The organism is Nonomuraea sp. NPDC059007 (assembly GCF_042740555.1).
Taxonomy (GTDB): domain Bacteria; phylum Actinomycetota; class Actinomycetes; order Streptosporangiales; family Streptosporangiaceae; genus Nonomuraea.
Genome location: NZ_JBHYJD010000061.1, coordinates 1 through 57,671, shown reverse-complemented (window position 1 = coordinate 57,671; position 57,671 = coordinate 1). Strand labels below are relative to the sequence as shown.

General features: G+C 66.9%; 45 protein-coding genes and 1 tRNA gene (1 of these 46 running past the window's edge). 23 read left to right on the top strand and 23 right to left on the bottom strand.

Annotated elements, in window-relative coordinates; all coding sequences use genetic code 11:
• Positions 1–2,475 carry the 3' portion of an NACHT domain-containing protein gene (locus tag ACFWY5_RS50880; protein WP_379639322.1) on the top strand. It extends 318 nt beyond the left edge of the window, so the window shows 2,475 of its 2,793 coding nt (coding positions 319–2,793); its start codon lies off the left edge, out of view; its stop codon occupies positions 2,473–2,475.
• Here the strand turns inward: ACFWY5_RS50880 and ACFWY5_RS50875 are convergent.
• From ACFWY5_RS50875 to ACFWY5_RS50865, 3 genes are all read right to left on the bottom strand, one after another.
• Entirely contained in the window at positions 2,457–5,201 is a 2,745-nt protein-coding gene (locus tag ACFWY5_RS50875; protein ID WP_379639321.1) for a DUF499 domain-containing protein, read from the bottom strand. The genes ACFWY5_RS50880 and ACFWY5_RS50875 overlap by 19 nt on opposite strands.
• Before the next feature lie 240 nt (positions 5,202–5,441).
• Positions 5,442–8,261: a hypothetical protein gene (locus tag ACFWY5_RS50870; RefSeq protein WP_379639320.1), complete on the bottom strand. Its 2,820-nt coding sequence runs from the start codon at positions 8,259–8,261 to the stop codon at positions 5,442–5,444.
• 34 nt (positions 8,262–8,295) lie between these two features.
• Positions 8,296–11,019, bottom strand: a complete 2,724-nt coding sequence (locus tag ACFWY5_RS50865) for a DEAD/DEAH box helicase (RefSeq protein ID WP_379639319.1) — start codon at positions 11,017–11,019, stop codon at positions 8,296–8,298.
• A gap of 318 nt (positions 11,020–11,337) precedes the next feature.
• On the opposite strand from ACFWY5_RS50865, the gene ACFWY5_RS50860 reads away from it, so the two are divergent.
• On the top strand, positions 11,338–12,171 hold the full coding sequence (locus tag ACFWY5_RS50860) for a DUF6338 family protein (protein ID WP_379639318.1): 834 nt from the start codon (positions 11,338–11,340) through the stop codon (positions 12,169–12,171).
• Between the two features lie 506 nt (positions 12,172–12,677).
• Here ACFWY5_RS50860 and ACFWY5_RS50855 read toward each other — a convergent pair.
• Entirely contained in the window at positions 12,678–15,560 is a 2,883-nt protein-coding gene (locus tag ACFWY5_RS50855; RefSeq protein ID WP_379639317.1) for a CHAT domain-containing protein, read from the bottom strand.
• Between the two features lie 962 nt (positions 15,561–16,522).
• On the opposite strand from ACFWY5_RS50855, the gene ACFWY5_RS50850 reads away from it, so the two are divergent.
• The 6 genes from ACFWY5_RS50850 to ACFWY5_RS50825 all read left to right on the top strand — a co-directional run bounded on the left by ACFWY5_RS50850 (position 16,523) and on the right by ACFWY5_RS50825 (position 22,153).
• Positions 16,523–16,592: transfer RNA gene (locus tag ACFWY5_RS50850), tRNA-Arg, on the top strand.
• 210 nt (positions 16,593–16,802) lie between these two features.
• Positions 16,803–17,006: a hypothetical protein gene (locus ACFWY5_RS50845; protein WP_379639315.1), complete on the top strand. Its 204-nt coding sequence runs from the start codon at positions 16,803–16,805 to the stop codon at positions 17,004–17,006.
• Between the two features lie 527 nt (positions 17,007–17,533).
• Positions 17,534–18,055: a PH domain-containing protein gene (locus tag ACFWY5_RS50840; RefSeq protein WP_379639314.1), complete on the top strand. Its 522-nt coding sequence runs from the start codon at positions 17,534–17,536 to the stop codon at positions 18,053–18,055.
• Positions 18,055–18,819 (top strand): GNAT family N-acetyltransferase, encoded by a 765-nt coding sequence (locus ACFWY5_RS50835; RefSeq protein WP_379639313.1) that lies wholly within the window; start codon positions 18,055–18,057, stop codon positions 18,817–18,819. Before ACFWY5_RS50840 ends, ACFWY5_RS50835 begins: the two co-directional genes overlap by 1 nt.
• 96 nt (positions 18,820–18,915) lie before the next feature.
• Positions 18,916–19,125 (top strand): hypothetical protein, encoded by a 210-nt coding sequence (locus tag ACFWY5_RS50830; RefSeq protein WP_379639312.1) that lies wholly within the window; start codon positions 18,916–18,918, stop codon positions 19,123–19,125.
• Positions 19,115–22,153: an ATP-binding protein gene (locus tag ACFWY5_RS50825; RefSeq protein ID WP_379639311.1), complete on the top strand. Its 3,039-nt coding sequence runs from the start codon at positions 19,115–19,117 to the stop codon at positions 22,151–22,153. Before ACFWY5_RS50830 ends, ACFWY5_RS50825 begins: the two co-directional genes overlap by 11 nt.
• On the opposite strand, the gene ACFWY5_RS50820 is transcribed toward ACFWY5_RS50825, so the two are convergent.
• Complete coding sequence (locus tag ACFWY5_RS50820; RefSeq protein WP_379639310.1) at positions 22,136–24,388, bottom strand: DPP IV N-terminal domain-containing protein; 2,253 nt, start codon at positions 24,386–24,388, stop codon at positions 22,136–22,138. The genes ACFWY5_RS50825 and ACFWY5_RS50820 overlap by 18 nt on opposite strands.
• Positions 24,389–24,858: 470 nt before the next feature.
• On the opposite strand from ACFWY5_RS50820, the gene ACFWY5_RS50815 reads away from it, so the two are divergent.
• From ACFWY5_RS50815 to ACFWY5_RS50800, 4 genes are all read left to right on the top strand, one after another.
• Positions 24,859–25,164, top strand: coding sequence for a hypothetical protein (locus ACFWY5_RS50815; protein WP_379639308.1), 306 nt, complete (start codon positions 24,859–24,861; stop codon positions 25,162–25,164).
• Positions 25,165–25,202: 38 nt separating this feature from the next.
• Positions 25,203–27,191, top strand: a complete 1,989-nt coding sequence (locus ACFWY5_RS50810) for a hypothetical protein (RefSeq protein ID WP_379639307.1) — start codon at positions 25,203–25,205, stop codon at positions 27,189–27,191.
• A 26-nt stretch (positions 27,192–27,217) separates the two neighbouring features.
• Positions 27,218–27,724, top strand: a complete 507-nt coding sequence (locus tag ACFWY5_RS50805; RefSeq protein ID WP_379619937.1) for a hypothetical protein — start codon at positions 27,218–27,220, stop codon at positions 27,722–27,724.
• Between the two features lie 80 nt (positions 27,725–27,804).
• A complete protein-coding gene (locus tag ACFWY5_RS50800; RefSeq protein ID WP_379639306.1) occupies positions 27,805–28,485 on the top strand; it encodes a DUF899 domain-containing protein in 681 nt (226 codons plus the stop codon).
• Here the strand turns inward: ACFWY5_RS50800 and ACFWY5_RS50795 are convergent.
• The 7 genes from ACFWY5_RS50795 to ACFWY5_RS50765 form a co-directional block, all read right to left on the bottom strand.
• Positions 28,471–29,520 carry a VWA domain-containing protein gene (locus ACFWY5_RS50795; protein WP_379639305.1) on the bottom strand — a complete coding sequence of 350 codons (1,050 nt, stop codon included), beginning with the start codon at positions 29,518–29,520 and terminating at the stop codon, positions 28,471–28,473. The genes ACFWY5_RS50800 and ACFWY5_RS50795 overlap by 15 nt on opposite strands.
• Positions 29,521–30,456: a VWA domain-containing protein gene (locus tag ACFWY5_RS50790; RefSeq protein ID WP_379639304.1), complete on the bottom strand. Its 936-nt coding sequence runs from the start codon at positions 30,454–30,456 to the stop codon at positions 29,521–29,523.
• Positions 30,453–31,337, bottom strand: a complete 885-nt coding sequence (locus tag ACFWY5_RS50785) for a DUF58 domain-containing protein (RefSeq protein ID WP_379639303.1) — start codon at positions 31,335–31,337, stop codon at positions 30,453–30,455. The genes ACFWY5_RS50790 and ACFWY5_RS50785 overlap by 4 nt, the downstream gene beginning before the upstream one ends.
• A 5-nt stretch (positions 31,338–31,342) precedes the next feature.
• Positions 31,343–32,308, bottom strand: coding sequence for an AAA family ATPase (locus ACFWY5_RS50780; RefSeq protein ID WP_379619947.1), 966 nt, complete (start codon positions 32,306–32,308; stop codon positions 31,343–31,345).
• 9 nt (positions 32,309–32,317) lie between these two features.
• Positions 32,318–33,073 (bottom strand): S1C family serine protease, encoded by a 756-nt coding sequence (locus ACFWY5_RS50775; protein WP_379639302.1) that lies wholly within the window; start codon positions 33,071–33,073, stop codon positions 32,318–32,320.
• A 72-nt stretch (positions 33,074–33,145) separates the two neighbouring features.
• Positions 33,146–33,439 carry a YrhB domain-containing protein gene (locus tag ACFWY5_RS50770; RefSeq protein WP_379619951.1) on the bottom strand — a complete coding sequence of 98 codons (294 nt, stop codon included), beginning with the start codon at positions 33,437–33,439 and terminating at the stop codon, positions 33,146–33,148.
• 16 nt (positions 33,440–33,455) lie between these two features.
• Positions 33,456–35,006 carry a toxin glutamine deamidase domain-containing protein gene (locus tag ACFWY5_RS50765; protein WP_379639301.1) on the bottom strand — a complete coding sequence of 517 codons (1,551 nt, stop codon included), beginning with the start codon at positions 35,004–35,006 and terminating at the stop codon, positions 33,456–33,458.
• Positions 35,007–35,225: 219 nt separating this feature from the next.
• Between ACFWY5_RS50765 and ACFWY5_RS50760 the strand changes: the two genes are divergently transcribed.
• Entirely contained in the window at positions 35,226–36,917 is a 1,692-nt protein-coding gene (locus tag ACFWY5_RS50760; protein WP_379639300.1) for a DNA/RNA helicase domain-containing protein, read from the top strand.
• Here ACFWY5_RS50760 and ACFWY5_RS50755 read toward each other — a convergent pair.
• From ACFWY5_RS50755 to ACFWY5_RS50740, 4 genes are read right to left on the bottom strand one after another with little or no spacing between them, the layout of a single operon-like run.
• Positions 36,886–37,737: an endo alpha-1,4 polygalactosaminidase gene (locus ACFWY5_RS50755; protein WP_379639299.1), complete on the bottom strand. Its 852-nt coding sequence runs from the start codon at positions 37,735–37,737 to the stop codon at positions 36,886–36,888. The genes ACFWY5_RS50760 and ACFWY5_RS50755 overlap by 32 nt on opposite strands.
• A gap of 1 nt (position 37,738) precedes the next feature.
• Complete coding sequence (locus ACFWY5_RS50750; RefSeq protein WP_379639298.1) at positions 37,739–39,055, bottom strand: ABC transporter substrate-binding protein; 1,317 nt, start codon at positions 39,053–39,055, stop codon at positions 37,739–37,741.
• A gap of 3 nt (positions 39,056–39,058) precedes the next feature.
• A complete protein-coding gene (locus ACFWY5_RS50745; RefSeq protein WP_379619961.1) occupies positions 39,059–39,925 on the bottom strand; it encodes a carbohydrate ABC transporter permease in 867 nt (288 codons plus the stop codon).
• Complete coding sequence (locus ACFWY5_RS50740; protein ID WP_379639296.1) at positions 39,922–40,851, bottom strand: carbohydrate ABC transporter permease; 930 nt, start codon at positions 40,849–40,851, stop codon at positions 39,922–39,924. The genes ACFWY5_RS50745 and ACFWY5_RS50740 overlap by 4 nt, the downstream gene beginning before the upstream one ends.
• A 159-nt stretch (positions 40,852–41,010) precedes the next feature.
• Between ACFWY5_RS50740 and ACFWY5_RS50735 the strand changes: the two genes are divergently transcribed.
• Positions 41,011–41,901, top strand: a complete 891-nt coding sequence (locus tag ACFWY5_RS50735; RefSeq protein ID WP_379639295.1) for a carbohydrate kinase family protein — start codon at positions 41,011–41,013, stop codon at positions 41,899–41,901.
• Positions 41,898–43,166 carry an alpha-glucosidase/alpha-galactosidase gene (locus tag ACFWY5_RS50730; RefSeq protein WP_379619967.1) on the top strand — a complete coding sequence of 423 codons (1,269 nt, stop codon included), beginning with the start codon at positions 41,898–41,900 and terminating at the stop codon, positions 43,164–43,166. The genes ACFWY5_RS50735 and ACFWY5_RS50730 overlap by 4 nt, the downstream gene beginning before the upstream one ends.
• Here the strand turns inward: ACFWY5_RS50730 and ACFWY5_RS50725 are convergent.
• The 3 genes from ACFWY5_RS50725 to ACFWY5_RS50715 are packed head-to-tail and all read right to left on the bottom strand — an operon-like array spanning position 43,146 to position 46,277.
• The gene (locus ACFWY5_RS50725; protein ID WP_379619969.1) at positions 43,146–43,937 is read right to left on the bottom strand and encodes a DeoR/GlpR family DNA-binding transcription regulator; all 792 of its coding nucleotides are present in this window, start codon (positions 43,935–43,937) and stop codon (positions 43,146–43,148) included. The genes ACFWY5_RS50730 and ACFWY5_RS50725 overlap by 21 nt on opposite strands.
• The gene (locus ACFWY5_RS50720; protein WP_379619971.1) at positions 43,934–45,223 is read right to left on the bottom strand and encodes an alpha-glucosidase/alpha-galactosidase; all 1,290 of its coding nucleotides are present in this window, start codon (positions 45,221–45,223) and stop codon (positions 43,934–43,936) included. Before ACFWY5_RS50720 ends, ACFWY5_RS50725 begins: the two co-directional genes overlap by 4 nt.
• Before the next feature lie 58 nt (positions 45,224–45,281).
• Positions 45,282–46,277 carry an HNH endonuclease gene (locus ACFWY5_RS50715; RefSeq protein WP_379619973.1) on the bottom strand — a complete coding sequence of 332 codons (996 nt, stop codon included), beginning with the start codon at positions 46,275–46,277 and terminating at the stop codon, positions 45,282–45,284.
• Positions 46,278–46,371: 94 nt separating this feature from the next.
• Here ACFWY5_RS50715 and ACFWY5_RS50710 point away from each other — a divergent pair, with 94 nt between their 5' ends.
• Together ACFWY5_RS50710 and ACFWY5_RS50705 are read left to right on the top strand one after the other, a co-directional pair.
• Positions 46,372–46,671 carry a nucleoside triphosphate pyrophosphohydrolase gene (locus tag ACFWY5_RS50710; RefSeq protein WP_379619975.1) on the top strand — a complete coding sequence of 100 codons (300 nt, stop codon included), beginning with the start codon at positions 46,372–46,374 and terminating at the stop codon, positions 46,669–46,671.
• Positions 46,672–46,719: 48 nt separating this feature from the next.
• Entirely contained in the window at positions 46,720–47,217 is a 498-nt protein-coding gene (locus ACFWY5_RS50705; protein WP_379619977.1) for a hypothetical protein, read from the top strand.
• Positions 47,218–47,225: 8 nt separating this feature from the next.
• On the opposite strand, the gene ACFWY5_RS50700 is transcribed toward ACFWY5_RS50705, so the two are convergent.
• Together ACFWY5_RS50700 and ACFWY5_RS50695 are read right to left on the bottom strand one after the other, a co-directional pair.
• The gene (locus ACFWY5_RS50700; RefSeq protein WP_379619979.1) at positions 47,226–47,519 is read right to left on the bottom strand and encodes a hypothetical protein; all 294 of its coding nucleotides are present in this window, start codon (positions 47,517–47,519) and stop codon (positions 47,226–47,228) included.
• Positions 47,520–47,522: 3 nt separating this feature from the next.
• A complete protein-coding gene (locus tag ACFWY5_RS50695; protein ID WP_379639294.1) occupies positions 47,523–49,256 on the bottom strand; it encodes a hypothetical protein in 1,734 nt (577 codons plus the stop codon).
• A gap of 131 nt (positions 49,257–49,387) precedes the next feature.
• Here ACFWY5_RS50695 and ACFWY5_RS50690 point away from each other — a divergent pair, with 131 nt between their 5' ends.
• Genes ACFWY5_RS50690 through ACFWY5_RS50675 form a run of 4 tightly spaced genes read left to right on the top strand, consistent with a single transcriptional unit; the run spans position 49,388 to position 53,669 of the window.
• Positions 49,388–50,185 carry a hypothetical protein gene (locus ACFWY5_RS50690; protein ID WP_379639293.1) on the top strand — a complete coding sequence of 266 codons (798 nt, stop codon included), beginning with the start codon at positions 49,388–49,390 and terminating at the stop codon, positions 50,183–50,185.
• Complete coding sequence (locus ACFWY5_RS50685) at positions 50,182–51,825, top strand: peptidoglycan-binding protein (protein ID WP_379639292.1); 1,644 nt, start codon at positions 50,182–50,184, stop codon at positions 51,823–51,825. The genes ACFWY5_RS50690 and ACFWY5_RS50685 overlap by 4 nt, the downstream gene beginning before the upstream one ends.
• Positions 51,818–52,507 carry an ABC transporter ATP-binding protein gene (locus ACFWY5_RS50680; protein ID WP_379639291.1) on the top strand — a complete coding sequence of 230 codons (690 nt, stop codon included), beginning with the start codon at positions 51,818–51,820 and terminating at the stop codon, positions 52,505–52,507. Before ACFWY5_RS50685 ends, ACFWY5_RS50680 begins: the two co-directional genes overlap by 8 nt.
• Positions 52,494–53,669: an ABC transporter permease gene (locus ACFWY5_RS50675; protein ID WP_379639290.1), complete on the top strand. Its 1,176-nt coding sequence runs from the start codon at positions 52,494–52,496 to the stop codon at positions 53,667–53,669. The genes ACFWY5_RS50680 and ACFWY5_RS50675 overlap by 14 nt, the downstream gene beginning before the upstream one ends.
• A gap of 15 nt (positions 53,670–53,684) precedes the next feature.
• Here the strand turns inward: ACFWY5_RS50675 and ACFWY5_RS50670 are convergent, their stop codons facing one another.
• A complete protein-coding gene (locus ACFWY5_RS50670) occupies positions 53,685–55,238 on the bottom strand; it encodes a PucR family transcriptional regulator (RefSeq protein ID WP_379639288.1) in 1,554 nt (517 codons plus the stop codon).
• Between the two features lie 99 nt (positions 55,239–55,337).
• Here ACFWY5_RS50670 and ACFWY5_RS50665 point away from each other — a divergent pair, with 99 nt between their 5' ends.
• Positions 55,338–55,862, top strand: coding sequence for a DinB family protein (locus tag ACFWY5_RS50665; RefSeq protein ID WP_379639287.1), 525 nt, complete (start codon positions 55,338–55,340; stop codon positions 55,860–55,862).
• Here ACFWY5_RS50665 and ACFWY5_RS50660 read toward each other — a convergent pair.
• Complete coding sequence (locus tag ACFWY5_RS50660) at positions 55,855–56,601, bottom strand: TetR/AcrR family transcriptional regulator (protein WP_379639286.1); 747 nt, start codon at positions 56,599–56,601, stop codon at positions 55,855–55,857. The two genes, ACFWY5_RS50665 and ACFWY5_RS50660, sit on opposite strands and share 8 nt — an antisense overlap.
• Positions 56,602–56,650: 49 nt before the next feature.
• On the opposite strand from ACFWY5_RS50660, the gene ACFWY5_RS50655 reads away from it, so the two are divergent.
• Complete coding sequence (locus tag ACFWY5_RS50655; protein WP_379639285.1) at positions 56,651–57,589, top strand: ATP-binding cassette domain-containing protein; 939 nt, start codon at positions 56,651–56,653, stop codon at positions 57,587–57,589.
• Positions 57,590–57,671 lie beyond the last annotated feature (82 nt).

Genomic DNA, 57,671 nt, shown 5'->3' with positions numbered 1-57,671 from the left:
CTTCCCGAGTATCTGATCGTTGCGACCAATGTGAAGCTCTCGGGTAGCCCCGGAACTGGCGGCAAAGACGTAATCGAAAGGGTCCTTCGTGACCACGCCGCGGTCGTGCCATTGAAGGGCTGGGACCTCTGGGATTACGACAAGATCTGCCGACTACTCGACACCGCGCCACGGCGGATCGCCGAGAGGTGGGCCCACCTGATCACCCCAGGGGATGTCTTGGCCAGGGTCTTGGAGCAGCTGAACCCACCTTTCGCCGAGGTGATGGCGGGGCAACTGGCCAAAGACCTGCTGGCAGAACAATGGGTGCGGTTGACCGAGGCGGGCGCACCCGACAACCGCAAGCTCACGCTTGGTCAGATAGTCACCGACGTACCTGCCCGCTACGAGGACCGGGGGGTGATGGCGGTGACCCAGCTCTTGGAACTGGCCCATCCCTCAAGGACCGCTGGCGTTGTTGTGCGCGGCGGCCCAGGTCAGGGCAAGAGCACCCTCAGCCAGCTATTGTGCCAACTTCACCGGGCGGCGCTGCTGATGGACCATCCCGCTCAAGCCATCGGACCACAAGCCGCGACGCTACGCGACGTCTTCGTCAGTCAGCTGAACACCATCGGCCTGTCGCTGCCTCGGTCCCGTAGATGGCCCGCTCATGTTCGGCTGCATGCCTACTCCGACGCGCTCGTCAAGGAGCCGCACCTCTCGCTCCTGCAATACCTTGCGACGACCACGATCCGCGATCCCGGCAGCCGCCTTACCAAGCAAGACATGAGCAACTGGTTAGGCTCCTGGCCATGGCTGCTGGTGCTCGACGGCCTAGATGAGGTGGCTCATCCAGACTCCCGCGACCTGTTGCTCAGCAGGCTGAGCGACTTTCAGGTCGACGCCGCAGCGGCGGGGGCCAACGTATTCACCGTGGTCACCACCCGCGACCAGGGGTATTCGCCGGTAGAGCCGCTGGACGGCCTGCCTGAGCTACACCTGCGGCCGTTCTCCGTGACGCAGGCCGTGCGGCTGGCCGAGCGCCTGGCCCACGCCCGGCATCCGGGCGATGACTCGCACGTGGAGATCCTGGTACGGCGGGCCGAGCAGGCAGCCGAGCACGCGGTGACGGGCCGCTTGATGCATTCCGCACTCCAGGTCACCATCCTCTCCCTGTTGCTGGAACAACGTCCCGAGCCGCTGAGCGACCGGTACAGCCTCTTCAGCGCTTACTACGACGTCGTCATTCGCAGAGAGGCGGCCAAGGGCACCCCTGATGCGCGTGCACTGAGTGAGAGCGAGGCACATGTCGGTGTCCTTCACCGGCGGGCCGGGCTGACACTCCAGGTTCGCTCGGAGCGTGCGGGTGAGGCCGGCGCCACGTTCACCATGGCCGAACTGCGGGCGCTGGCGCTCCGACGACTACAGGAGGAGGAGTATCCGGACGAGGATGCTCAACAGCTGGCCAAGGAGATAATCCGTCTGGCCACGACTCGCCTTCCCTTCCTTGACGGAGCCGCCGACCGCTACGGATTCGCCGTGCGTAGCATCCAGGAATTCATGGCCGCCCGCGCGCTGGCAGCACGGGACGGCGCCCTGGACTCAGTCATGGACAGGCCCGATCTCAGTGATCGCCTGCTTCCGCTCATCCCCTCCGACCACTGGCGGCACACCTGGCGGCTGGTCGCGGCGGAGTTGTTCCATCGCGAGGAGTCGCGTGACGAGCTGCTGGCGCTCATGGCCGAGGCTGACACGCATTCGCCGCTCGCGGCCAGGGTCCGGCCAGGCGCGAGGCTGGCGCTTGACCTGTTGGAGGACGGCATCGCCGAAGTCTCGCCCCGTTTTCGCAAGCGGCTGGCAATACGGGCACTCGACCTGCTGCCGCTGCCGCCGGACCGTTCGGTCCTGCGGCTGGCCAGAGTTTTGCTGCCTGTGGCCGAGATCGCACATCGAGTGATCGATCAGGCTAGCCTCGGCTCGATCGAGGGACTCACCGCGACCGTGGTCCTGGCCCAATGGGCCAGCGAGCGCGGAGAGGTCGCCGCCACAGCCAGGGAACGTCTACGCGAGCTGACTGATAATTCGACCTCGACGCGGCGCGCCGTAGCCGTGAGCCTGGCCGCGCACTATCCCTACCCAGCGCTACGCCCTCTGCTCTCGTTGGCGTCCGTCACGCTGCCCGGAACCACCCTCGCCGAGGAGCTCGAGCACCTGATGTCGCAGGGACTTCCGGTGGAACTGCGCGGCCCGCTGCATGCCGTGAAGATCCGGAAAGAACGGCGGGACGGGGTCGCCATTCTCATGGTGGACCGGTCGAACATGCCCGACTTGGCCGGCCTCAGTGAGATCCTCTCCTCGGAAGGAACCTTGGAGGTGCTGCTGCAAGCTGCCGAGGTGATTAAACCGAGCACCTGGCCGCTGCGGGCGTTGATCTACCAGATGTTCGGCGAGTGGTTGCAGCGCCGGCCTGTCGGTGATCAGCTCGGTCTGCGGTAATCCTGCATCGTCACCCGCAGCCCAGCCTGGTCGGCGAGGTCGGCGATAGCCTGCGCCTGCGCGTTATCGACCACCAGCTGGACTTGCATGTTCACCTGTGACACGTGTCCGCGGTCGATGGAATCCCAAAGTTTGCGCAGGAACGTGCCGAGTGGCTCGGCGGCTGAGGTGTCTTGCCTCAGTTCCTTTTGAATGATGATGCCCAGCCGCTTCTCAATCGCCGAACCGGGCGGCTTCGGACCCGGGTCAGGTCGGGGGTCGGGACCGGGGGTTGGATTGGGGTCCGGCCGGGGATCAGGATCAGGTATTGGTTCGGGGTGTCGCGGTGGCGCAAGCTTGAGCGACTCACCGAGCGAGATGTCTGACGGCGCGGTGACGAAGACCTCCTCACCGTCTCCGCGGACCACACGCAACAGGTTCTGCCGCACCGCGTCGAAGATCGCTTGCTTGAGCTCTCTGTCGCCGTACGGCAACAGCGACAGCCGAGGATCCTGCCAGAAAGCGTCCCGCAACTCAGACAGCGGCCGCTCGAAGTCTCGCTCCCGCAGATTGGCGAGCAGCGCCCGATAGGTGAAGTGGTGCTCGGCGTAGACCTTTTGCCGCTCGGCGAGGTTCGCCCACACGTCGCCGCCGTGCAGAGCGCTCTGGGTCTTCGCGTCGTTGGGCGTCAGTTGGAAGTCGACGCACTCCCTACTCATGCCTTCCTCCGCCTGTTGGAGGAAGAAGACGTGCTGGAACCCCCGCCGTACGGTCCCGCGAAATTGTGGCTCGGCCCGCGTCAACGCCTCCGCTGCCTCCATGAGCAATCCAGCGTCCTCCTCCGACGGCGCCACGATGTCGGACACCCGTCGCAGCGCGAGAACCTCCGTGGCGAGATTACGCATCTGCCCCCGTTGCTGTGTGTAGGCAACTGCGAAGATCATGGAAGATGCCCAGGTGAGCGGGATCGGCTCAGGTCCCAGCCCTAGAGCGGACTCGATCAGCTGGCGGGTGGCCTCCTCCTGACCGTTGCGCATGGTGAGGATGGTCGGATCGAGCACTAGAAGCCGGGTGGTCCTGGGCTGGTCGAGCTCCTTGAGCACATCGGCGACGGCCCGACGGACGTCGGCCTGGCCACGCAGCGCAACGAATGCTGTCCGATCGAAGGGGCCCCTGTCCCTTTTGAGCTCACTCCCGACCGTCTCCGCGATCAGAGCGTCTCTTTCTTCCTCCAGCACACTGCCGCGCAGGCTCCGCAGCAACGCGGGTAGGCGGTGCCTGAGACTGAGGTAGTAGTGAGGGCGGGTATGCCGTGTCCCTGCGATCCGATCGGCTGTGGCCAGGCCACGCTCATTGTCGACGACCTCGCTGATGACCCCTTCTGCTTCCGTGGCGGAGAAGAGTGCGTCAGGTACGGCGAGCGCCGCCGCGATCTCGACATCGGAGGCGCCATGCCGACTGCCGCGGCTGGGGACTATCGAAGTGATGAACAGCACAGTCGCCGCACGTTCGGCCACCCTGGGGTTGTGATCATGCCAGAGCGTGAGCTTACGACCCTGGTCCAGCAGGTGCGCGGTCCCCTTGGTGCCGGTCACGTCGATAATGTCAGTCTGGAGCAATGATCGGTAGTTCGCTCTAACCTTGATATCAGGGATAAGGCCAGAGTCGAGGATCTGCTCACGGGTGGTGCTGTCAGAAAGCGGAAGATCGCCGAGGCCGATCAACACTGGCGCCCACTCTCCAGCGGTGGGACGGCGCGCCAGAGCATGGACGGCCGCAGCAAAGATCTTGATGGTGGAGCGAACCTTCTGGAAGCCAGAGTGTTTGGCCCACTCCTCCTCGGCCATTGCCATCAACTGGGGATGGAAGGGATAGCAGCGCTCGACATGGGCCGGGAAGTCGACGAGCCAACTGGCGTTCAACGGCTCGAGAACCCGCGAGCGCCAATTTACGTCGGCGAGGATGGGCTGGAACGCCTCGACCGCCGCGCGCACCGCCCCGGGCTCGGGTCCTGCCTCGAACAGGCGCCGCCGCAGGATGTCGGCGAAGTCGCCGGGCTCGTTGACGATGTAGGTATTGCCATTGCGCCGCAGGTCACCCTCGATCTGGCCGCGCTCCTGATCGAACTCCTTGCTGAGCGCGGTGGTGTCATGCTCGGACCGGATCATAACGATCACGGCAGCGCAGTTGGGGGTGGCGGCTACCGCCTCGCTCAACGCACGCAGGAAGGCCAGGTCATTCTGCGCGAGGCCTGGGTTATTCTCTTTGACGCTGTCGAGGGCTTGGAAGTAGTTGAGTATCTCGTCGATGATGATCAAGACCGGTCGTCCCACCGATCGGATGGCGCGTGAGATCTCCGCCTTACTGCTGAAGTACGGCTGGTAGGCCTCGTAGGCGTCGCCCTCGCCGAGCAGCCGATGGAGGAAGCGCTCGTAGAGCGTGTAAGCCACAGGCCCGTCTAACTCGGGGACGGGCGCGCCGGGCGTCATGCTGTCGCAGGACAGCACCACGATATGCGGATTACCCAGGGATAGCGGGAGATCAGGGTAGCGCTCGCGGGCGCCCGCCAGCGTCTTCTCCCCAATGGAGGTCTGCCAGAACTCAACGGGGGACTTGGCCATATGGTAAGCGCCAATGCAGGCGTGGGATTTGCCGCCACCCATACCCTGGTCGAGTTGGAAGACAGGCTTGTCCACATTGATGTTCGCGCCAAGCTTGAGCGCGATACGCCTGAGGAACTCGGTCAACTGGATGGTCGGATGAGTTATTTCCCCATAATGGGACACAGCCGCATATGAGGGACGATTCTCTCCTCGGTGATGGGCCACTCGGTCGAGTGACACCTCGATATCGTCCACAGATCCGGAGCTGTCGAGAATTTCCGGGCGCAAATGAAGCGCCCGCCACCATGCCTGCCCGATCTTTTCTGACACCATGTCACTCCCGACGACTAGTCACCACCGTCGATCTTGCCGATTTTCTGGCGTTCAGAACAGTCCTTCTTGTGTATCGGATTGCTTTCTCATGGTGGTTCGACGGCGAACCGGCGCCTCGGGCCGGCCCATGACGTGTTGCTCCACTGCCGAGCGCTGAAGGGGCTCGCGGTTGCGGTTCAGCCATGACCATGCCGCGAAGTCGGGATCCGGATGCGGGAACATGCTCTCGAGGAACGCCAGCGCAGCCCAGAGCTGCTCGTCGGGCTCGAGCTTCCCCGCGGTGGCCAGCACCGCGCCGACCGCGTCGATGCCGTCGGTGTAGGCCGCCGCCATCGCAAGCGCGACGTCGATCGTGGGCGAGTCAGGACCGACAGTGATCGCCGCCTGACTAGCGAGAGCGAACCTGACGCCTTTAGGCTCCTGAGCGATCAAGTTCCGCACGTCGCCCGGCGAAAGGTCCGCGGCCATCAGCTCCCACCCCAGGTCCGCCTTGGACCGCAGGTCACGCTTGAAGACCCGCACCCACCAGAGCGCGAAGATTGTGCGGGAGTCGAATTCCTCCAGCCTCAGCGAGTCGACGGGGACGGCGGATACCTCGCGTACGGCGCGGCGCGCGATGTTCAAGAACCGGTCCAGCCCCGCCTTCTCCCCCCGGTTGTCGAGGATCTCGCGATAGCGGCCCACCACCTCCATGGCCGGGCCCACGGAGGCCATGAGCATGTCGGTAATTGCCAACCCCGAGCGTAGCCACAGGCTTATCCGCTCCTTGATCTCCGCCTTGATCTGGCTTTCCACGGCGGCCTGACGGCCCACGCCACGGTCCGACGCGGCCTTGCGGCATGCAAGCGTCACGGTAGTGACGATGTTGGCCGAGCCCGCGCCGCCTCCTCCCGCCTCCGTCTTTGCCGGCCATGAACCTGTGACGACCAGCTCCGCCTGTGTCAGGGCGCTCAGCATGCGCAACCACACGTCCCGATCGCCGGAGCCGAACACGATAGTCACCACGCCGTCCGGTGAGACCACACGGGCCATCTCCGCGTAGGCGCGCTCGATCATCTTCGAGTAGTGGGTGCGGTCGCGGTGGTCGCCTGCAGGCACGCCGCCGCGCTTGATGATGATCTCGTCGTCCTTCTCCTGCACGCCGTCCGGGTGCAGCGACATGGCGAACTCTGGGTCAGCCATGGCCATGGCGCGCTTGGCCCAGACGTAGAACAAGTCGGAGGAGTCGCTGTAGTCGATCATGTCGTCATAGGGTGGGTCGGTCACCACGGCGTCCACCGAGCCTTCGGCGAAGGAGAGCGCGACCGCGGTGCCCCGTTCGATATGACCCGGGGTGGCGCTGGCCCGTGTACGGATGTTTCTAAGCGTGGTGACGGTCTTCTTAGCCAGCGAGCTCCACGACCCAGGGCCGTCGGACAGGCCGCTCTCGAACCAGTCGTAGGAGACAGTGACAGCCGACTGGTTGACGAAGATATCGCCGACCCCGTCACGACCAACCTCCAGACGGGCTCCCCGAGTGGAACGGCGGATTTTCCGCATCATCACAGCCGTGGCATAGCCTGCCAGGACCTTGACGTACTCGGGTGATTGCTCTGCCGCCTGACACTCTGCTGAGACCTCGTTGATGGCACGCGCCAGCCGGACAAGGCCCAGGGACTGACGTGCCTCACAGAGGTCGCCGTAGGTCGTGTCGCCGTAGTTGACCGACTGGATTGTCCAGGTGTTGCCTGGCGGGATGCGCTCGTCGGGACAAGCAGGCAGGAAGCCGAATGGTTCTTCCTTTTCCAGCGCCAGGGCCGCCCGCTTGGCCGCCTCAATCTCCTCAGGCTCCGGCTTACGAAAGACCTTCAGGCCGTTTTCGTCGATGTCGGCGGCGATCAGGAGCGCGTCCCTGCGCAACCCCTGCTTGCTCAGCCGGGTGTGTACGGCCTTGGGGTGGGTGTGAGCGCAGAAGGGACAGACGGCGATCTTGCCTTCTGAGGCGTACTTGCTGCGTCCGGCCAGCTGCCTGGTGGGCTGACCCGAAGGGCCCCCGTCGTGCGGGACGGCGCGGAAGGTGCCTGCCTCGTGGTCCACCTCGATACGGAAACTCTGCCCCAGGTCCTGGAACGTGTGCCCGTCCCTGTCCTTGCGTTTGCCAGGCAGCCGTAACTTGAGCTCGCCGACCAGAGGAAATCTACGTCCGCAGTTGTCGCACGGCAGTGTGGAGGCCCAGAGGTAGCCCCACGGATAGGAGCGATCCGTGTTCAGGGGATAGAACTCGGCCATCGATAGTCGGAAACGAATGCCCACCTCGGAGAGGAACAACTCCACATCGTCTACGAGACGATCCGGGTGTTTGCTCCTGGCACGGCGGCGCGGTATCTCTGCGTCGGAGAAGAGCGCTCCAGTGTCCTCGGCGGGTGCACGGGCCGCTGGCCATGTGTACGGCAGCGCAGGCTCGCTACTCCAGTCCTGGAAGGGTGCCTCGGCCAGCAGCCAGCCACCCAGCGTGGCGAAGGGAGAGTAGTCGATGCCGTATGCCCGGGTACGCAACCTGGACGCCTCGAGCGGAATCATCGCCCGCCCAGAGAAGGGGTCGAGCACAGTGGCACCATCGGGGTGAGCCGCGCGGATGGCCGCCTCGACCTCGGTCTGCATGGCGGTATGCCCTTGCAGGGCACCACGCACCAGGGTGCGCAGCCTGTCCTGCTCGGCCTCGGTGTCGGGCCAGGGCAGCAAGCTAGTCAGCACCGCCGCCTTGGCCTGGACTGTGGGCCGTTTGGCGAACCAGACCCACAGGCTGGACTCTGTGTTGCCGCTGCCCCATCCCGTCCCAGCCGCGTCGCTGACTTCGGCACAGGGGAACCAACGCTCGATCATCCGAGGCATGCCGTACTCCTCTGGGGGTGGAGAGAAGGTTAGGTTATCGATCATCTTCGGTAGCGAGCACTCGAATCCGCGCGAGAAGCCGTAGGGTGGGCGCCTTGTCCACGCGGCACAGCTCGCGCAGCCTGTCCAGCCGCTGCCGCACCCGCCCTTCTAGATGGTCGCGCAAGGCGATGCGGTCGCTCCTGAGGGGGATGCCCATCGTGAGGTCGACGGGTAGGTTCGCCAGATCCCGCTCGGCCGAGTCAAGCCAGACATGAAGCAGGTTCTGGCGCCGCTCCAAATGCCCTGCCAGATGCCGGCTTGCCTCCGCCCGAGCCACGGCGTCACGGACGGCGGCGCCGCCACTTGCCCGTGTCGGCCGCAGCCGAGTCAGGACGTCCCAGTCAATGGCATGAGCGGCACCTGCGGCGCCTACCCGGACGAGGCACGACCAGAACGACCCGTCCGACGGTGCCTCGAAGGCGTAGAGATCGTAGGGTTCGACAGCTTTCGGATCGACGACGGTGCCGCCGCGGAAAGCATCCGTCGCCAGTTCGCTCCGCGCCCATGTGAGCAGCTTCGACAGCGGCGGGCTTCCAGGGGCAAGGCCTATGACTGGCGTGCCAGAATCCAGCGTCGCGGATTCGATCTGCACAGTGGACACTACCGCGGTCCGTTCACTGCCGAATGGTAAAGGCAACCCGTCACGAGAGGAGAGGTGGAATGTCGACGCGGACGCCGCAGTCGCGCGCACTCGCATCAGGTTGGCACTGTCGAGCAGCTTGAGGTACGACTCGCGGACGTCCGAGCCGGGCGGCTCAAGGTCGGCACTGTTCACCCTGGCCACTTCGGCCATCGTCTCCACCGCGCTGGCAAGCGCGGACTCCTGCTCATGCACGAACTCGGCTCGACGCCGCAGCTCGCTCGTGTTTACTCGGCTGGCCGCCTCCATCGCCTCCTCGCGGCCTGCCTCGTCGTCGCTGTACAAGGCGTGCAGCCACTCCTCGTAGCGGACGTCGGCGAGCTCGGCAACCAACGAGAGACTGTCGAAGATGCGGCCGTCGAGCTCCTGAGCGGCGGCGGTGAAGCTCTCCAGCAGGGTGAGGAGGGTCTCGCCTTCCCTGGTTTCGACCGCTACCAGGTTGTAGAGCTCGACGTCGCGATGCTGGCCCACCCGATGGATGCGGCCCATTCGTTGCTCGAGCCGCACAAGGGACCAAGGTATGTCGTAGTTCACCAGCACGTGTGCGCTTTGCAGGTCTATGCCCTCGTTGCCGGCGTCGGTAGAGACGATGACTTGGAACTCTCGGCGAGCGAAGCGGGCGCGGATATCGTCACGCTCGCCGTGACTAAGTCGTCCGGAGTAGACAAGGGCGCTGTAGCCGACGGAGTTGAGTCTCTCGGCGATCCAGTCTGCCGAGTCGGCATACTCGGTGAAGACGACGGCCTGCTCTCCATCTCCGGGAAAGATGCCGTTGGGCTCCAGGCAGTCCTGAACGAGAGCCGTCCATTTCGAGGCAGTGTGACGCGCGGCCTGCACACGGTCGAGCAACTCAGTGATCGTGGTCACCTCGGCCGCACTCGCCAGCGAAGGGGCGGAGATCACATCCCGCTCATCTTCAGGGAAAAGGGTCTCTTCATCGGTTCGGTGAAGCAGCTTGTTTAGGCGACGGCGCAGGGTCTCGGCCAGCGCGTGGAGAGTGGAGGCAGCACGCTTGCCGTACACCATCCGCGCCAGCGCGCGGGCCTGGGATGGGAAGAAGGAGTCGACCAGGGTCAGCGCACGCTGATAGAGATCCTGCTCGATGAGGCTGAGCGGTACCCGCCGGTTGGTGGCCCTGCGCCCGTGGAAGAGCGGGGTGTGCCCATCGTGATCCACTAGCTCTTCCTTCATGCGGCGCAGGAAATGCAGACTTCCTGGGCGCAGAGCAGGGATCTGGCGTTTTGGATCATCCCCGGGATCGGGGTAGATCTCCGGATCGACGAGGTGCAGCAGGTGCCTGAACAACCACTCGGAACCCCGGTGCGGGGTGGCTGTCAGAAGCAACGCCCTCGGGCTACGGGCCGTAAGCAGTCTGCCTACTCGGTGCAGCGCTTGCGCAGTTGGGGTAAGGCGATGGGCCTCGTCGAACACAACCAGGTCCCAGCCGGCCCGATCCGGGTCGATCGCATCGAGGACGGCGGGATTCACCGCTGCGAGCTCGAGCGAGACGACACAGTTCCGCCAGTGCGGCGGTATACCGCCATCGCGGGCCACGGTTGATGTCACGCGGTGCAGCCCGCCACCGAAGAACCTGTCGAAATCGGCCTGCCACTTTGAGGTCAGCCCCGCAGGAGCAACCACGAGCGCTCTGCGAACGATCCCGCTCCTGCGAGCCTCACGCAGGTAGAGGCCGGCCATGATGGTCTTCCCTGTGCCGGGTTCGTCGGCCAGCAGAAATCTCAGATGCGGTTGCGGCAGCATTGCTCCGTAAACGGCGCTGATCTGGTGTGGGTAGGGGATCAAGGGTGTAGTTGGATGGGCTGTCGCCAGTGACAGCCAGTGGGTCCACAGGGCCGCCAAGGCCCGCTCGGAGGCCGCGCCGCCATCCGGGATCAGGATGGGAACGGCGGCAGCCTCATCGGAGCCGAGGACGACCTTGTGGTAGAGGTCGTGGCCGTCGGCGGCGACGTAGAGGGTCCAGCTACCGTCGCTGCTCTCGTGGGCGTGATCAACGTTCACCCAGCCTGCCGGTCCGCGCGGCAGCAGGACACGTTGTCCGCTCTCGAATCCCCACACCCAGCCCATTGTGCGGGGTCTCACATCGGATCGAGAGTGATGAGCTGGATTATCAACAAATTCAGTTCGGCCAGGAGGTGAAGCCCAAAGGTCCGGGAGTACAGCCCTCCACGCGGGACTTGGTCGAGATGATCAGCGAGTCCTGCCAGGCCGCTGCAGCGTTTCAGCAGCTCAGCACACGTAAGGCGGCGCCACCGCCCGCGCTCTCCTACAGCAGGAGCTGTTTGCTGCACGGCCGCGAACAGGCCGCACAAAGTCAACTATCGTGTACTCTCGCGAGCTAAATGGCTCTGGCGTGATCTCGAGGAGAGGCTCGTAGTGTCTCAGACTCCAGCAGCGATCCTCCAGATCGTTCTAGTAGCGTGCTTCGTGCTGCCGGGCGTGGTGTATCAGTTCCTGAGGGAGCGTTTCCGAGGACCCCTCCCAGGCCATCGTGATCTCGGCGAACGAGTGCTTCGCGCCGTCGTTGCAACGATTACCTTGGATGCTCTCTATGTGATCGCCCTTGGCTCTTTACTAACCGCGCCGCTTAGGCAGCGGCCAGACGAGTGGCTTGCGACCTTCACATCTAGCCCGAGACCCTTCGCCCTGACCGGGCTGATTCTTCTTGTCGGGATACCCGCTGCAGCAGCCCTAGCACTCTCGCTGCTGGAGCGGAGGCGTAGTAAGAGCGCCTACTTGCCAACACCCACCTCCTGGGACTACGCCTTCGCGAGTCGTAGAGCAGGCTTCATCAGGGCTCGACTCAAGAGCGGGCGCTGGATCGGCGGCTGGTACGGTTACAACTCTCATGCTTCGGCCTATCCTCAAACGCCAGACCTATTTTTGGAATTGGGTTGCGAGATGACTCCTGACGGAGAGTTCGCCAGAGAGGTCACTGGGTCGTCCGGGCTATATGTGCAGTTAAACGAGATCGAAGTGCTCGAGTTTCTTGAAGCACCTGAGACACAGGAGGTGGCAGCGAATGGCGGAAGAGGAGCGGGAGAGCAAAGCAGCCGACGCGGAGGAGACCCGCGGGTATCAGCCGAAAAGAGTTCACGGCGGCTACCAACCCACAACCGGCCAAGTGCGGCCGATGCAGATGCCACAAGGGCGCCCCAGTCTGAGCCCAGAACCGGAGCCTCAGACCAACGTCGAACTCAGCGAAATTGAGTGACCGCGACGTGGGCGACTTTAACGGTTAGGACCACTCTGTCAACGACCGAATCTCGGTACAGAGCATCATGGAGTTTCGATTAGGGATCGGGTTGCTCTTCAGGCAGGTCCAGTCAGTGCCGGCGCTGCCATGGGCAGGTGTTTGCGATAGAAGATCGGCACTGGCTTCAGAAATGCATGCGGCGTTCTCAGACAGGGCGATCCGCCTTAGGACTGCTGCCGATCCACACCGCGATAGCTCACCCTACTTCCGGCGCTCACATCTCGGCGATTCCTACGCTCCAGCGCTTGCCCGCCCGATGAGATGGTTGCCCTTACAGTACCGACCGAGGATACGTATGAATAGACTTGTATGGCACGAGCATTAGTTAACGATCTCCCAAATTCCCCTTTGGGTGACGGCGCACTGCCGATTCCTACAGTGGGCGCTCAATCGAACTGCTATAACGCCTTTTGAGGGGCGCGTCACATAGAAGAATCAATTGGCAGATAGTCCAGCTTCGCTACCAGCAAATTCCCGAGGGCCTATACGTGGACCACCGATACGCTCGATTAAGCCTTCTATCTACCCTCTCGGCCTGCCACGACGGTCGAACTCTATCGAGCAAATCAGACGCTGTTTCATTCATGGGGAAGCCCCTTAGCGCCCTTGTAGCCTCTACGTGCGCTGCAGCCACCGAGGCGTTCTCTCGCAGGAACACGTGAAAAACAGTTCCATATATTAGCGCAGTCAGATCTTCAACATTCCATAGGCTCGCAACGACCGCCCGAACGCCGCGCGACAAAAAGGCGCCATCCAATCCACGCCACGCCTGAACTGACCGGCCAATCATGGGGTGGTGCGCGGTTTCACAAGCAGATAGAACTAACAAGGCAGTTTCATTAAGTATCGGCCCCGCATACACTTTAGCCGCCGATAGGAGCGCATCCGAAGGCCGAACGCCAGCAAGCCAGAGACCAGATGCTGATCTATCAACCGATGCCCAGGCATGTGCTGCTATATGCACTACACGTGATCTCGCGATCGCATCAAGAACTACTGCCGGTTCCGCACGCGCGCCTTTGAATACCTTTACGTTTGGCACCAGGCATTGCAGTGCTTCAACTTCTTGCATCGGGCCCTTGAGGAGCTTCAGTCCGATTTGCTTTGGAGAGCTCGCTCCATCTGACTCGACAACTAAATCCAAGTTACGTTCGATGGATGGAGCTAGCGCAAGCCGTGAAGTGATGGCGGCGCTTGGTGCATAGCTGACATGGAAGCGATCACAAAAGACACCTTCCCCCACTGGCGCCGCGTGAAGAGGGATGGGCTCGAGGGATCGACTTGGACAAAGGATGACATGGCGAGCCTTGATCTCATCGAGTGTGTCGACAAGTGGTCCAATAATACTGAGGCCAACCCAATCGAGTAGTCGATCAAGGATATCTGCCGACTCTATCCATGATGTAGTTTGCAGTGACATCCAATGGTCAAACTCATATTGAAGTCGGGGCACGGCAACGGGGCTAAGATCGACGAAACGAATATCCACTCCGTTGCCGTGGTCGAATGCGACCATGGCAGCTAGCCAGTCTCCCCCTTCAGAAAATTGAACAAACACTCGGCCCTCGCCTACTACATTTGCAGTCAGCTCAGCTACTGAGCGAATGTGGTCTCGTTCGACTATTCTCTGCCGAGCGAATATATATCGTGATCGCGCTTCCTTGGCATGCTCTAGAATCGTATGAGAGATTTTTTCATCGACGATTGCCGATACCATCTCCAATTCGGCATTTGCTAGTGCCTTGCGCGCAGAAATCAAATCTAGAAGTTCTTCATCCTCAAGTTTGGATGGGGATAGGGATAGGCTTAGCTCAAACAAAATCTCCTCCGATTTAGCCCAGTCCGATATTTCAAATCGTATCCAATCTTCATTGACTGGTGCCAGCTCTTGAAGCAACTGTGCCATCATTGACTTCCTCGAATTTTCCGTCTCAGCCTGGGCAAACGTTTCGTCGACTCGAGCCAGCACCTCATCAAGCGCGCCTGGAACAAATTCCAGGAACTCCGTCGCCAAATGCGATAAATGGCGCTCATCGCGAAGGCGATACCAATCCAATCGAGCACCGGTGTACGACAACATCAGGAGTTTGGTTGCTCCCTCCAATGTATCTGGATTGAATGAGAATTGCGCCCATCCCGTTGTATCCGACTCTGGCACCCCTATCGCAACCTTGAATACAACTGTGGCACCTTCCTCGTGTATGTGGACTTTACGGATGCCTCCTATACTTGAAAGAAGGTTCTCTTCATCATCGTCGATTTCTATCACTGCCCACCATAGATTTAAGGGACCTATGCCTGAGTGCATAGATCGGGCTCCTCTATCGAAAACCATATTCTCGACCCACGCAGGCGTCACTGCGCGGATTTGAGTATCTTCGGTATCAGGAATACTGTCTGGAATCATCAGGTCTGCGTAGCGTACCTTCAAATGCGTATCCAACCAACGACGACGCCGCATAGTAGCCACATCCATCGGTCGGACGAGGTCAAGTTCCAACAGAGTTAGGCTATTAGCCCATTTTCGGCAACTGTCCAACGCTTGAACGACCATGGCTGCCGCTTCTTTCACTAGACTTATTGCACCTTCGTCATCGGGTGAGGTGGAAGCTTCCTTCGCACCGTGCTCTTCTAACGCCGATTCGATAACCCTCCGCAGCAGCCTCCAGCTTTGAAGGGCGAGTTGTTCACCGACAAGCCAGCTCTTGGGCGCCTCTGCAGTGTTAGCGCAGCGATTCAAAGCCGCGCCCTCTTCGCTAAGTATGGAACGTGTGCATGTACCATGCACTTTCTCAACAAAGTCTTCATGGCTTGCTATGCTCGCGAGCAAATCGATCGCACTCTGTACATACGCGCCGTTAGACACTGGCAGTTCTGGAATCGGTGGCGGCTCAAGCGGCGCCAACAGGTAGCTTGCTATAGTCGCCTCATTCCGAATACCAAATACTTTCAGAATCTCTGAGGCCATGGCCCGGCCGTGCTCTTTCTCCACCCGGGGTATGAGGTGGTGCAGCGATGCCTCCAAGAGTTTAGCGGGATCCCACCAGTCAGGAATTGACAGACCCCCTTGGAAATAGTTCGAGCTTATGACACGAACAGCTGTGACAATCGTCGCCCGATCAATATCCGCTAAGGCCTTTGATGTGATTAACTCTTGAACAATTTCGCTGGTCATCTTGGCCTTGCTGGCCCGAAGACAGATCGAGGCAACTAAGCAAGCCGCACCCAAATATGGACGGTTGCTCACTGGCGTGAATGCGCGCATAACGTGAGCCGAATCCCCGGCTAAGGCCAGCACTTGGACGAAGAGCGCATCGAACCATTGCTCACGCGGAGTGAGCAATGGTTCATCAGATATGGGCAAAACAGATCATCCTTCTGCGGTCTGTGACACAGCATCTGCTCTACTTCCTGCTGAATGCGGGAGCAACATGCTTGCCAGCATCCCATCTATCAATCTGAAACAGATAACCCCATACATAGAGTGCACGAGCAGTCATGAAAAGGATAGCCATGACGACGGTTTCAACGTGACTATCACCCATCGATGTTCCAACCTTGATCTTTCACGATCTTCGTAGGATCGGGTGAACGGTTCGGCCGAGGGTTGATGTCACACTGAGGTCAGCGTGAGGAGCCCGATTGACGCGCCGGGTAGGCGGGGCTCCACGAGCCCGAGGGGTGTCCTTCCTGGTTCGTTGGGGCGGTTCGGCACTGGTCAGGTCGGTGCCGGCAGGGCTTGGAGTCGGGCCAGAGCGGTCAGGAGTGTGCCGGCCCAAGGCCATCGCGCGGCGAGGCGTAAGCGCAGACGTCGGCCTCCGCGCACCAGACGTCCGGCGAGGGCAGTCGGACTGGGAGCGCAACAGTGCGATGTCGGCTAGGCAGTCACCGCCGAGGGCCAGGGTGGCGGCCAGGTCGGCGATGACCTTGCCGGAGTCGTGCACTGCCCGGGCTGCCGCCAACGCCGCAGTTGGGTGGATAACGCTTGGCCCAGGCCGGTGACGCGCAAGGTGTGGAGCAACAGCAAGGCGCCTGCGTGGGAGACAAGCCCCGAACCGTCCGCGGACGCCTCGATCTTGCGCTGGGACGCAATAGTCTTCACTTGAAGTGCCTTCTGATCTGGCGTGGACAGGACTCTAGACAAGCCCCATCCTCCCAGCTCAAAGGCACTTTCTCATGTAACGAGCAGCTTGCTCAAATTCCTCGCGAAAGCCCGAAGCTAATGCGGGTCAGCATGTCTGGGGACATACACGGGATGATCTTGCGTGACCTAGGCGCCCGGATAGGCCGTTTGCCCAGCTCAAGGCACCCGATCACGCGGAGGAACCTTCGCTCTCCTAAAGCGGGTGCCGCAGGTTCGAATCCTGCCGGGGCACTCTTCCGCCCAAGCGTCCAGGCACGGACCTGGACCTCTCCACTTGAATGCTCGGCCTACATGGGCGCCAGGTGTAGGCATGGGCCACGTACACGTGACGCGCTCCTGATTAGGCCTCCGATCCGCGATCGGCTGGCTCTTCTCGGCGTCCCAACAGTCGATGGTGACGACTCCAACCCCAAGACCTGGGGAGCCGCAAACCTTGGACATGTGATGCAGATCTACGATCGCTGCACGGGCGAGGCCGCCCTCCTCGGTTCCTACGACGCGTTGACGAAGCCCGAGACGCCATGGGGAGCGATAAAGGCCGGCGTATGGCCGCAGGACGGCCCCGTCCTGTACTGGCCGACTACTCAGAATCGGCTGATGGTCGTCGACCTGGCACGCGTCGGCGCGTCTCCTTGCTCGGTATGACCTGTCAGGGGCGCTGGCCATAGCGACCATCGATCCCGGTCGCCAGGAGGACCGAGGAGTTCTCGACAATGTCGTCCCGCCTACGGGATTGGTGCGGTGGCCCCGGTCGAGCAGGGTCTCCTCCTTCAGGTAGCCCTCGACCACCAAGGAGATGGACACCACCGGACGGCCTATGCCGTCCACGGCAGCGGGGTCCACCGTGATACCGGGGATCTTGGCGAAGGCGCGGTACGTCGCGGCCTCCAGGTCGGGGGCACTACTGGCGAAGCGGCGATCTCTGCGCCCCTCAGCGTGCCGCGTATGAAGGGTGTCAAGAGTTCTTGCCGCGCCGATTGGGCTCGACCATAGTGAGGAAACCGGCTGCGGAAAGGAGAAGGACCAATGGCTGTCTGCCACACCCGCCTTCTCGTCATCGCGCAATTCCGTCTCCCCTAACGGGGAAACTCGTTCGCGCGATGTGATCCCGCCTCCCCTTCCCATGGAGATATCCAGATGGCCGTATCCGCGGCTGGCAAGAACCGTGTCCTGTGAACGGCCGCGCTGCCGGAAGCGCGCTTCCGGCGTTTTTCCATGCCCGCCGTTCACGCGGCTACCTGTCGCTCGCCACGGTGACGGCGCTGCTCGGCTTCGCCGCGGTCGTTAACCTGCCCAAGCAGCCGGTCATCGGTTTGGTCCTCGTGGCCGTGACCGCGTGTATGGCCGCGCTGACGCTCTGCTTTCCGCTGATGCGCTATGTGGTCTCGGATTCAGTGCTGAGCGCCGAATATGGTCCGGTACTGCGCTGGCGCATCCCGCTGGCCGAGGTCTCCAATGTCTCCCGCGTACGGCTGGCGCCCAGCTTCTTCGTGGCCCTGGTCATGCCCGGCATCGCCCTGTACGGCATGCGCTCCGCCGGCCACGGACGAGTCCGGATGTGCGCGACGAAAACCATCACCGGCGTCTACCTCGTCGAAACCCGGAACGGCACCCGCTACGGCTTCACCCCGGCCGACGAGCAGGCCTTCGAGGCTGCCCTCCGCAGGCGCGGCATCCGCGTGACCGGCCGCTGATGCCGTACCCGCTACGGGACCCCGCGGACCTGGAGAAGCTCCACGCGAGGCTCCCCGCCGAGATCCCCGGACCACCGGTCATGGCCGCGCACATCCTGCTCACCGGCCACGGCCAGGTGTGGGCCGACCGGCTGCCGGAGCCTCGCGCCGCCCTGTTCAGCTGCGGCTTCCACCACCTTCTGCGCGGCGACCCCGCCGCGTTCGTCCCCGGCGACCTCGAGCGGCACATCCGCGGCTATGTCGAGGCTCCCCGGTGGTTCCTTCCGCTGCTTCGCGCCGCGTTTCCGCGGATCACCCCATGGGAGCGGATCGTCCACATCCAGTCCGGGCCCGTCCTACCTCTGGACGCCGCTGCGGTCGCCCGGCGGCTGCGTCCCGACGACGGCCTGCCGGATTCGCTGCGGTGGGTGGCCGATACCTGGGGCGGCACGGACGGCCTGCTCGCCGGCGGCCTGGCCTGGGGCTCCTTCGTCCGCGGAAGACTGGTCGCCGTCGCCTGCCCGTTCCTCGTCGGGCACGTCTACGAGGAGCTCGCCGTGGCCACCGAACCGGCCTTCCGCCGCCGCGGGCTGGCCACGGCCTGCGTACTGCGGCTGTGCGCGGACATCCGGCGGCGCGGCCGTGTCCCGAGCTGGACCGCTTCCCGTGGCAACCTCCCCAGCCGCCGTCTGGCGTGGGCGTGCGGGTTCCGTTCCGTCCGCGAGGACGTCCACTACGCGGTCGGAACGGACTCCGGGCAGCCAGGACTCCCCTTGGCCGCCTGATCCACAGTGGCCGTCCGGGTACGCCGCTCACCTGATCGACGGAAGGCTCTGTTCACCTGAGGTGGGACAGGCGGCGCGTTCACCCTCCCGACCTGGGTGCTGAGCGGCAACGCCGACTTCGCCCGGCAGATCCTGACCGCGATCGGCGCCGCCATCATCACCGTGGTCTCCTCCATCACGATCGTGGTGCTGACCCTGACCTGCCGAGCTACGAGCACCTGGTGCGGCGCTCTTTCGAGAAGGTACGGCAGGCCGGCGGTCATGATCCGTGAGCGGTCATCCGTAGGGTGGACGGGTGCGCATTGAGCTCTTGGGCCGGGTACGTGCCTTCGGTGACGACGGGAAGGCGATCGAGATCCGCGGCGCTCTGTTGCGCGGGCTGCTGGCCAGGCTCGCGCTGGCGTCCGGCCGGGCCGTACAGAGCGACATTCTGATCGACGATCTGTGGGGCGCCGATCCGCCGGCCGATGCGGCCAACGCGTTGCAGGCGCTGGTGTCCAGGTTACGGCGGACGCTGGGCGGGGTCTGGTGGGTGGAGTCGGTTTTCGGTGGATATCGGCTCGCCGTACGGGATGTGGATGCTTTTCGGTTCGAGGATCTGCTCGCGCGGGGCCGCGACGCGCTGATCACCGGCCGGCCGCGCAAGGCGGCGGAACTGCTCGGCGAGGCGCTCGGGCTCTGGCGCGGGGCGCCGCTGGCCGACGTTGGAGAGCTCGAGTTCGCCGTGTCCGCCGCGGCTCGCTGGGAGGCCCTGCGGCTGTCGGCCGCCGAGGACCGCTTCGAGGCGGAGCTCCGGCTCGGCGGGCACGAGACGATCCTGGCCGAGGTGGAGGCCGCCGGCGCCCGTCATCCCCTCCGTGAACGCCTGGCCGCGCTGCGCATGCGGGCCCTGGCCGCCGCCGGGAGGCAGTCCGAGGCGCTGGCCGTGTTCGAGCACGTCCGCGGCAGGCTTGATGAGGAACTCGGTGTCGAACCCGGTCAGGAGCTGTGCGACACACACCTGGCGGTGCTGCGCGGCGACTATGGCCATGCGCGGGCGCGGCCCCGGCTGCCGCTGCGGCTCACCAGCTTCGTCGGCCGGGAGCACGAGCTGAAGCAGATCTTGGAGCTGATGGAGACCTCCCGCCTGGTCACGATCGTCGGGCCGGGCGGCGCGGGCAAGAGCAGGCTGGCGGTCGAGGTGGTGATCCGGCATCCGGCGTACCGGAGCGGACGGTTGTGGTTCGTCTCCCTGGCCGCGGTGGACACGCCCGACGGCCTGGTCGACGCCGTGCTCAGGTCCCTGGGTGTACGGCAGGCCGTACCGGCCGCTCCCCTGGAACAGGTGGCCGAGCTGATCCAGGACGACCCGGCGATCCTCGTCCTGGACAACTGTGAGCGGCTGGTGGAGGACGTCGCCCAGCTGGCGCACGAATTACTGGAGCGCCTGCCGTACCTGCACATCTTGATCACCAGCAGGCAGTCGCTGGCGATAGCCGGCGAGGCCGTGTACCAGCTCGGACCGCTGGAGGAGCCGGAGGCGGTCCGGCTGTTCCGGGACCGGATGGCCGGCGTCCGGCCGGGCGTCGCGCTGGACGAGGCCGTGATCGCCGACATCTGCCGACGCCTCGATGGGTTGCCGCTCGCCCTGGAGCTGGCCGCGGCCCGCTTGCGCACGATGAGCGTGACGCAGATCGCCCGCCGGCTCGACGACCGGTTCCGGCTCCTGACCTCCGGCAACAGGACCGCGCTTCCGCACCAGCGCACCCTGCACGCCGTGGTCGAGTGGAGCTGGGACCTGCTGAGCGACGAGGAACGGACGCTGGCCAGGCGCTTCGCCGTCTTCACCGGCGGCGCGGGCGAGGCGGCGGTGGAGGCGGTGTGCGGAAGCGTGTACGTCCTGGACTCGCTGGTGGAGAAGTCGTTCGTGGAGGCGGCGGGCGGGCGGTACCGGATGCTGGAGACGATCCGCGCCTACGCCGCGGAGGAACTGCGCCGCAGCGGTGAGCAGGCCGAGGTCCGGGCCTGGTTCGTCCGGCATTTCCGGCTCTTGGCCGAGGAACACGAGCCCGCGCTGCGCTCGCATGATCAGTTGCGCGCTTTCGCCGTCCTCGACGCCGAGCACGACAACCTGATCGACGCGATGCGCACGGCGATCGCCGGCGAGGACGCCGACGCCGCGTGGCGACTGCTGCTGTCGCTGTATTGGTACTGGTACACGCGCTACGACGCCCGTTCGGAGAAGCTCGTCGCCGACGTGCTCGCGTTCGGCGACGCGCTGCCCGCGGACGTGCGGGCGGTGCTGACCGCCATCCAGGTGCTCGGCGGCAACCAGGCCGTCCCGCCCGCCGCCGAGGCCCGGCCGCTGATCGACGCGTGCATCCGTACGGGCGCGGTGGAGCGGTTCGCGGTGGCGGTGCCGCTCGTCCTCGCTGCCGTGACGGTGTACGGCTTCGCCGACCTGGCCGATTCCGAGCTGCGCAAGGCCCGCGAACACAGGGACCCGTGGGCGCGGGCCTCCGCGTACTGGCTGGAGGCGACCGGACGTGGCGACGACGGCGACTGGCAGGACGCCATGGAGGCGCTGGCGGAGGCGTTGCGCCGGTTCGAGGAGCTCGGCGAGCGCGTCGGGCTGGTCATGACGTTGAACAGCCTCGCACGTGTCCACTCGATCGGCGGCGAGCACGAGGCGGCGATCGCCGCGCTGGAACGCGGTGCGCTGCTGGCCGCCGAGATCGGCATCGGCGAGGAGATCTGGCACCTGACCGAGCTGGCCGGCGAACGTTCTCGCGCCGGTGACCAGGACGGCGCCCGGCACGCGGTCGAGCTGGCCAGAAGCCTGGTGAACCCGCGGGTCAGGCGGCATTCGGAGATCGGACTGTGGCGCCGGGTGGCCGAGCTGCACCGCCGTACCGGAGAGCTGGAGGAAGCTGAGCAGGCGGTCGGCGAGCTGGCGGCGCTCGGCGGCGCCCTGTCCATGGACGAGCGAGCCGTCGCCCAGCTCGTCGCGCCCGCCCGGCTGGCCAACCTGCTGGCCGCCGGGCGGGTGGAGGCGGCCCGCGAGCTGTTCCCCGCGGCCGTCCAGACCTGCTTGAACGAGCGTGCCGCCGCCACCGCGGCCGAGCTGCTGGCCAGGCTGCTGCTGCTGGAGGGCGACGCGTACGGTGCGGCCACCGCCCTGGGCCTGAGCCAGGCCATCCGCGGCGCCTTCGACCGGGGCGAGCCCGAACTGGCCGCCCTCGCCGCCGAGCTGACAGACCGCCTCGGCGCCCCACGGTACGAGCAGGCCTACCGCGCGGGCGCCGAACAGTCCAGGCACGAGGCGCTGGCGAAGCTGTCAGAACCAGTCGGATAGCAGCTCCGGATCGAACGGCAGCGGGGCGATCCGGTAGGCGGGCGGCTCGGCCCCCATCAGATGACGCACCAGGAAGTCCCATTCGCGGCGATAGGTGTGGTGGTGGTAGCCGAGGAACAGGTGCTCGGCGCCGGGCACGATCAGCATCTCGAAGTCCTTGTCGAGCATGATGAGCCGCTCGGCCAGCCGCAGGGTGTGGTCGGGCATGATGTTGGTGTCCATGCCGCCGTGGATCAGCAACAGCTTGCCGCGCAGGCGCTCCGCCCGCGTCACGTTGTTCACCCGGGCGTAGTCCGCCTCGCCGAGGGCGCCCTGATAGATCTCCGAGTACCCGACGTGGTAGCTCTCCAGGTCCTGGTTCCCGCAGGTCGAGATCCCGACCTTGTAGAACTCGGGGTGGTCGAGCATGGCGCGGACGGCCTGGTGGGCGCCGGCCGATGAGCCCGCCACGCCCACGCGGTCCAGGTCCATCCACGGCCGGGTCTTCGCGAGCTCGCGCAGCGCCGCCACATGATCGGCGGAGTCTCCCACGTTGCCGTAGGAGTGGTCGAAGAACTTCTTGTCCCGGCCCGGCGTGCCCCGCCCGTCGAGGGCCATCACCACGAAGCCGAGCGCCGCCATCACCTCGGCCTCGTGGGCGAACGGCATCTCCGTGAAAGCCCCGCCCACGCGGTTGCGCTGCGGGCCCGGGTAGGGGTGGTCGATGACCGGGTAGCTGCACTCGGGGTCGAAGCCGTGGGGTTTGTGCAGCACGCCGTACACGTCCGTCACGCCGTCGGCGGCCTTGACGCGGAAACGCTCGGGCGGGCTCCAGCCGATCCCGACGAGACCGCTGACATCGGCGCGTTCCAGCTCGACGAGCACCCGGCCGGTCCAGTCCCGCAGAGTGATCACGGGCGGAATCTCGGTGGTGGACGCCGAGTCCACCAAGCAGGACCCGTCCGGCGCGACCGTGACGGCGTGATCCAGCCCGTCATCCGTCAGCACCGCGGTGCCCGAGCCGTCCAGCCCGGCCCGGCAGACCGAACGCGGATACGGGTCACCGGCGACCAGGCCGGAGGCGGTGAAGTACACCACCCGCGCCGCCTCGTCGATGCGCAGGATCTCGCGGACCGTCCACTCGCCCGAGGTCACCTGCCCCTTCAACGCCCCCGTCCGCCCGTCGTACAGATACAGGTGGCCCCAGCCGTCGCGCTGCGAGTACCACAGCACCTCGTCCCCGCCGGAGAGCACCTCGACCATCGGCGCCTGCCCCTCCGCCCACTGGTTCAGCTCCACCCTCGTCGTACCGGTCTCGGTCAGCACCGTGTCCACCCTGCCGGTCGCCGGGTCGAGCCGGTTCAGCGACAGACTGCGCTGATCGCGCGGATATCCCACGAAGTACGCCGAGCCGTCACCCGCCCACCACATCCAGCGCTGGAACACCGGCGAGATCTGCGACATCGGCAGCGCCTCCGCCTCGGCCCGCACCACCGTGCCTGTCGTTACGTCACAGACGACGACCTCGGCCAGGGCGACCTTCTCGTCGCCCGTGTAAGCGAACCGCTGTGTATAAAGCCGCGACGGCCCGCCATCAGCCGGCAGCGCGTCGATGAGGTGAACCCGGCGGATGCCACGCTGGTCGGTGCGGTGCGTGAGCACGCGGGTGCCGTCAGGCGACCAGACCGCGGCCGGTGGCATGCCGGGGAGACCCAGCTTGCGGATCAGGACCGAGTAGTGCCACCAGTCCGGGCCGGTGGCGTAGTCGTAGTCCTCCTGGCCGTCGCTGCTCAGCCGCCGCTCCTGGCCGTCGGCGAGGTCGCGTACCCACAGGTTGTGGTCCCGGATGAACAGCGCATGCCGCCCGTCCGGCGAGGCCACCTCGTCGAATCCCGCGCCCGCGGGAGGCTGTGCGGCTTCCACCCGGTAGGTGTCCAGCGGGCACCGCCAGTACCCGTCGAAGGCAGCGAACTCCACGGCCTCCGCGTCAAGACCGATCACGGTGAACGGCAGCGCCTCCGGGTCCACGTCTTGACCGGAGGCGTCGGCCAGCCCTTTGGCCAGCCGTACATGATCGAAAGCCGGACGTCTCTCTTCCCTGTCCACTCGGAAGAATCGCCGGCCCCTGCGGTACCAGAACTCGGCCCCATCACCCGTCCACATCGGCCGGACCCGGTCGCCGGTGACCAGCTTGTGCCTGTTCTGGATCACCAGCTTCTCCGCGGTCTGGTAGGCGGAGACGTCGAGTTGTCGCATGACGGTTTCCCTTCGCGAGGTCAGACGATCGCGTGCTCGCGCGGAAGTACGCCCAGGCCCCACACTCGGCGCAGAGGTCACGATCGTGCGTTCGCCCACACCCTGCGTCCCCCGCCTGACACCGCCCTGACGCCTCAACCGAAAGCGAAATCAGGTCATATCAGCCCCTGCACAACCACCTACGGCCACCGCAAAGCGGAAGACAGCCGAAATCGCTTCGCCCTGACCCACGTCCGCCATAACACCCAACGCGGACGCCGAAGGGCTACAGGCGGTCACTTTTCCTGCGCCTATCCCATTCTCTTGAGCGATGCAGCGGGTAGGCAGGTTCACCGGAGTCGATGGCATCCTGAGTAGTACAACTCATTGAATTGGTGCGGCTTCAGCAGCGCACCTCGACGTCCTTCTGATTACCCCTTAGCGTCACATAGGTCCCACAGATCATCGTCCTCAATGGTCAAGGATGTCGGATGATGGCGACACAGGAGCAGATCGAGGCGGCCCGACGCACGATCGAGCAGTTGCGCGACCAGCATGCCAACGACGTGCACAAGCTCATCGCCCTGCTCGAAAGCGGTGCCATGAAGGGCAGGGCCGCGGACAAGCTGATCAAGGACTGCCAAGCCTGGGAGGCAGCCTACAAAAGCGTCTTCCGCAGGGCCCTCGCGCTGGTCGACTCCACACCTGTGAGCCCGCAGGCCAACGATCCTGCCGGAGACGCATTCCCGCCCTGGAAACCGCGGCCGGACTGGCCCCCGGGGGGATTCCTCCAGTGAATCCATCCCCGAATCGAGTCGGTATCGATCCCGAACTCATGACCCAGCTGATCGGCGAGATCAAGCGCCTTGAACAGTCATGGTCGGCGGCCGATGCGCAAATCCACAGCACCTTGCGCCAGCTCGGCACCAGCCTGCCGGGGCCGGGCCTGCTGAGAGACATCGGGTTCCAAATTGGTGAACAGGTCCCCGACCTACAGCGAAGACTGGACCTCATCGTCTCCACCCAGAAGATCGGGCTCGACAAGGGAGTGACCTGGGCTGACGAGACGCTCTGGCCGTCATCCTCACCGGCGAGCGGCGCGGCAGTCGCGAAGTCCCTTGCCGATCGGCTTCGACAGGCCCGGAGAGACGGCGAGACAGCGCCTGCCCGCGAGACACTTGACCTGCTGGAGAAGCACAAGCATGATCCCTACTTCGCTGTCGCTCTCGCCAAGGAGATGCCGCCCCGAGAGCTCAAAGCACTGCTGAAAGACCTCTACGCCAAAGACCCCTACTCCCGAGACCGCGGTTGGAAGGACCCACCGGCATCAGCCACGGATCGGCTCGCTGCGGCACTAAGCGTGACTCTCGGTACGGCTTCGCGAGGCGTGGGCAACATGAGACTGCCCAAAGGCTATGCCGACGAGCTGATCGCGTCCGAATGGACGGCGCCGGACAACGACATCATCGACAAGCTCCTGCGCTACGGCACCTTCGACGACGCGTTCCTTCGCGACATCGCCAACAAGGTCTTCGACAACGCAAGGAAGCCCTCTCCCGAACAGCAGAAAATCGTCGGCTTCGGTCCCGGGCTCGCTGCCGCCTTGGCGAGGAACCCCAAGGTCGCGCAGGACTTCTTCACCGACCCAGTACGTCGGCCGCTGGGCTTCCTGATGCGGGACAACTACTGGGGCGAAGGCAGCGGAGAACTCGGCCGAGCGATCGAGGCGGCGACGACGACCTTCCGCGATCACAGCCAGGAGGAAGGAGGCTCACGAGGCTACAAGTCGGCTCTGATCGCGTCGTGGGCGGTCCATTTCTGGGCGGACCCGAAGGTTCAGGCTCGGCTTCCCGATACGCGGCAGAACGCGGCGCGCATCTTCTCGGCTTACATAGGTGACGTTCATCGAGTGGCCAATTCCGGCGTGAGCGAACCACCGGGTGTCACCCGGCTGCCGGATACCGACATGAACCTGCCCGGCAGGCAACCCCACGGGGCCATGTTCGACCGCGACGCGCTCAAGCAGGCGATGACCTGGACCTTCACGGACACTGAAGCGCTGAAAACGGTGCTCGAAGGACATGGCGAGTACAGCATGAAGGTCATGGACGCCGAAGGCGCGGCGATACGCGAGAAGATCGATACAGCGTTCTCCCAATGGCAGAAGAGCCATCCGTCCGCAACGCAGGCCGAGCAGGATGCGTACCGTCAGCAGTTGCTCACGCAGAACATGACCACCGCTCCAAAGCAGCTGTTCGACGCGAAGATTCACACTCTCAGCAAGACGCTTTCCTTTGTCGTCGACGCCGGCAACCTGACCGGCATCAACGAGGCGGACGAGAACGATCAGCGGAGAAAGGCATTCAATGACGCCGTCGGCAGAACACTCAAGCTCGCGCTGACGCCCGCAGGGGATGCGGTCGTCGCCGGATACGAGTTCTTGGAGGCGAACGTCAGCGATCACCTCAAGTACACCGAGGGCGACGCAGCGCGCAGCAAGGGCGAGGCAACACTGCGCAAGAGCCAGGATCTGTTCACCGCCCTGACGGCCGACGCGATGCTGCGACATGAGCTGTTCGGAAAGGCGACGACGCCAGGCTCCACTCACCCTTACGCCTTTGAAAACTACGCCAAGAGCTCCGGCGGCGACTTCCTCGTAGGCGGCAAGATCATCCCGCTCGATCAGATGAATTCGACCCAGGCCGGCGCCTACGACGAGTGGCTGAAGCATTCAGACGCTTCCGGGGTCTTCAATGAGACCGCCATATCCGTGTGGAGAGGGTTCCAGTTGAACGTACCTCCCTACCCGAAAGCAGCGGAATGAGAGTTCGGCCAAGAACCGTTTCGCTCGTGGTCGTCTTCGTGACCGCGGCGTGCTCGTCGTCTACTCCGCCTGTGGACCGAAGCCCTCTCGGCAGCGCGACCGCACCTCCCCTGGAGTGCGGAGTCGTCTCGCGCCAAGCCATCGGCCGCGCGATCGGGATGGACAACTTCTACGCCAGCGGCTCAACGTCACCGGCCCGCTTCTCACACTGCGTGGTCGCCGCTTCGCCCGGACTCTCCGACAAGGCGTCGATGACCATCGAGCTGCACGACCCGTCCCCCTCCACCGTGGAAAGCCTTGAATACACGAAAGCCAAGGACGGCGGCGCGGACCTACCCGTCGGCACAGCGCCTGGCTACAGCGCGACGATAAGGGACACCGATGGGGCCGTCGTCGGAGGGAAGGCGATGGCGTGGACCCAGAGCGGCAAGAAGCTGCTGGTCGTCCAGATCGTGCGAGGCGCCCCGGGGCGCGACCATCAGGCGGATGCCGTCGAGTTCATCCGCGGGCTAAGGCCACTGTTGCTGACCTGACCCCCACCGATGAATTTCACCATCAGGGTAGGTCTACCTCTGTGCACGGCAAGTCACCGCAATAATCAATGGGGGAACCCATGAGCGCCAACGCACTTCCGCCCGTCGTAGACGCCGACACCTGGCAGCGTCAGCTGGACGAGCTACGCGTCAGGGAGAAGGCCGCGACTCGGGAACTCGATGCCATCGCCGCGCAGCGGCGCCGTCTGCCCATGGTGAGGATGCCCGACTACATCCTGGAGGGCGAGAACGGGAAGATCCGGCTGGCGGACGTCTTCGACGGCAAGACGCAGCTGATCGTCTACAACCACATGTGGTTCCCGGACAGCGAATGGCAGTGTTCAGGCTGCACCGGGCTCACTTCGCAGTACACCCGCCTGCACTTCCTGGACAACTACGACGCCCGGTTCGTCATCGTCACCCAGGGCCCGATCGACGAAGCACTCGCCTACAAACGGCGCGTAGGCAACCAGATGACCTGGTACTCCACGGCGAACAGCCCCTTCGGCGCCGACGTCGGCGCGGGTCCGGGTGAAGGGTTCGCGGTCAACGTGTTCCTGCGCGACGGCGACACCGTCTACCGGACCTGGCACACCAGCGGCCGGGGTACGGAGCAGATCAGCTACAGCTTCCCGCTCATCGACCTGCTGCCCTACGGACGGCAGGAGGAATGGCAGGATTCGCCCGAGGGCTGGCCGAAGTCGCCCACCTACAGCGGCTGGCCCGAATCGGAGGACATCGCCCGTCTATACGGGGCGTAGGGGGCGGTTCCACCACAGGGACAGGGACAGGGCCAAGACGATGAGGACGGCGCCGCCTGCCGCGAAGTAGGCGGCTGTGTCGACCTTCTGCCGGATGACGGTGAAGCTGCCGGGCAGCGTGTCGAGGGCGGTTTGGAGTTGGCCGGCGTTCTCGGCGCGGTGGTAGGAGCCGCCGGTCGTCTGGGCGATCTGCTTGAGGGCCGGCTCGTCGATGGTGCGGGGGTTGCGGCCGCGGTCGAAGCCGCCGCGTCCGCCGCCGCCCCAGCCGAACCCGCGCCCGTCGAACTGGGAGTTGTCGCAGACCATCGGCGCCGGGTTCGTGGTGCCGAAGCCGATGGTGAAGACGCGGACGCGGCGAAGCGCCGCCTCCTGCGCGGCGATCTGCGGGTCGACGCCCTGGGTGTTGGCCCCGTCGGTGAGCACGACGATCGCGGCACCGGCGAAACCAGGGCCGGAGCCGGAGGAGACGTCCGCTCCGGTGGGCGCGACGGACGGGTCGACCTCGGCGATGGCGTCGATCGACGCGAGCATGGCCTGACCGATCGCGGTGCCGCGGGAGACGGACAGACCGTCCAGGGCCTCGATCAGCGCATCGGTGTCGCCGGTGGGCGGGACGAGCAGGCCGGCGTTTCCGGCGAACGTGACGAGGCCGATGCGCGGGCCGCCCCGCTGCGACTCGATGAACTGCGCCGCGGCCTTCCGAGCAGCGGTGATGCGGTTGGGGTCGACGTCCGTGGAGCACATGGAGCCGGACGTGTCGAGCGCGAGCAGGATCGTCGCCGAGGTGGACGGCACCGGCACGGACGCCTGTGGCCGCGCGGCTCCCACCGCCAGGAGCGCGAGTCCGGAAATGAAGAGTGCCGGGGGGATTTTCCGTATCCATCGGGTACGGCTCGGCAACGCGGTGCGTACCAGAGCAAGAGAGGTGACACGGACGGCGGCACGCCGGCGGCGGCGCCGGGCCCACTCGCGGATGGCGAAGATCAGCGGGATGGCCAAAACGGACAGCAGCGCCCACGGCCAGGAGAACGTCATTCAGATCACCCGCCCGGACCGGAGAATGGTGAGCGCGGCGCCCGCGGTGAGGAGCACCAGGGCGAGGCCGATCAGCCCGCCGGCCAGGGGCAACGGCTCGTCGGAGACGGTGAGCCGCAGGTCGATCGTGTCGGCGATCCCGTCGAGGCGCGCGGTGTCGGAGGCGGGGTGGTAGGCGCCGCCGGTGGTCTGCGCGATCAAGGTGAGGGTGTCCTGCTCGAGCGAGGTCTGCAGGTGGTAGCCGTCGACCTTGACCGTGGTCCCGGCCGTGGTGCCGACGCCGACGGTGTGGATGTGGACGTTCGCGCGCTGGGCGAGGATCGCGGCGGGTTCGACGTCGGCGCCCTGGTTCTGGCCGTCGGAGAACATGACGATCGTCGCGGACGGCCAATAGCCGATGTCGCGGCCGATGGCCACCTGTTTGCCGGTGATCGCCGAGAGTGAGGCGGTGATGGCCGTCCCCAGCGAGGTGCCGCCGGTGATCTTCAGCCGGTCGATGGCCTTGAGCGCGACGGAGTGGTCGGCATTGGGCCGGGCGGTGGTGAGCGCGCCCCTCTCGAACGCGACAACGCCGATGTCGACGCTGTCGGGCTGCGCCGCCACGAACGCGCGAGCCGCCCGTTGCGCCGCCGCCAGCCGGGTGGGCGCGACGTCGTCGGCGCCCATACTGTTGGAGACGTCGATGGCGAGGATGACGGTGCCCGCCGTCCGCGGCACCGGCACCATGGCCGCGGGTCCCGCGGTGGCGAGCGCGAGCACCCCGACGCCGGTGATTGTCAGACCTACTCCGAGGTACGGCCGGCGCCCCGCCGGCACGGCGACCCCGGCCCGCGCGAGCGACGCAGCCCGGCGGCGCGACGTGACGACGGCCGCCCAGGCGAGCGCCGCCATGACGAGCAGCCCGACAACCAGCAGCAGCGGCGAGGAAAGGGTCATGGCGACCGGTCCCGGGTCCGGGTTACGACCTCGACCAGCGCCTCGACCAGGTCGCGGTCGGTGCCGACGCGATGAACGGGTACGCCGGCCCGCCGCATGCCCGCGGTGAGCCGGGCGTCGCGGGCGTCGACGGCGGCGCGGAACCGAACCTGGAGCAGCGGGTCGGCGGAGTCGACGACGAGTTGCTCGCCGGTCTCGGCGTCCTCGACCACGATCAGCCCGGCTTCGGGGAGGACGTCGTCGGCGAGGTCGGTGATCCGCAGGGCGACCACCTCGTGCCGCCGGGCCAGGCGCTGGAGCGAACGTTCCCAGTCGCCGTCGCCGATGAAGTCCGACAGCACGACGACAAGTGCGCGGCGGCGCGCCAGCCGTCCGGCGGCATCGAGCATCTCGGCCAGGTCGGTGGTGGTGGCGCCGCGTGCCTCGGCGGTGCGTACCAGCTCGGCGCCGATCCGCAACGCGTGGCGCCGGGAGGTGCCGGGCGGCACCACGCGCAGCACCCCCGCGTCGAACAGCAGCGCGCCGACACGGTTGCCGCCCCTGCCGAACAGCCGGGCGAGGACGAGCGCCAGCTCGGCGAGCACGTCGTGCTTGCCGCGCCCCGGTGGCCCGGCCGTCATCGACGCCGACCGGTCGAGCACGAGCCACACCGTCAGCTCGCGGTCCTCGGTGAACACCCGCAGGTGCGGCTCGTCCAGCCGCGCGGTCACGTTCCAGTCGATGTGGCGAGCGTCGTCGCCGTCGGTGTACGCCCGCAAACCGGTGAAATCTATCCCGGAACCGCGATGCGCGGTGCGGTGGGCGCCTTGGAGCCGGCCGTCGAGCCTGCGGACGACCTTCCACTCCAGGCGGAGCAGGAGCCTCTCGGGGGCGGTGGCCATGGGGTTCAGCGGTTCTGGAGGACGACGTCGGGCGCCCGGACGGCGCCGAGCACCCTGGTGATGATCGTGTCCGGGTCGACGTCATCCGCGTGGGCCTCGTAGGACAGGACGAGGCGGTGCCGTAACACGTCGAGGGCGAGCTCGGACAGGTCGTGCGGCAGGGCGTAGTCGCGGCCGCGCAGGAACGCCAGCGCCCGCGCGCCCGTGACGAGCGCGATGGACGCGCGCGGGCTGGCGCCGTAGGTGACGTACCGCTCCAGCTCGCCCAGTCCGGCGGTCGCGGGGGAACGCGTGACGGCGACGAGCCGTACCGCGTAGTCGACGATGGCCGGATCGACGTACACCTGCTGGGCACGGGCCCGCATCGCGATCAGGTCCTCGGCCGTCACGGTCGGCTGCGGCGGCTCGGGCGGGCGCAGCGCCCGTGCGACGATCGCCTGCTCTTCCGGCTGCGTCGGATAGTCGACGACCACCTTCATCATGAACCGGTCGACCTGCGCTTCGGGCAGCGGGTAGGTGCCCTCGGACTCGATCGGGTTCTCCGTCGCCATCACCAGGAACGGCTCCGGCACCCGGAACGTCTCCCGGCCGATCGTCACCTGGTGCTCCTGCATCACCTCCAGCAGGGCGCTCTGCACCTTGGCGGGGGCGCGGTTGATCTCGTCGGCCAGCAGCAGGTTCGCGAAGACCGGGCCGAGTTCGGTACGGAACTCGCCGGAGTGCTGGTGGTAGACCCGCGTACCCACGAGGTCGGCGGGCACCAGGTCCGGCGTGAACTGGACGCGCTGGAAACTCCCGGCGATCGCCGCGGCCAGCGACTTCACCGCGAGCGTCTTGGCCAGGCCCGGCACGCCCTCCACCAGCAGATGACCGTCGGCGATCAGCGCCACGGCCATGCGCTCCAGCAGGACGTCCTGCCCGACGATCGTACGTTTGACCTCGAACAACACCTGTTCCAGCGGATGGGTCATGGCCTTCCTTCAGATCTGGGGCCCGCCCGGCGGGCCGTCGCCTTCGTCGCCGCCCAGCGCCACGCCGATCGGCACCGCGAACGCGATCCCGGCGAACGCCTCATCGCCGCCCGGATCGGCGATCGACACCACGACCCCGATGACCAGCCCGCGAGCATCCAGCAGAGGACCGCCCGAACTACCCGGATTGACCGAGGCGTCGAACTGGATGAGCCCCCTCAGATCACCCTCCTTGGACGTACGATCCAAGCCCGACACGACACCGGTGGAGACGCTGTAGGTCAGCCCGAGCGGATTGCCGATCGCCACCACCGGCGCACCCACCGAGACGGCGCCCCCGAGCGTGGCCGGGACGACGATCTCCGGCAGCTTCTCGGGCCTGAGGGTGGCGATGTCCCGCTTGGGATTCGACGACGCGACGACGGCCTTCGCCTTGGTCCCGTCCGCGAACGTCAGGGTGACGTCCTTCGCGCCTTTGACGACGTGGTGCGCCGTCAGGATCGTCCCGTCCTCGGCCGCGATCATCCCGGTCCCGAACGCCTTGCCGGCCTGAATCACCACGACGGACGGCCCGACCCGCTCGAACACCTCGGGCGTCGTCAACGTCGCACTGGGCGTCGGCGCCGCACTCGGCCCGGGCGCGGCCTCACCACCGCCTCCCCCGATGCTCCCAAGCCAGTACGCCAGCACCGCCACGACCAGAAGGGCGCCGCCCGCGACGACGAACCACCGAACCCGCCCGGCATCCTGCGGCACGCGCTCCATCGCTCCATCGTCAGCAAAATGAGCGAAAAGCGCTATAAAGCCCACCTAAGAACTCCATGAGAGCCGCTCCCGTCACGGAGACAGGCCGTGCTCCTTGGCGTAGGCGGCCAGCTGCTGATCTTCGGGCAGGCCGTTCATCATCCAGGTGTCACCGCTGCCCTTGACCACGACGATCGGGCCGTACCCCGGGCCGCGCACGTGCGCGAAGTCGCGCGTCTCGACGAACCGTGCCGTGTTCCAGGGGAAGACGAAACACCAGCCGAGGTCGTCTATGGTTTCGTCGCCATAAAAGGCCAACGGCTCCTCGGCGGTCGAGAAGCGTGCGAGACATTGCTCGGCCAGCGCTTTGGCCTGCTCGATGTCCAACGCTTTTTCCTCCCGGCTAGTTCGTGCGCAGAAATTCGATGCGGGAATACGTCTCAGGCGTCGCCCACGTGCCGGACTGACCGTCGACGAAGTATATCTTTCCACTGCGGTTCACCACGTTGAAGACGTGACCCGCGCGAGGGACTCCAGTCCGTGGATCGACGCGTATGCCGTGGACGATTCCGCGGGCGCCGTCTCCGGACCGCAGCATCTCCGATACGACCTCGTCGTAGTCTTTGACCAGGCGAAACGCCCGTCCACCCCCGACGCTGTCGGTCACACCGCCAGGCCATTTGAACGGGTGTGCGGGATGGTACGGAACCGCGGAGATCGGCGACGAACCCCCGAGAACGCGATCCACTACCACGACACAGCTCTGGCAGTTGTTGCTGTATTCCCAGGCCCGTGTGGAGAACTGCGGATTCACGTCCTTGATGCCGGCGAAGTTCGCGTCGAACTCCTTCTGTTTCGCGTTACCGGCATGACGTGTGAGGGTCGGATCCTGGAATGGTGAGGTCCCGCGGCGGCCGCCGTTACCGAGCCCTGTGTGGAAACGGTTCGCGGTGCCCACACCCACGGTGGCGACGCTGAGCATGATGTCGGGCAGGAGCCGGCCGAACCAGCGGCTGGGATCCTTCTGCAGAGTTTCCAGATCGACGAGTGCCTTGGCGAACTCGACCGGTTGCCGCCTGGCGAACTCGGCCGTTTCTCCCGCCCCGCGCATGCGGTCCAGATACCCGGACGGGTCAGTGATCAGGCCGAGCTGCGACCAGTTCCACGCGCCCTTGATCAGCGCCCAGCCTCCCTCGTTCGCTCCTTGGACGAACGGCTCCGCGATCTTGTCGACGTACTGCTGGGCCACGTCGCCGATCTCCGACCTCCCGAGCTTCACGCTCAGCCTGCCGACGTTGGCCGCCCAGAAGTCTCCGTACCACGCGATCCCTTTGTTGAGGAGCGAGGTCGCCTGCTCCGCGAGGTCCTCCACCGGAGAGCCGGCTCGGCTCCGCGCGCCGAGGAGAAGGGGGACCAGGCCAAGGGTGGGCACGGGTGTCTCCGATGGAGTCTCCAGGAGTTCGGCACGGCGTCGCCGGAGGTCGTCGCGCTGCTCGAGAAGCCACCCACCGGCCGTCGCGACCGCCTGCCCCGCCGCCGTGGCCAGGCCCAGCCTGGACAGCGCCGCGGAGAGCTCGCTTCCCGCGTCCTGCCAGTTTCTCCCCACGCGGCCGAATTCGGCGTCGAGCGCCTGCATGAGTTCGGGCGAGCCGCCCACGTACCCGCCGGGAGACGGCGGAGGAGCCACCGGAGCCGGGCGGAAACGCGGACGCTCGACTCCGGCCGGCTTTCCCTCGGCCGTCGCGATTCGCTCGACGGCGTCGAAGGCCCGGAGAAAGGTTTGCCGGACATTCGCGTACCGCTCGGTCAAACCTTGGAACATTCGCGCCGCACCGGGCCCCAGCAAGGCCCCGTCACCGAAGAGGTGAAATGTCCGCTCCAGGGCATTTCCCTGCTCTTCGGCTATTCGCGCGATGGTGACCAGCGCATGCTGGGCTTCCCCGGGAGGGACCATGAGCTCCCACCTGTTCGCGATTGTCGATGTGCTCAATAAACCACGACCGCCGCCGCGGGCGGCTCAAGTCCCGCAGGCGGTGTCGCTGCGGCATTCGCGCCGCTACGCTTTTGATGACCATGTGATGCGGCCCGACGGGCTTCCGCGGTCGTCCGGCTTCGGCCGGAGCGGATACGCCCCACCCGCACGAGCGACTTCGTGCTGCCTGGGGGACGATCTGTGACGGCGCTGCGGCTGTCTGTGGAGAACCTGCTCGTGTCTCCGAACGAGGCCGCGTTCGCGGAGGTGATCGCCGAGCACGTGCGGGTGACGACGGGGCGCCGTGCTTCCCCGTCCGAGGTCAGGTCCTGGCAGCGGAGCCTGCCGGTCCTCGCCCGTGATCTGGCCGACGCGGGGTTGCGCAGGGTCGAGATGCTGGTGGAGTACAAGCTTCCGCTCACCAGCAGGCGGGCCGACGTGGTGCTCGCCGGCGTCCATCCGCGTACCGGCGAAGACTCCTATGTCGTCGTCGAGCTCAAGCAGTGGAGTCGTGCGGAGCCGTCCGAACTGGGTGAGCATCTGGTCATCGTGGACGGCATGCCGGGCGGGGAACAGCTTCACCCGGCCGAGCAGGTACGCCGCTACTGCGAGTACATGTGCGACTTCCTCGGAGCGCTCAACCCGAACGCCGTGCACGGAGCCGCGTACCCGCTGGTGAGTGAGAGTGTGTGCGAGCGGTCGGTCTTTCCGCTGCTCGACGAGCAGCGGGACGCCTACGAGTACGTGCGGGCGGCGGTGAACGCGAGCAAGCGGGGCGCGCCCAAGGAGGCGGTCCTGATCGTGGGCGGTCCGGGCACCGGGAAGAGCGTGATCGCCGTGGAACTGCTGGGCACCCTGAACCGGCACGGCATCCGTGCGGTGCACGCCACCGGGAGCAGGTCCTTCACGCTGACCCTGCGCGACAACGTCGAGAAGGTGAACCGCCGGGCCGCGCGCAGTTTCTCCTACTTCAACAGCTACACCCATGCGACACCGCATGACATCGACGTTCTGATCTGCGACGAAGCCCATCGCCTCCGGGAGACGTCCGACCGCCGCCGCCACTTCGACGGCCCGCGGCGGGAACGGTCTCAGGTGCAGGAGCTGATCGAGGCGGCCGCCGTTCCGGTGTTCCTGCTCGATGAGCACCAGTTGGTACGCCGTGGCGAGGTGGGCTCCGTTCGGCTGATCCATGACGCCGCGAACGACATGGGGGTGAGGGTTCAGCAGATCGACCTGCGCCACCAGTTCCGGTGCGGGGGTTGTCCGGAATATGTCGCCTGGGTGGAGCAGCTTCTGGGGCTGGGGTGGGAGCACGGGCCACAACAGTGGCGGCCTCTGGAGACCTTCGAGCTGTATGTCGCCCGTACTCCCGCGGACATGGAGGATTTTCTACGCGCCAAGCAGGGTGAGGGCCGCACTGCCCGGATGGCGGCCGGCTTCTGCTGGCCGTGGAGCGACCCTCTGGCTGACGGGACCCTGGTGGAGGACGTTCAGATCGGTGACTGGCGCCGCCCCTGGAACTCGCGCTCCGAGCGGGAGAAGAACGGTGTTCCTCCGTCCAGTCTGTGGGCCACCCACCCGGCGGGGTTCGGGCAGATCGGCTGCATCTACACCGCTCAGGGCTTCGAGTACGACTACGCGGGCGTCATCTTCGGAGAGGATCTGGTCTGGAGGGGCGAGGGATGGCAGGCGAACCGGCAGGCGAACAAGGATTCCCAGGTGAATGGCGCGCCCCGGTTCGGTGAGCTGGTCCGCAACACCTATCGGGTCCTGGCCACCAGGGGAATGTCCGGAGCGGTGCTGTTCTCGAAAGACCCGGAGACCAACCACATGTTCGAGCGGCTCGGCATTCCCTTGGTCAGCGGCAGGGGGTCCAGGGGGTTGCGTTGAGGGCGAGGGTTTTGAGGATGGTGCTGCGGGAGGCGGTGTTCGCGGGTGGGCAGGATTCGCGAGCCGACGCGCCCTCGTCGGTGTACTCGATCTGGAAGACGGGCTTTCCGGCGTCCAGGAAGGTGTCGAGGACTTCGCATTCGTCCCAGGCCTGGCAGCTTTCGTTCACCGCGTAGTCGAACCAGTCGACCAGCGCGCCCACCTGGTCGAGGTCGTTTTTCAGGCCTACGGACAATCCGTGGGAGTGCGCGATGTCGGCCAATGCCTTGTTGTACGCGAGCTGGTGGGCGCCGGTCAGGGGGAAGCCGGTGTTCTTGTTCTGGAAGGCGTCCACGTTGTCGAATTCGACGGAGTCGAAGCCTGCCTGGGCGCATTTGGCGACTCTGGCCTTCATGATGGGCAGCAGGATGTCGCGCTTGCGGATGTCGAGCCATTTCTCGCCCGGCCAGTTGTCGAGGTCGTTGCCCTTCACGGAGGCCGGGAAGCTGTTCTTGTCGGGGCGCCAGTCCTCCCAGCTTCCTGCCGACACATAACAGATGGCGTGGCCACCGGCGGCGTGGATGGCGTTGACGGCCGTCTTGTTCGGGGTCACCTTGTCGGGGCCGTAAAGGTCGATGTTGTAGACGTTGGGTTTCACGCAGGCGCCTCCGGTGTACGGCACGGCGCAGAGGTTGAGGCGGATGCCGCCGACCGTTCCGGCCCCGGTGGCCGTGGGCTGCAGCTGGTACTGCCAGCGGTCCGACGTCGAGGGGACCCAGCCGGCGGGGGCCGGGCTCAGCAGGGTGGTCAGTAAGAGGGAGGTCAGGGCGAGGAGGTTCATGTCATCCCCTTTCGAAGAGGGCGTTGACCTGGGTGTTGGCCGTGCTGAGTGCGGAGGGGGCGTCCTTTTGGCCCAGCCACACCTGTTCCAGCGCGGTGCCGACGATCTCGTTGATCTGGTCGGCGTGGTCGCTCACCGGGAGCAGGAACGTGCCGTTCTTGTCGTTGGCCTGGTCGACGAAGAGCTTCACGTCGCGGCCCGCCGCCTCGTGTGCCTGGAGCGCCTTGTCCGATGAGGCGGTGATGGCGGGGAAGACGACGGCGGCCTTGGCGACGATGTCCTGGCAGGCGGCGGAGCCGAGGAACTTGACCCACTTCCAGGCGGCGTCCTTGTGCTTGGTGCCGGCGTAGATGGAGTCGGCCAGGCCGTTGATGGCGGATTTACGGCCCAGCGGGCCCTTGGGCAGCGGCGCGAAGGCGAACTTCCCCTCCTTCGTCCCCAGGTAGGTGGTGATCATCCAGGAGCCGGTGACGCCCATCGCGCCCTTGCCGGAGGCCAGGACGGCGTCGGTGCCCAGTGTGCTGGTCTTGTCGTAGGGGGCGACGTAGCCCTTTTCGATCAGGCGTCGGTACCAGGCCGCGGTTTCGGCCAGCTTGGGGTTGTCGTAGAAGTACCTGGTGCCGAACGGGTTCTTGTCGATGAAGGAGAAGCCGTTGGAGACCGCCAGGTTGGCCCAGGTGTTCTGGCCGAGGGAGCCGTCGTTGAGCTCGGGCACCATGCCGTACGTGGCGACCTTGGTCTTGTCGAAGCCCGGCTCGTCGCCCCGTTTGCCGTTCTTGTCGATGGTGAGGCGGGCTATGGCCTTCTCGTAGGTGCCGCCGTCGGCGGGGTTCCAGGTGAGGTTCGAGAGGTCTACTCCGGCCTTCTTCACCAGGTCGGTGTTGTAGATGACGGCCATGGTGTCCCAGTCCTTGGGCAGGCCGTATCTTCCGCCGTCCTTGACCCAGGATTCGGCGAGGCCGGGGCGGTACTGCGCCAGGTCCACCTTGTCGGCTTCGACCATGGGCTGGAGGTCGAGGAGCTGGCCGTTCTTGACGAACTGGGGGTAGTAGGACGCCTGCAGGGTGATGACGTCGGGGGCGCCGCCGGCGACCATCTGGGTGGTGAGGTTCTGCCAGTACTGGTCCCAGGCGTGCTGGGTGATCTTGATGGTGATGTCGGGGTTGGCCTGGGTGAAGGCGTCGGCGCACTGCCGGTAGGCGGGTTGCTGGATGTCGTCCCAGAGGCCGTAGGTGAGCGTCACCTTGCCCGGGGTCTGCTGGGCGCCGCCGCAACCGGCCGCCGCCAGCAGTGCGAGCACCAAGATGCCTCGCTTCATGATTTATCCCTTCATTCCAGAGAACTGGATCGAATCCACCAGGCGGCGGCCGAAGACGGCCACGAGCAGCAGCACGGGGATCACCGACAGCACCGAGCCGGCCATCAGGCCCGTCCAGTCGGGGTGGGTGTTGGGCGACTGCTTCAGGAAGAGGCCGAGCGCGGTGGTCAGCACGCGGGTGTCCTCGCCGGGCGCGACGAGCAGGGGCCACAGGTAGTCGTTCCAGGTCCAGACCGCGGTGGTCAGCGCGAGCGTGAACAGCGGGCCCTTGGTCATGGGCAGGACGACGCGCCAGAAGATGGTCCATTTGGTCGCGCCGTCGATCAGCGCGGCCTGCTCGACCTCGCGGGGGAAGCCGAGGAAGAACTGGCGGAGGAAGAAGACGGCGAACGGGGTCATCAGCAGGCTCGGGGCGACGAGGCCGGCCGTACTGTCGAGCAGACCCAGCTCTTTGACCAGCACGAAGTTGGGCAGCAGCGTGAAGATCGGCGGGACCATCAGCGCACCCACGAACAGGCCGAACAGGACGTCGCGCCCGAAGAAGTGCAGGCGGGCGAAGGCGTAGCCGGCCATCCCGCAGAACAAAGTCTGAAATATCGTGATCAGGCCCGTGTAGGCGATCGAGTTGCCGAGATAGCGGAAGAAGTCCAGCTCCGCACCCGACCCCCCGGCCGCCCGCGACTCCTCGGGGCTCACCAGCCCCAGAACCCTCTCAAAGTTAAACAAAGTAGGGTTTTGCGGGAAAAATCCGGAATTGTCCCCAGCCAGCTCCCTCCCAGGCGTGATCGCCGTCCTGATCATCCAGTACAGCGGGAACAGCGAGATGACGATGGCCAGGATCAGGCAGGCCCACCCGAGTGCGCGTCTCATGACAGGTCCGAGGTCGAGGCGCGCAGAAGGCGCAGTTGTACGAAGGTCAGCACGCCCAGCACGAGCACCAGTGTCAGCGCCATGGCCGAGGCGTAGCCCATCTGGAAGTTCGTGAAGGCCCGCTGGTAGATGTAGAAGTAGATCACCCGGGTGGCGTTGACCGGCCCGCCGCCCGGCTTGGTGGCGACCGCGACGGTGTCGAAGACCTGCACCGCCGTGATCAGCGAGATGACCAGCACGAACGCCAGGATCGGCCGTAGCAGCGGCAGCGTGACCTTGAAGAACAGCCGCAACTCCCCCGCGCCGTCGATCGCGCTCGCCTCGTAGATCTGTTTGGGGATCAACAGCATCCCGGCGTAGAGCAGCAGCGCGGTGTAGCCGGTCCCGCTCCACGAGTTGATCAGCGAGATGCTCGGCAGCGCGAGGCCGGGCGAGGTCAGGAAGCCCTGGTTGTCCAGCCCGAGGCCGACGAGCAGGTGGTTGACGAAGCCGAGGTTGGCGTCGAGCAGCCACATCCACAGCAGCGCGGTGGTGACGCCCGGGACCAGCCAGGGCACCACGAGCAGCGTCCTGACCACCAGGGATCGGGTCAGCCTGTGCAGCAGCGCCGCGAGCAGCAGCCCGAGGCCCACCTGGACGACCACCGTCATGACGACGTAGAACCCGGTGACCTTCATGGCGTTCCAGAACAGCGGGTCGCCGACCAGCCGCTCGTAGTTGTCGAGGCCGACGAACTCGGGCTCCGACAGCATGTTCCAGTCGGTCATCGAGAACCAGGCGCCGCGTACCGCCGGATAGAGGTAGAACACCCCGAACCCCACCAGGACGGGAGCCAGGAAGACGAGCGCGAGCCGGCCGTCGCCCCGTTTACGCACCGGGGGTGCGGCGTGTTTGACGGCCGCCGGCCGTACCAGCGTCGACGTCATCGGCGCCCGCCGTTCGGCGGCGGGCAGTCTGGGCCGGGCATGGGACCTCCTGGCGGGGGGATTGCGTTGGAGCCCATCATGATGACTTTCGAAAACTTGTCAATGCCTCCGAAAACGAAAGTATTGACAAGTTACTGAAGGCGCTGCGATGGTCCGGGCATGGACTTCGACCTACTCGTCGTCGGTGACGCCAACCCGGACGTGATCGTCACCGGCGCGCCCCGTGTCCCCGCCTTCGGTCAGCGCGAAGAACTCGTCGAGGCGGGACGGCTGACGCTCGGCGGCTCCGGGGCGATCACCGCGTGCGGCGCGGCCCGGCTCGGTCTGCGGACCGCCTTCGCCGGGCGGGTGGGCGATGACGCTGCGGGCCGGTTCGTCCTGGACGAGCTGGAGAAACGCGGCGTGGACGTCTCGTCCTGCGTGGTGGATCCTGACGCGGAGACGGCGCTCACGGTCGTGCTCACCGACGGGACCGACCGGGCCATTCTGACCGCCACGGGCTGCCTGTCCCGGCTGACGGTCGCCGACATTCCGGACGGTCTCCGGGCCGCCCATGTGCACGTCTCATCCTATTTTCTGCAGCCGGGGCTGGGCTCGGGGCTGGCGGAGTACTTCCGCACGGTCGCGTCCACGACCTCGCTCGACACCAACGACGACCCGTCCGGCCAGTGGAAGGGCCTGGACGAACTGCTCGCCGTCACCGACTATTTCCTGCCGAACGACCGCGAGGCGCTCGCCGTCACCGGCGCCGCGACCGTGGAGGAAGCGGCGGCCGAGCTCGCCAGGATCACGACGCCGGTGATCAAGTGCGGCGCCGAGGGCGCCCTCGCCGTGCACGACGGCGCCGTGATCCGCGTCCCCGCCACACCGGCCCGGGTCGTGGACACCGTGGGCGCCGGAGACAGCTTCAACGCGGGCTTCCTCGCCGCGCGGGCGAACGGCCTCGCCGTACGGCGGAGCCTGGCCGTGGCCGCGAAGGCGGGAACCCTCTCGACCCGAGCCGCGGGGGGCACAGCGGCGCAGCCCACCTGGGAGGAAGCCACTTCATGAAGATTGTTTTCGTCGGCGCGGGCAGCGTCGTGTTCACGCAGGGCCTGCTGGCCGACCTGATGGCCTTTCCGGAGCTCAAAGACGCCCATATCGCCCTGCACGACATCGACGCCGAGCGTCTGGAGGTGGCCGAGGCGGTCGCGCGGCACGTCGGGGTCACCAACCTCAGCGCGAGCCTCGACAGGAAGTACGCGCTGGAGAACGCCGACTTCGTGATCAACATGATCCAGGTCGGCGGGCACGCGGCGACCGTGACCGACTTCGAGATCCCCGCCCGCTACGGCCTGCGCCAGACCATCGCCGACACCATCGGGGTCGGCGGGGTGTTCCGCGCGCTGCGCACGTTCCCCGTGCTCGACGCCCTGGCCGCCGACATGAACGCGGTCTGCCCCGACGCCTGGCTGCTGAACTACACCAACCCGATGGCCATGAACGTCTGGTACCTGTCCGGCAAGGTGCGCAACGTCGTCGGATTGTGCCACTCGGTCTACTGGACCATGCACGATCTGGCCGCGCTGGTCGGCGTGCCGTACGAGGAGGTCACCTACCTCGCCGCGGGCGTCAACCACCAGGCCTGGGTGCTGCGCTTCGAGCGTGACGGCGAGAACCTCTACGACCGGCTCGACGTACGCGACCCCGAGCTGAGCCGGCGGGTCCGGGTGGAGATGTTCCGCCGGTTCGGCTACTACCCGACCGAGACCAGCGAGCATTCCGCCGAGTACCTGCCGTGGCTGCTCAGGCACGACAGCGAGATCGAACGGCTGCGCATCCCGGTCGGCGACTATGTCCGCATCAGTGCGGAGAACCTCGCGGAATACGGGCGCACCCGCGACGCCGTACAGCATGGGCGGGCCCTGACCGTCGAGGGCACGAACGAGTACGCCCCGCAGATCATCCACAGCATCGCGACCGGCACGCCACGGATCGTCTACGGCAACGTCGTCAACGACGGCCTCATCTCCAACCTGCCCGCGGGCAGCGTGGTCGAGGTTCCGTGCGCGGTCGACGGCGGCGGCGTGCGGCCGACCAGGGTGGGCGCGCTGCCGCCGCAGTGCGCGGCGCTCAACCAGGCCTATGTCAGCGTCGCGGAACTGACCGTCCGTGCCGCGCTGGAAGGGCGTCCCGATCATGTACGGCATGCCGTCATGGTCGACCCCAACGCCTCGGCGACCCTGCCGCTGGCGGACATCTCCCGCATGTGCGACGACCTGACCCGGGCGCACTGGGACCTGCTGCCCGACTCCCTACGCCAGCTGAACCTCTAGCCCGCCCGCCCGCAACGACTCCACGACCACGGGATCGGCCTGCTCACCGGTGATGAGCAGGTCGACGCCGTTCAGCGGGCAGATCGGGGCCATCTCGATCACGCCGAGCTTCGTGGAGTCGGCGACCATGATCCGCCGGGCGCCCGCCTTGAGCATGCGCTGCTTCATCTCCGCGTCGGGCAGGTTGACGTTGGTGAACCCGCCCTCCGGGTGCACCCCGCCGCAGCCGAGGAAGACCTTGGCCGCCCGCACGCCCTCCAGGAGCTTGCTCGCCAGCGGGTCCACCAGCGAATGCTGGGCCCGGCGCAGGCTGCCGCCGGTCACGATGATCGCGAACCGCGGGAGCGCGGGCTCCAGCTCCAGCGCGGTACGCAGCCCGTTGGTGAACACCGTCACGTCGGTCAGATCGGTACGGGCCACCATCTCCCTGGCCACGTACGTGGTCGTGGTGCCTGCGCCCATGAGCACGCTGTCACCGGAGCGCACCAGGTGGGCGGCGAGCTTGGCGATGTGAGCCTTCTCGACGGCGGCGGCGCCGAGTGACTGCTCGAACGACGGTTCGCCCGGGGCCGCCGGTGGGCCCGCCGCCACCGCTCCGCCGCGGACCCGTCGTACCTTGCCGTGCTCTTCGAGCGCGTCGAGGTCCGCGCGGACGGTCACGCTCGACACGCCGAACGCCTCGGCGAGCTCGGCCACCCGCGCGAACTCCTGCTCCATGAGCAGGCCCAGCATGCGCTCGCGCCGCACCTCCGTGGGCACGGGCTCGGTCATCGGCGCACCCCTTCCGGCATGAGGTCGCCGTGGGCGTCGATCAGCTCGTCGCACAGCGCCTCGATGGCGTGTAGCGGCAGCGTCGCGGCGGTGTTGGGGTCGACCATCGCGGCGTGGTGGACGTGCCGCCTTTCGCCGTCGAGTACGGCCCGCACGGTCAGCTCCACCACGTTCTGGAAGGTCCGGTTGAGCGCGACGAGCTGGACCGGGAGCTCGCCGATCCGCTTGGGGTGGATGCCGGTGGCGTCGACCAGGGCCGGGACCTCCACGCAGGCCTCGCGCGGCAGGTTCTCGATGAGGCCCTCGTTCGGGACGTTGACGTAGACCTCCTTGGGCTGGCCGGTCAGCATGGCCAGCATCGCCACGGAGGCGGGCTCGGGGTGGTGCCAGCGCACCAGCAGCGAACGTCCCGCCGACAGCGCGCGCCTGGTCTCCTCGTAACGGTGCAGGGACTGGCCGCTGCGCCTCAGGTACTCCTCGACCTGGACGCCGAGCCGCGAGGTCTCGTCCTTGTGCCGCATGAACCAGGGGAAGTACTCGGCCGCGTGCTCGCTTGACTCCGTCGGGAAATATCCGAAACGCCGGTAGATCTCCACGCGGACATGCTGATCGTCGGCGGCCAGGGCGGCGTCGAGCTCCGGATAGAGCGAGCGCCCTTCCGCCTCGAACCGCAGCACGAACGACTGGTGATTGAGCCCCGCGGTGACGAACTCGACCTCGTCGAGCCCCCTGCCCACCAGGTCGGCGAGATAGAGGTGGGTGTCGCAGACCGAGTGGCAGGAGCCGGCGAACCGGGTGAAACCCGTGGCGAGCTGCACCGCCAGACCGGTCATGGCCATCGGATCACTGCAGCTCAGCAGCCACGCCTCGGGGCACAGCTCGGCCATCTCGTGACCCAGCTCGACGAACGTCGGGATGCCGCGCAGACCGCGGAAGATGCCGCCTATGCCGATGGTGTCGCCTATGGTCTGGCGCAGGCCGTACCGGTGGGGGATCTCGAAGTCCTTGAGCGTGGCCTCGAACCCGCCCACGTCTATGGCCGCCACCACGAAATCGGCCCCAGCCAGCGCCCGCCGCCGCTCGGCACTCACGCTGATCACGGCCCGCGCGTCCGCCTCGGCATCCAGCGACCTGACCAGCGCCTCCGCCGTCGCCCTCAGCCCAGGGTCGGCATCATGAAGCACGACCTCGAGTTGCCCGCGAAGGGCCGGGGTGAGCAGCAGATCAGAGAGCACGCGCCGAACCAGCTCAACGTCGCCCAGCCCGACGAGAACGATCCGTCGCATCGCCCACCTCCTGTGCTGAGCAATCTAGACGACCCCCACGCCTTCACGGTACGGCTCGCTACCCGAGCTGGTCGCGTACCCCCTGGATGAAGTCCCACCATCCGCCCCGGAAGCCGTGCCGCTTCAGCGTGAGCTGGAGGGTGCGCTTCAGCGGATGGGGCGACAGCATGATCGCCTCGTTCCGCATGGCCAGCCGGGTGAGCTGACCGGGTGTGGGCGGCTGGTTGCTCTTCTGGGCGTTGCAGGGCCGGTGCGCGGGGGCGAGGTTCCAGATCGCGTCCAGGTCGATGGCGGGCATGAGGCGCCTGAACGAGTACGGGAACACGTGGTCGACCGCGATCTCGTCGACGCCGGGGATAAGCGGATCACCGCAGATGCCGCAGCGGCCATGCTGGAACCCGATGACGGCTTCGGTGACTCCGGCGACCGGGCGCCGCCGTTCCTTGTCGGTGATCCGCAGCGTCTGCAGATCGACCGCGACCCCCTCCTCGACCAGGCTTCTGCCCACGCCCGCGGCGAACGACATCTCGACGATGCTCCACCGCGCCGCCAGCTCCGCCCGCAAGCTCGGTCGCTGCTCGGACAGCGCGACCTCGAGAAGCGGCCCCGTCAGCCTGACCACCCGCTCGCGAGCAGACCCCGTGACTTCATAGAAGCGATGAGGCACCTCGGCGCCGCCGTCACCGCGCAGCCGGTGAAACTTCCGCATCACCATGGCGGGCATCGACTTCATCGCCGCGGCCAGCAGCTTCTCCGTAGGCGCGCCGAGCTGCATGGACTCGGCCGCCTCCTCCCGAGCCACCGCCAGGAAGTCCGCCCCGGCGGCCACGACCTTGGGTGACGCCTGCGGCGCCTGGGCCAGATGCTCCACCAGACTCATCGCGTACGGCCCGGCCAGATCCTTGAGCAGGATGTCGCCACGCCCTTCGGCCGCGGCCCCCAGCAAAGCCTCACCCAGGGCGAACTTGTAGGTACGCACGTTGGCGCCCATGAGCACCGCCAGCCGCCATGAGGTTCGGGCGGTCGGCTCCTCGCGGAAGAACTCCACAGTCATCCCGACATACCAGCCTTGATCACGATATTTGATCGTTTCAGGGTAGTTCGCGATCACCGAGGATTGTCACTGCGACTCGGTAGGCTCGCGCGTCATGGGCAAGCTGGTGCGGGACAACATCCCGGAGATCATCCGACAGAACGGCGGCGAGCCGGCCGTTCGCGTGCTCGGCCCGGCGGAGTATCGCCGGGCTCTGGTGGAGAAGCTGTTCGAGGAGTCCGCCGAACTGCGTGACGCCTCGGCCGGGGAGGTCGCCGGGGAGATCGCGGATGTGTACGAGGTGCTGCGGGCCATCGCCACCGCCGACGGGCATGACTGGGACATGATCGAGAAGGTGGCCGCCGCCAAGCGTGCGGAGCGGGGGGCGTTCCGGGATCGGCTCTACCTGGCGTGACGCCTTGACAGGTGTACGCGGGAGTACGGGTTGGGTAGTGTCCCGGTCGTGCGCCCAGACATTCGACGACTGGCAGCCGCAGCAGCGCTCGTTTCCCTTATCGGGGTAACGGGCTGTTCAGGGGATCCTGCGAAACCCGGTTTGGATGAGGCCGCGAAACTGCTGGTCGCGGAAGGCGACCGGATACTCGCCTCTCAGGACCTGGCCTCCTCGGGTTCGGCCGCTGCCACGGAACGAGCGGATCGCGACAGCGAAGTGGGATGCCTGAAAGGTCAGATCCAGCGATTCTTCCGTGCCGAGGGCGATTTCAAGGACCCGCCCTATGTGCCCGCGCCGAGCAACGCCGTAGGCCTGATGGCGAGTGCGCTACGGCTGCGTAGTTACGAAGTGGTTGTGGATAAGTCGGATCTTGGTGATGAAAATCTGGGGACCGCGGTATTGCGGCACCCGACCACCGGGATCACCTTCCTGATTGCCGTGCGTACCGCGCAGAAACCCAACATCATGATCGTCGGCAAGACCAGCTGCTACGAACGCAGTGGATGACCTCAGTCTCAGATGGTCAGCTGAGCTGCCTCGGTACGCGCGAGCTGGGCTTGCTTGCGCAGGCGGTCGGCAGTGGACGCGCAACTCTCCCGTAGCAGGTCGATCTCGCGATGCAGCTGGGCGGCCCGAGAGGTGAAGCGGTCCGAGGACGGCCCCTTCCAGAAGGTTTCGACTTCCCGAGGCCGTGCCAGAGCGCCGGAGAAAACCTTGTCCAGGTCTTCGGCGTACTGGATGAACGCGGTCGCGAGCAGTTCTTTTTCCGCGGCCTGTCGAAGCAGCTCACTTTGGCTGGGGATGGTCATTTCTCATCCTCCCCGCTGTTCCAGGGCCTTGAGCAAGGCATCGTAGAGCCGACCGCGGAACGCCATGCGAACCTCGTTCTCCTGAGCCGCCGTCAATGGTTTCTGGCCGTGCTGCGTCAGTGAATCCTGCACCCACTCAGCCTGCCGCGCAACAATGCCATCCGCAACGGTTTCCGCCGTGGCCGGAGTCTTCTTGTCGAGATAGTCGGTAATCGCCTCTTTCACACCATCTTTCGCCGCGTCCAGGCCGATGTCGCGGCCGGTGGCTGTCGCAGGGTTTTGGATGGGCCAGTATTTGTTGGAAAGCCATGAAACAGGCAGCAACGCCACCCCCGCCACCCAATCCGCATACTCGTCGTCAGCCCACTCCGCATACGTGGTCCCGCTCAACATCAGGTTCGCCGCTCCCCCGGCCAGCGCCGCACGGGACGTGTACTGGTCCTGGGTGGCCTCGTCGCCGAAGGGGCGGAAGCGGCCGATGTCGAGGCTCAACGTGTAGTCCTGGGAGGCTTTCATCAGCAGCTTCGCCGCGTCCGCGTCCTGCATCAGGACGCCTGCGAAGCGGGAGGCGTCGTCGGGGGTGAGGGTGTCCCAGGGGGTCGTGGGGTAGATGGCGGTCAGTTCGGGTGAGTCGCGTTTGGACTGGGCGCGGGCCAGCTGGTCCAGGTAGGGGCCTATGTTTCTGGCCAGGGTTTCGCTGATCGGCGAGTCTCTCCAGATGCCCCAGTCGGTGGAGATCCACGGGCTGTTCTCGGCGCCCAGAGTGCGGATGATGTTGAACATCGCCTGGTCGCGGTGGGGGCCCTGGGTCAAGGCCTGGTTCAGGGTGGCGGCCAGCTTGATCTGGAGGCCGTCTATGCCGCTGAGCTGGACGCGCTGGGGGTGCAGCAGCCATCCTGCGGCGTTCTTGTCGGTGGCCAGCAACGACTGCAGGGCGGCGGGGTCGTGGGCGTAGGCGTCGATCAGGGCGTTCAGGTTCCAGTTGGGGCTGGTGGGGAGGTCGGCGGCCAAGGGGCGGCCCAGGACTCTGGTGGCCACCTGGTTCAGGAGTCCGCTTGACGGGCGGGACAGCGTGATCAGTGCGGTCAGGACGCCTGGCTGGGTGGTTTTGAGGAAGGCGGCCAGCCATTTCGCGTCGAGGCGGCCGGCTCGTTCGGCGTTCGCGTACGCCTGGGCCAGCGGACCCAGGCCGCTCTGCTGGAGGACGCCGGGAGGCAGGCCCTTGTCCATGGCCGGGCCCCTGTTCTTCATCCAGAGCATGAACAACGCGCGGAACCTGTCGGGGCCGAGGGCGTTCAGCAGGGCGGCGGCGTAGGCGGGGTCGGTCAGGTGGGATTTCGCGGCGGCTGCTGCCGCAGTGACCGCGCGCCAGGTCTCCACCGTGTGGTCGAGTTCGAGGTTCTTCAGGGCGTCGGCTATGCGGCGGCCGTCGGCCGTGCCCTGGTGGGCCGCCTCCGTCTCGCTGATGAAAGGCAGGGATCCGCTCAGCAGGCCGGTGCCGGGGACCATTTGCCGGAGCGTGTCCACGCGCCATTTCAGATCGCGCTGGGTCTCGTCGAGAAAGGCCCAGGATTGGTGCATGGCCGTGGCGCCGGAAGGGCCGGTCCAGGAGGGGCCGGCTTCGGCGATGGCCGCTTCCAGACCGGGCCTGGCGCGGCCCAGAACGGCCTGGCCCCCGGCCATTTCCCGCATCAGTTGTTCCGCCCGGCGGGGGTCGATCCCGACGAACTCCCCCATGGCCCCTCCCCGAGGCTGTGGCTACAAGGGAGGAGTCAAGCACACCGTCAGAGCACGGTAAATGCCAACTGATACACGGCCGATACACGGGCACTACGGGGCGGATGAACGCGGGGCCCAGAGTGTCCGGCATGAAGAAGCGACTGGCCGTCTGCGGCCTGCTGGGGCTGGCGCTGCTGGCGGGGTGCGGTGCAGAGAGTACGGCTGCCGCCCCGGAATCCGGGGCGAAGGACAAACGGCACGAGCGGGAAACACTGATCGCGGACTGCATGAAGCAGAAGGGCTTCAAATATGTGATCCACGTGCCGCCGTTCAAACAGTCCGACCTTCAGAAGCGGGTGGCGAGCGGCGACTACGCGAGTTTGAAGGAGGTCCGCTCCAAGCATGGGTACGGGGCCTTTTCCCGGTTCGTCTACAAAGACGAGGGGGGCGAGCCGGAGAGGAAGGATCCCAACGAGGCCGTCAAGGCGGGGTTGGACAAGGGGCAGCGGGAGGCGTACGAGCTGCAGGTGAAGACCTGCTACACCACCGCGGTCAAGCAGGTCTTCGGGTTCGAGGTGAAGTCCTTGGCCGACTTCTCGGACCTGACGGCCAAGGAGATCGAGAGGGTGGACAGGGAGCTCAACGGCGACGCCAAGCTCAACGAGCTGGCCGGGCCGTTCGCGCAGTGCCTGACCGGCAAGGGGGAGAAGGTCAGCTCCAGCAAGCCTCTCGACCTGGTCAACAGGGGTCCGATGGAGTGGGAGGAACTGGTCGCGAAGCAGAAGGAGCCCTCGGCGGCGCAGGCGCGGCCGTACCTGACGAGAGAGATCAAGTCGGCGCTGACCGACCTGGAGTGCGGCAAGGAGTTCTATGCCGCCTTCAACCCTCTGAGCACGCGGCTCAACTCCGAGGCGCGGATGAAGTTCGGCTTCCTTCCGCAGTCGTGAGAAAGAAGAAGCTGCTGCTGGTCGTGCTGGCCGGCGTCGTCGTGGTCGCGGGGGCCGGCTGGGGGGTGAGCACGCGGCTGCGCTCGCCGGCGGACGAGGCCGCGCTGCGCACGCCGCCCAAGCCGTCGCTGGTCACCGCGCTGGTGGAGCGCCGCAAGCTGGTCAGCACCGTGGTCGTCGCGGGCACTCTGGAGTACGGCTCGCCGCAGCCGATCATGCTGGCCGGAGTCGTCGGCGGCAGCGAGACGCTGCAGCGCGCCACCCGTGCCCCACGGCCGGGCAAGGTCAGGGACGGCGGGACGCTCATGGAGGTGAACGGCCGCCCGGTCTTCGCCTTCACCGGCAAGGTGCCGATGCACCGCACGCTGGCACCGGGTACCAAAGGCGACGATGTCCGGCAGTTGCAGCGGGCGCTGCGGGTGCGGGTGTCGGGGGTGTTCGATCCGGCCACGGTCGCGGCGGTGACACGCTTCTACGCCAAGAAGGGGTACGCGGCGCAGCAGCCCACGATCGAGGCCAGGCAGCGGCGTGACGAACTTCGCCGGGCCGTACAGACTGCTCAGGAAGTGCTGGCCGACCAGCGCAAGGCGCTGGAGCAGGGGCGGGACGTGGGGCCGCTCAAGCTCAAGCTGGCCAACGCCAAGCAGGACCTCCGGGACGCCGGCCGGGCTCTGGACGAGGCGGCCCACTTCACCCCCGAGGACGCGGCCAAGGTGGAGGCGGCAGAGGCCGCCGTACGGACGGCTGAGGAGAAGCTGCTGGAGGCCGAGCAGGAGGCGAACCGGCCGGAGCCCAGCCCCACGCCGACCCCGTCGGACGGCAGGCTGAAGGAGCTGCGCGTCGCCAACGCGCGCGCCGACCTGGACGCCGCGCACCGGGCGCTCGACCGCGTCCGGGTGGAGGCGGAGCAGGCGCGCGAGCGGCGGCTGACCGAGGCGCGCAAGGCGGTACGGCTCGCCCGCGAGGCCCTCGCCACGGCCGATCAGGCGTTGCGGCAGGCCAGGCAGCTGTCCCCGGTCAAGCTCAAGGTGGCAGGGGCGCAGAAGGACCTGGCCGCGGCCAGGGCGATCCTCGCTGAGTACACGCTCACCTACGGCACGACCGTTCCCGCCGGCGAGGTGGTGTTCCTGCCGAAACTGCCGGCCCGGCTGCACAAGGCGGCGGTCAAGGCGGGCGACGTGGTGGACAAGGCGTTCGCCACGGTGACGAGCTCGACGTTCGTGGTGTCCGGCTCGGTGGAGACGGCGGAGGCGAAGTTGTTGAAGCGCGGGCTGGCGGCGGTCATCGAGACCGAGGCGGGCAAGGCCATTCCCGCCACCGTCAGCTCGGTAGGAGCGGGCAGGGCCAAGCTCGGCTCGGAGGCGGTGCTGATCACGCCCAGGTCGATGGCCGGGCTCAAGGGCCTGTCCGGCGCGGGCGTCACCGTGCGGGTGACGGTCGGCGCGACGCGGGAGAAGGTCCTGTCGGTGCCGGTCGCGGCCGTGGTCACGGCGGCGGACGGCCGGCCCCGGGTGCAGGTCGAGGTCGGTAAGGACCGCACGAAGGAGGTCGAGGTACGCACCGGGCTGACCGCCGACGGCGACGTCGAGGTGACCGGCGAGCTCAAGGAGGGCGACCGGGTGGTGGTCGGCGGTGCCTGAGGCGGTGCCTGAGGCGGTGATCGAGCTGACCGGGCTGACCAAGGAGTTCCCCACCGACCCGCCGGTGCTCGGGCTGTCGGAGGTGTCGCTGCGCGTGGGCGCGGCCGACTACGTGGCGGTGGTCGGCCCGTCCGGATCGGGCAAGTCGACGCTGCTGAACGTGCTGGGCATGCTGGACCGTCCCACCTCGGGCAGCTACCGGCTGGACGGCATCGAGACCACGTCGATGCCCGACAGCGCGCGGACCAGACTGCGCGGCAGCCGTATCGGCTTCGTCTTCCAGTCCTTCCATCTGCTCGCGCACCGCAGCGTGGTGGAGAACGTCATGCTGGCCGAGGTGTACGGCGGGCGCGACCGCAAGAACCGCAGAGCCCGCGCCCTGGAACAACTGGACCGGGTCGGCCTGTCGCACCGGGTCGACTTCCCGCCCGAACGGCTGTCCGGCGGCGAACGCCAGCGCGCCGCCATCGCCCGCGCCCTGCTCGGTGAACCCTCGCTGCTGCTGTGCGACGAGCCGACCGGCGCTCTTGACAGCAAGAACACCGAGGGCGTGCTCGCCCTGTTCGACGACCTGTGCGCGCAGGGGATGACGATCGTCGTCATCACCCACGAGAACGAGGTGAGCGGCCGGGCTCGACGCCGGCTGCGGATCACGGACGGAGTGCTCAGTGAAGATCCTTGACCTGTGGGCCGAGGCGGCGGCCGGCCTGCTGGCCCGTCCCGTCCGCTCGGCGCTGACCGCTTTGGGGACCGTGCTGGGCATCGCCACCCTCGTCATCACGCTGGGCACCGCCGCCACCGCCGGCAACCAGATCGTCGGCCGCTTCGACGAGCTGACCGCGACCTCCGTCACCGTGGACGTCCCCGGCGACGACCATCCGCTGGTCGGGTGGGGCGACGTGGAAGAGGTGACGCGCCTGCGCGGGGTGACCTCGGCCGCCGCGGTGGCCGAGGCCAAGGAGAGCGCCAACATCAGCGTCCGGGCCAACGAACTCGTCGATCCCAGCCGGATGACCGAGCTGACGCTGACCGTGGTCGCCAGCAGTCCCGGTCTGCCCGCGGCGGTCAAGGGCCGCATGGTCCAGGGCCGGTACTTCGACGCCGGGCATCTGGCCCGCGGGGACAAGGTGGTGGTGCTGGGCGAGCGGGCGGCGCAACTGCTCGGGGTGACACGGCTCGACCGCGCTCCGGCCGTGTTCATCGGGACGCACGCTTACACCGTCATCGGGGTGCTCGGCGACCTGCGGCGGGAGAAGAGCCTGGGCAGCGCGGTCCTGCTGCCGCCCACCATCGGCCAGCGCTTCGGCCTGCGCGAGGTGACCCGCGTGCTGATCAACACCAGCATCGGCGCGGCCGACCTGATCGCGAAGCAGGCGCCGCTCGCGCTCAGCCCCGGCAACGCGGCCATGCTGCAGGTGACCGCCCCGCAGAGCCCGACCAGGGCACGCGACGGGGTCGAGAACGACGTCAACGCGCTCTTCCTGATCCTCGGCCTGGTCTCGCTCGTCGTGGGCGCGGTCGGCATCGCGAACGTCACGCTGGTCACGGTCATGGAGCGCGTCACCGAGATCGGCCTGCGCCGCGCGCTGGGCGCGGCCCGCCGCCATGTCGCCGCCCAGTTCCTGCTGGAGTCATCGCTGACCGGCCTGACGGGCGGCGTGGTCGGCGCGTCCGTGGGGGTGGTGGCGATCGTGGTGATCTGCGCGATCAAGCAATGGACCCCCGTGTTGGACGTACGGCTGGCCGTCGCGGCACCGGTCGCAGGCGCCCTGGTAGGCCTCCTGGCCGGCCTCTACCCAGCCCTGCGCGCCGCCCGAATGGAACCCGTAGACGCCCTACGCTGACACCGCGACGGGGGATCAAGGGTGGGGGTGGGTTAGGCGGAGGCGGAGCCAGGTGGTGAGGCGGGCGTCGGGGGTGGAGAGGTCGTAGCCGGAGGCTTCCAGGCGCCGCAGCCGGTAGCGGAGGGTGTTGGGGTGGACGGCCAAGGTCGCGGCGGCGGCGCGGATGTCGCCGTGGGCCTCCAGCCAGGCCGTGACCGTCTCCTCGCCCGAAGGCGGGGTGAAGGTGTGGAGCAGGAGGTCCGGGTGGGCGGACAGCAGGGATTGGAGTTCGATGAGGGCGGCGGCGGGCCGTACCTCGTCGATGGTGGCCACCCGCGCGCCCGAGGAACGCAGCACGGTGAGTACCAGGTCGGCGTGGCGCAGGGAGACGGTCAGGGTGTCGGCCGTCGCGAGGGAGCCCACGGCGGCGGTCAGGTGGTGGCGGGGGGCCAGGCGGCGGGCCAGGTCGGCGGCGGTGTCGCGGGCGGTGCGGAGGTCGGGCGCCGGCAGGAGGCAGTAGACGGTGTGGTCGCGCAGGACGCAGGCGGCCGAGCGGCGGTAGGCGTCCAGGTAGGTGGCCACGGCGTCGAGCAGGTGCTCGGGCTGGCCCTGTGAGGTGATGGCCAGGACCGCCAGGCCGGTACGGGGCAGGCCCAGGCGTCGGCAGGCGGCGGCGTCGCCGTCCAGGGCGTCGCCGACCAGGCGGCCGCGGCGTTCGCGGTCGGCGTCGCGGGCGGTGCGGGCCCTCAGCAGGTGGGCCCCGGCCAGACGGGCGAACTCCTCCGCGAGCACGAGGCGCTCTTCCGGCAGTCGCTCGTGGCCTTCGAGTATCCAGAGCATGCCGAGCGGCTCGGGTCCGCTGCGGATGCCCACGCCGATGCGCCAGACGCGCTGCTCCGGGTGGTCGAACGGCTCGCCGGTGTGAAAGCGCAGCGCCTGCTGGGTGGTCAGGAGCAGGCGGCGGGTCTCGCGCGGCGCGTTGGAGGCGGGCACGGATTTGGTGAGGATGACCTGGCGCTGGAGTTCGTCGTTGACCTGGCCGGGCACGGCGGAGTACGCCAGCAGCCGCCATTCGGTGTCCAGGATGCCCACGGGCCGGTCGAACGTCTCGGCGATGACGTTGACCAGCGCGTTCAGGTCGCCGAGCGGCACGCTGCCGAGGTCACGGCCCGGGGCTTCGAGCAGGCCCGGGGCGGAGATCAGGCTGTCGCCGAGCAGCACGGCGTCCTCGACCATCGTGTGCAGGAGGCTCCACGGCATCTGCGTGTGCAGCGCGACCAGGGCGATCCCGGCCGCGCGGGCGGCGGGCGCCAGCCGTTTCGCGGCGGCCGCGTCGGCGCGCACCACCGCCGCCGCGGCGCCGGTCAGGCCGTGTAGCGCCGCCTCGGCGTCCGGCGAGCCGGCGGTCAGGCCGACGAGCAGGACCAGCGTTCCCGGGCGGGGCGCATCGCCGAGCACCGGGTCCAGGATGGCGGGCCCCGACACCGGCACGTCCGCGCCGTGCGGCGCCTCGACGACCGTGACGTACTGCGGGCCGATCCGCTCGATCACCTGGGCGAGCGACGGCTCCAGATATTCGACCTGCTCCATCCTTGAAGTATCGGCCAAGGAAGGGGATGCCTCATCGTCGGATCGGCCAAATGTTTATCCCGTTGGCGGGCGCGGGCCGCGTGCCTAGGATCGGTGACCATGGTCACCAAGCGCGCTGAACTGCTCGTCCATCAGCTCGACATCGCCTGGGCGCTGTTCGAGTACCACCTTGACGGGCTCGACGACGAGGCGGCGCTCTGGGAGCCGGCCACCCACAGCTGGAACGTCCGGCTCGGCGCGGACGGGCGCTGGATGGCCGACTGGGCCGACAGCGAGCCGGACCCCGTGCCGGCGATGTCGGCCGGCTGGGTGATGTGGCACATGGGCTACTGGTGGACGACCACGCTGGGCCACTGCTTCGGTGACGGCGCGCCCGAGCGCGAGGAGATCGTGTGGCCGGGCGGCGCCGCCGCGGCGGCCGAGTGGCTGCGCGGGCTCAAGGACGCCTGGCGCGAAGGGCTGCTCGGGCTCACCGACGCCGAACTCGACTCCGGCGACAAGGTCGCGAAGCTGCCCTGGGGGCAGGGCCAGACGATGGCGAGCGTCGCCGGATGGCTGATCGTGGAGCTGACGAAGAACGTCGCGGAAGTGGGGTACGTCCGCATCCTGCGCGCGGCTAGGTGACGCCGCCCCGGCGGGCGATCAACTGCTCCACGCCGTCGAGCAGCAGGTTGAGGCCGAACAGGAAGTCGTCGTCGTCCACCCAGCCCTCGGCGCCGGAGAAGACGCCGCCGCGCACGGCGGCCGACAGGGCGGGGTAGGTCGCCGGGTCGAGGACCTCGGCGAGCGCGGCGCCGAACTCGTCGGCGCCGGAGATCCCGGCCTTCTCGTACGCGGGATCGCCGGCCCCGTAGACCACGGCGGCGTCGGTCAGCGCGTACCCGGTCAGGGTGCTGGCCACGTTGATCCGCTCACCGTCGTCCAGCCCGGTGCCGTCGAGGGCGGCCAGCAGGCGGTCGAGCCAGAGCAGCCGGCGCGGGCCCATCGGCGGCACGAACGGGCTGATCGCCAGCACCCACGGGTGTTCGAGGATGATGTCGCGCTGGGCGCGGGTCCACGTGGCGAGGTACTCGCGCCATGGCCGCCCCGCCGGGTCGGGCGGCAGCGGCGCCACGGCGTCGGCCATCGCGGTGAGCAGGTCTTCCTTGCTGCCGACGTATCGGTAGAGCGCGGTCGCCGCGACCCCCACGCGTGAGGCGACGCTCGCCATCGACACTCCGCCGATGCCGTCGGCGTCGGCGAGCTCGATGGCGGCGGCGGTGATCATGGCCAGGTCGAGTCGTGGCCGCGGCCCCCGGCGCGGCGCGGGCTCGCGACCCCACATCCGCTCGATGACGGGGGGCAGTGGCCGTTCCTGGTCCATCGAGGTCCTCCCTTGACTCACTCCTAGGATTCTGCATTATCTTAAAACTATGAACGTCATACACAGTACGTCATTCACAGATGCCATCGTGGCGCGGGGGCTGGTGAAGTCGTTCGGGGACACGCGGGTGCTCGGCGGGATCGACCTGACCGTGCCCACAGGCTCGCTGCTGGCGCTGCTCGGGCCCAACGGGTCGGGGAAGACGACGACGGTGCGCATCCTGACCACGCTTCTGGCTCCGGACGGCGGCAGCGCGGTCGTGGGCGGGCACGACGTGGTGCGGGACGGCGTCGCCGTACGCCGGGCCATCGGCCTGACCGCCCAGCAGGCCACCGTGGACGACCTGCTCACCGGCAGGGAGAACCTCGAACTGTTCGCCGGCCTCTACCACCTCGGCCGCCGCCAGGGCCGGCGGCGGACGCAGGAGCTCCTGGAGCGTTTCGACCTGGCCAACGCCGCCAACCGCCGCGTAGGCACCTATTCGGGCGGCATGCGCCGCCGCCTCGACCTGGCGGCCAGCATGGTCGCGGCGCCGCGCATCCTCTTCCTCGACGAGCCGACCACGGGCCTGGACCCCCGCAGCCGGGTGGAGTTGTGGGCGGTGATCCGCGAACTGCTCGCCACGGGGACGAGCATCCTGCTGACCACGCAATACCTGGAGGAGGCCGACCAGCTCGCCGACCGGGTCGCGGTGATCAGCCGGGGCCGGGTCGTGGCCGACGACTCCCCCGAGGCGCTGAAGCGCCAGGTGGGCGCAGAGCGTCTCGTGCTGCGCCTGGCGCCGGCGGACGTGCCGCGGGCGAGCGCCCTGCTGTCCGCTCCGGGCGGGGCGGACCCGGCCGAGATCACGCTGGCCGTCCAGGGTCCCGGCCACCTCCGGCACACCCTGGACGAACTGCACCGGGCGGGCATCCCGGTCGAACGCGTCGAGCTGCGCACACCCACACTCGACGACGTCTTCTTCGAGCTCACGGCGGTGGCTGCCTAATGCTTCTGTCAAGCTGCGGTGCGGATCTGGTGCCCGGGGTCGTAGGGCTTGCGGGTGCGCAAGATGGCGTGCAGGACGTTGA

Bases quoted from the DNA above. Each gene is read 5' to 3' on its own strand.
- ACFWY5_RS50870 (WP_379639320.1), bottom strand. From the start codon at position 8,261: ATGCCTCGGATGATCGAGCGTTGGTTCCCCTGTGCCGAAGTCAGCGAC.
- ACFWY5_RS50835 (WP_379639313.1), top strand. From the start codon at position 18,055: ATGCCGTACCCGCTACGGGACCCCGCGGACCTGGAGAAGCTCCACGCG.
- ACFWY5_RS50820 (WP_379639310.1), bottom strand. From the start codon at position 24,388: ATGCGACAACTCGACGTCTCCGCCTACCAGACCGCGGAGAAGCTGGTG.
- ACFWY5_RS50815 (WP_379639308.1), top strand. From the start codon at position 24,859: ATGATGGCGACACAGGAGCAGATCGAGGCGGCCCGACGCACGATCGAG.
- ACFWY5_RS50810 (WP_379639307.1), top strand. From the start codon at position 25,203: ATGACCCAGCTGATCGGCGAGATCAAGCGCCTTGAACAGTCATGGTCG.
- ACFWY5_RS50800 (WP_379639306.1), top strand. From the start codon at position 27,805: ATGAGCGCCAACGCACTTCCGCCCGTCGTAGACGCCGACACCTGGCAG.
- ACFWY5_RS50795 (WP_379639305.1), bottom strand. From the start codon at position 29,520: ATGACGTTCTCCTGGCCGTGGGCGCTGCTGTCCGTTTTGGCCATCCCG.
- ACFWY5_RS50790 (WP_379639304.1), bottom strand. From the start codon at position 30,456: ATGACCCTTTCCTCGCCGCTGCTGCTGGTTGTCGGGCTGCTCGTCATG.
- ACFWY5_RS50785 (WP_379639303.1), bottom strand. From the start codon at position 31,337: ATGGCCACCGCCCCCGAGAGGCTCCTGCTCCGCCTGGAGTGGAAGGTC.
- ACFWY5_RS50780 (WP_379619947.1), bottom strand. From the start codon at position 32,308: ATGACCCATCCGCTGGAACAGGTGTTGTTCGAGGTCAAACGTACGATC.
- ACFWY5_RS50775 (WP_379639302.1), bottom strand. From the start codon at position 33,073: ATGGAGCGCGTGCCGCAGGATGCCGGGCGGGTTCGGTGGTTCGTCGTC.
- ACFWY5_RS50765 (WP_379639301.1), bottom strand. From the start codon at position 35,006: ATGGTCCCTCCCGGGGAAGCCCAGCATGCGCTGGTCACCATCGCGCGA.
- ACFWY5_RS50755 (WP_379639299.1), bottom strand. From the start codon at position 37,737: ATGAACCTCCTCGCCCTGACCTCCCTCTTACTGACCACCCTGCTGAGC.
- ACFWY5_RS50750 (WP_379639298.1), bottom strand. From the start codon at position 39,055: ATGAAGCGAGGCATCTTGGTGCTCGCACTGCTGGCGGCGGCCGGTTGC.
- ACFWY5_RS50745 (WP_379619961.1), bottom strand. From the start codon at position 39,925: ATGAGACGCGCACTCGGGTGGGCCTGCCTGATCCTGGCCATCGTCATC.
- ACFWY5_RS50740 (WP_379639296.1), bottom strand. From the start codon at position 40,851: ATGACGTCGACGCTGGTACGGCCGGCGGCCGTCAAACACGCCGCACCC.
- ACFWY5_RS50735 (WP_379639295.1), top strand. From the start codon at position 41,011: ATGGACTTCGACCTACTCGTCGTCGGTGACGCCAACCCGGACGTGATC.
- ACFWY5_RS50730 (WP_379619967.1), top strand. From the start codon at position 41,898: ATGAAGATTGTTTTCGTCGGCGCGGGCAGCGTCGTGTTCACGCAGGGC.
- ACFWY5_RS50725 (WP_379619969.1), bottom strand. From the start codon at position 43,937: ATGACCGAGCCCGTGCCCACGGAGGTGCGGCGCGAGCGCATGCTGGGC.
- ACFWY5_RS50720 (WP_379619971.1), bottom strand. From the start codon at position 45,223: ATGCGACGGATCGTTCTCGTCGGGCTGGGCGACGTTGAGCTGGTTCGG.
- ACFWY5_RS50715 (WP_379619973.1), bottom strand. From the start codon at position 46,277: ATGACTGTGGAGTTCTTCCGCGAGGAGCCGACCGCCCGAACCTCATGG.
- ACFWY5_RS50710 (WP_379619975.1), top strand. From the start codon at position 46,372: ATGGGCAAGCTGGTGCGGGACAACATCCCGGAGATCATCCGACAGAAC.
- ACFWY5_RS50700 (WP_379619979.1), bottom strand. From the start codon at position 47,519: ATGACCATCCCCAGCCAAAGTGAGCTGCTTCGACAGGCCGCGGAAAAA.
- ACFWY5_RS50695 (WP_379639294.1), bottom strand. From the start codon at position 49,256: ATGGGGGAGTTCGTCGGGATCGACCCCCGCCGGGCGGAACAACTGATG.
- ACFWY5_RS50690 (WP_379639293.1), top strand. From the start codon at position 49,388: ATGAAGAAGCGACTGGCCGTCTGCGGCCTGCTGGGGCTGGCGCTGCTG.
- ACFWY5_RS50670 (WP_379639288.1), bottom strand. From the start codon at position 55,238: ATGGAGCAGGTCGAATATCTGGAGCCGTCGCTCGCCCAGGTGATCGAG.
- ACFWY5_RS50665 (WP_379639287.1), top strand. From the start codon at position 55,338: ATGGTCACCAAGCGCGCTGAACTGCTCGTCCATCAGCTCGACATCGCC.
- ACFWY5_RS50660 (WP_379639286.1), bottom strand. From the start codon at position 56,601: ATGGACCAGGAACGGCCACTGCCCCCCGTCATCGAGCGGATGTGGGGT.
- ACFWY5_RS50655 (WP_379639285.1), top strand. From the start codon at position 56,651: ATGAACGTCATACACAGTACGTCATTCACAGATGCCATCGTGGCGCGG.